Source organism: Agaribacillus sp. DX54 (genome assembly GCF_056858335.1).
Genome location: NZ_JBXEQE010000025.1, coordinates 57672 through 108357 on the forward strand (window position 1 = coordinate 57672; position 50686 = coordinate 108357).

The 50686-nt window shown below is 45.2% G+C and carries 43 protein-coding genes (1 of these 43 running past the window's edge); 26 read left to right on the forward strand and 17 right to left on the reverse strand.

Features of this window, described 5'->3' with window-relative positions:
* On the forward strand, positions 1-990 hold the 3' portion of the coding sequence (locus tag AC04NP_RS22070) for an alkaline phosphatase D family protein (protein WP_482862121.1). 645 nt of this gene lie to the left of the window's left edge; only the last 990 of its 1635 coding nucleotides appear in the window; the start codon falls outside the window, past its left edge; its stop codon occupies positions 988-990.
* A 303-nt stretch (positions 991-1293) separates the two neighbouring features.
* Here the strand turns inward: AC04NP_RS22070 and AC04NP_RS22075 are convergent, their stop codons facing one another.
* Positions 1294-1500 (reverse strand): hypothetical protein, encoded by a 207-nt coding sequence (locus AC04NP_RS22075; RefSeq protein ID WP_482862122.1) that lies wholly within the window; start codon positions 1498-1500, stop codon positions 1294-1296.
* Positions 1501-1879: 379 nt separating this feature from the next.
* On the opposite strand from AC04NP_RS22075, the gene AC04NP_RS22080 reads away from it, so the two are divergent.
* The 9 genes from AC04NP_RS22080 to AC04NP_RS22120 all read left to right on the forward strand — a co-directional run bounded on the left by AC04NP_RS22080 (position 1880) and on the right by AC04NP_RS22120 (position 15096).
* On the forward strand, positions 1880-4969 hold the full coding sequence (locus AC04NP_RS22080) for a SusC/RagA family TonB-linked outer membrane protein (protein WP_482862123.1): 3090 nt from the start codon (positions 1880-1882) through the stop codon (positions 4967-4969).
* A gap of 146 nt (positions 4970-5115) precedes the next feature.
* A complete protein-coding gene (locus AC04NP_RS22085; protein ID WP_482862124.1) occupies positions 5116-6612 on the forward strand; it encodes a RagB/SusD family nutrient uptake outer membrane protein in 1497 nt (498 codons plus the stop codon).
* A gap of 217 nt (positions 6613-6829) precedes the next feature.
* On the forward strand, positions 6830-9484 hold the full coding sequence (locus tag AC04NP_RS22090; RefSeq protein ID WP_482862125.1) for a c-type cytochrome: 2655 nt from the start codon (positions 6830-6832) through the stop codon (positions 9482-9484).
* Between the two features lie 63 nt (positions 9485-9547).
* Entirely contained in the window at positions 9548-9691 is a 144-nt protein-coding gene (locus AC04NP_RS22095; protein ID WP_482862126.1) for a hypothetical protein, read from the forward strand.
* Complete coding sequence (locus AC04NP_RS22100) at positions 9678-10754, forward strand: aldose 1-epimerase family protein (protein WP_482862127.1); 1077 nt, start codon at positions 9678-9680, stop codon at positions 10752-10754. The genes AC04NP_RS22095 and AC04NP_RS22100 overlap by 14 nt, the downstream gene beginning before the upstream one ends.
* A gap of 12 nt (positions 10755-10766) precedes the next feature.
* Positions 10767-11990, forward strand: a complete 1224-nt coding sequence (locus AC04NP_RS22105; protein WP_482862128.1) for a class I mannose-6-phosphate isomerase — start codon at positions 10767-10769, stop codon at positions 11988-11990.
* Positions 11991-12044: 54 nt separating this feature from the next.
* Positions 12045-13085 (forward strand): sugar phosphate isomerase/epimerase family protein, encoded by a 1041-nt coding sequence (locus tag AC04NP_RS22110; protein WP_482862129.1) that lies wholly within the window; start codon positions 12045-12047, stop codon positions 13083-13085.
* A gap of 50 nt (positions 13086-13135) precedes the next feature.
* Positions 13136-14299, forward strand: coding sequence for a Gfo/Idh/MocA family protein (locus AC04NP_RS22115; RefSeq protein WP_482862130.1), 1164 nt, complete (start codon positions 13136-13138; stop codon positions 14297-14299).
* A gap of 41 nt (positions 14300-14340) precedes the next feature.
* Positions 14341-15096 (forward strand): 3-keto-disaccharide hydrolase, encoded by a 756-nt coding sequence (locus tag AC04NP_RS22120; RefSeq protein WP_482862159.1) that lies wholly within the window; start codon positions 14341-14343, stop codon positions 15094-15096.
* A 224-nt stretch (positions 15097-15320) separates the two neighbouring features.
* On the opposite strand, the gene AC04NP_RS22125 is transcribed toward AC04NP_RS22120, so the two are convergent.
* Positions 15321-16295, reverse strand: coding sequence for a Kelch repeat-containing protein (locus AC04NP_RS22125; protein ID WP_482862131.1), 975 nt, complete (start codon positions 16293-16295; stop codon positions 15321-15323).
* A 178-nt stretch (positions 16296-16473) separates the two neighbouring features.
* On the opposite strand from AC04NP_RS22125, the gene AC04NP_RS22130 reads away from it, so the two are divergent.
* From AC04NP_RS22130 to AC04NP_RS22150, 5 genes are all read left to right on the forward strand, one after another.
* Entirely contained in the window at positions 16474-16782 is a 309-nt protein-coding gene (locus AC04NP_RS22130; protein WP_482862160.1) for a PIN domain-containing protein, read from the forward strand.
* A gap of 149 nt (positions 16783-16931) precedes the next feature.
* A complete protein-coding gene (locus AC04NP_RS22135; RefSeq protein ID WP_482862132.1) occupies positions 16932-18026 on the forward strand; it encodes a site-2 protease family protein in 1095 nt (364 codons plus the stop codon).
* 34 nt (positions 18027-18060) lie between these two features.
* Complete coding sequence (locus tag AC04NP_RS22140; RefSeq protein WP_482862133.1) at positions 18061-19356, forward strand: MgtC/SapB family protein; 1296 nt, start codon at positions 18061-18063, stop codon at positions 19354-19356.
* Positions 19357-19551: 195 nt separating this feature from the next.
* Positions 19552-21834, forward strand: coding sequence for a glycosyltransferase family 4 protein (locus tag AC04NP_RS22145; RefSeq protein ID WP_482862134.1), 2283 nt, complete (start codon positions 19552-19554; stop codon positions 21832-21834).
* A gap of 1 nt (position 21835) precedes the next feature.
* Positions 21836-22846: a glycosyltransferase family 4 protein gene (locus AC04NP_RS22150; RefSeq protein ID WP_482862135.1), complete on the forward strand. Its 1011-nt coding sequence runs from the start codon at positions 21836-21838 to the stop codon at positions 22844-22846.
* 4 nt (positions 22847-22850) lie between these two features.
* On the opposite strand, the gene AC04NP_RS22155 is transcribed toward AC04NP_RS22150, so the two are convergent.
* Complete coding sequence (locus AC04NP_RS22155; protein ID WP_482862136.1) at positions 22851-24194, reverse strand: glycoside hydrolase family 130 protein; 1344 nt, start codon at positions 24192-24194, stop codon at positions 22851-22853.
* 343 nt (positions 24195-24537) lie between these two features.
* On the opposite strand from AC04NP_RS22155, the gene AC04NP_RS22160 reads away from it, so the two are divergent.
* Entirely contained in the window at positions 24538-24984 is a 447-nt protein-coding gene (locus AC04NP_RS22160) for a hypothetical protein (RefSeq protein WP_482862137.1), read from the forward strand.
* 25 nt (positions 24985-25009) lie between these two features.
* Here the strand turns inward: AC04NP_RS22160 and AC04NP_RS22165 are convergent, their stop codons facing one another.
* From AC04NP_RS22165 to AC04NP_RS22180, 4 genes are all read right to left on the reverse strand, one after another.
* On the reverse strand, positions 25010-26341 hold the full coding sequence (locus AC04NP_RS22165) for a GntP family permease (protein ID WP_482862138.1): 1332 nt from the start codon (positions 26339-26341) through the stop codon (positions 25010-25012).
* A 48-nt stretch (positions 26342-26389) separates the two neighbouring features.
* Positions 26390-28114, reverse strand: a complete 1725-nt coding sequence (locus AC04NP_RS22170) for an IlvD/Edd family dehydratase (RefSeq protein ID WP_482862139.1) — start codon at positions 28112-28114, stop codon at positions 26390-26392.
* A gap of 229 nt (positions 28115-28343) precedes the next feature.
* Positions 28344-28991: a bifunctional 4-hydroxy-2-oxoglutarate aldolase/2-dehydro-3-deoxy-phosphogluconate aldolase gene (locus AC04NP_RS22175; RefSeq protein WP_482862140.1), complete on the reverse strand. Its 648-nt coding sequence runs from the start codon at positions 28989-28991 to the stop codon at positions 28344-28346.
* The gene (locus tag AC04NP_RS22180) at positions 28988-30040 is read right to left on the reverse strand and encodes a 2-dehydro-3-deoxygalactonokinase (protein WP_482862141.1); all 1053 of its coding nucleotides are present in this window, start codon (positions 30038-30040) and stop codon (positions 28988-28990) included. The genes AC04NP_RS22175 and AC04NP_RS22180 overlap by 4 nt, the downstream gene beginning before the upstream one ends.
* Before the next feature lie 971 nt (positions 30041-31011).
* Here AC04NP_RS22180 and AC04NP_RS22185 point away from each other — a divergent pair.
* Complete coding sequence (locus AC04NP_RS22185) at positions 31012-31242, forward strand: DUF4248 domain-containing protein (protein WP_482862142.1); 231 nt, start codon at positions 31012-31014, stop codon at positions 31240-31242.
* Positions 31243-31447: 205 nt separating this feature from the next.
* Here the strand turns inward: AC04NP_RS22185 and AC04NP_RS22190 are convergent, their stop codons facing one another.
* From AC04NP_RS22190 to AC04NP_RS22220, 7 genes are all read right to left on the reverse strand, one after another.
* Positions 31448-32809 carry an ATP-binding protein gene (locus tag AC04NP_RS22190; RefSeq protein ID WP_482862143.1) on the reverse strand — a complete coding sequence of 454 codons (1362 nt, stop codon included), beginning with the start codon at positions 32807-32809 and terminating at the stop codon, positions 31448-31450.
* Between the two features lie 401 nt (positions 32810-33210).
* A complete protein-coding gene (locus AC04NP_RS22195; RefSeq protein ID WP_482862144.1) occupies positions 33211-33552 on the reverse strand; it encodes a zinc-dependent metalloprotease in 342 nt (113 codons plus the stop codon).
* 149 nt (positions 33553-33701) lie between these two features.
* Positions 33702-33905: a hypothetical protein gene (locus AC04NP_RS22200; RefSeq protein ID WP_482862145.1), complete on the reverse strand. Its 204-nt coding sequence runs from the start codon at positions 33903-33905 to the stop codon at positions 33702-33704.
* A gap of 295 nt (positions 33906-34200) precedes the next feature.
* A complete protein-coding gene (locus tag AC04NP_RS22205) occupies positions 34201-34791 on the reverse strand; it encodes a DUF2326 domain-containing protein (protein WP_482862146.1) in 591 nt (196 codons plus the stop codon).
* A 256-nt stretch (positions 34792-35047) separates the two neighbouring features.
* Positions 35048-36373, reverse strand: coding sequence for a Gfo/Idh/MocA family protein (locus AC04NP_RS22210; RefSeq protein WP_482862161.1), 1326 nt, complete (start codon positions 36371-36373; stop codon positions 35048-35050).
* Positions 36374-36908: 535 nt separating this feature from the next.
* Positions 36909-38585 carry a carboxypeptidase regulatory-like domain-containing protein gene (locus tag AC04NP_RS22215; protein ID WP_482862147.1) on the reverse strand — a complete coding sequence of 559 codons (1677 nt, stop codon included), beginning with the start codon at positions 38583-38585 and terminating at the stop codon, positions 36909-36911.
* Positions 38530-41415, reverse strand: coding sequence for a carboxypeptidase-like regulatory domain-containing protein (locus AC04NP_RS22220; protein WP_482862148.1), 2886 nt, complete (start codon positions 41413-41415; stop codon positions 38530-38532). The genes AC04NP_RS22215 and AC04NP_RS22220 overlap by 56 nt, the downstream gene beginning before the upstream one ends.
* Positions 41416-41817: 402 nt before the next feature.
* Between AC04NP_RS22220 and AC04NP_RS22225 the strand changes: the two genes are divergently transcribed.
* Complete coding sequence (locus tag AC04NP_RS22225) at positions 41818-42336, forward strand: mechanosensitive ion channel domain-containing protein (RefSeq protein ID WP_482862149.1); 519 nt, start codon at positions 41818-41820, stop codon at positions 42334-42336.
* Between the two features lie 301 nt (positions 42337-42637).
* On the opposite strand, the gene AC04NP_RS22230 is transcribed toward AC04NP_RS22225, so the two are convergent.
* Positions 42638-43414 (reverse strand): transporter, encoded by a 777-nt coding sequence (locus AC04NP_RS22230; RefSeq protein WP_482862150.1) that lies wholly within the window; start codon positions 43412-43414, stop codon positions 42638-42640.
* Between the two features lie 312 nt (positions 43415-43726).
* Positions 43727-44836, reverse strand: a complete 1110-nt coding sequence (locus AC04NP_RS22235) for an alkaline phosphatase (RefSeq protein ID WP_482862151.1) — start codon at positions 44834-44836, stop codon at positions 43727-43729.
* Positions 44837-45071: 235 nt separating this feature from the next.
* On the opposite strand from AC04NP_RS22235, the gene AC04NP_RS22240 reads away from it, so the two are divergent.
* The 5 genes from AC04NP_RS22240 to AC04NP_RS22260 all read left to right on the forward strand — a co-directional run bounded on the left by AC04NP_RS22240 (position 45072) and on the right by AC04NP_RS22260 (position 48510).
* The gene (locus AC04NP_RS22240) at positions 45072-46061 is read left to right on the forward strand and encodes an NAD-dependent epimerase/dehydratase family protein (protein WP_482862152.1); all 990 of its coding nucleotides are present in this window, start codon (positions 45072-45074) and stop codon (positions 46059-46061) included.
* Positions 46062-46405: 344 nt separating this feature from the next.
* Entirely contained in the window at positions 46406-47032 is a 627-nt protein-coding gene (locus tag AC04NP_RS22245; RefSeq protein ID WP_482862153.1) for a DapH/DapD/GlmU-related protein, read from the forward strand.
* Between the two features lie 156 nt (positions 47033-47188).
* Complete coding sequence (locus AC04NP_RS22250) at positions 47189-47470, forward strand: hypothetical protein (RefSeq protein ID WP_482862163.1); 282 nt, start codon at positions 47189-47191, stop codon at positions 47468-47470.
* Positions 47406-47543 carry a hypothetical protein gene (locus AC04NP_RS22255; RefSeq protein ID WP_482862162.1) on the forward strand — a complete coding sequence of 46 codons (138 nt, stop codon included), beginning with the start codon at positions 47406-47408 and terminating at the stop codon, positions 47541-47543. The genes AC04NP_RS22250 and AC04NP_RS22255 overlap by 65 nt, the downstream gene beginning before the upstream one ends.
* A gap of 418 nt (positions 47544-47961) precedes the next feature.
* Positions 47962-48510: a DUF3738 domain-containing protein gene (locus tag AC04NP_RS22260; protein ID WP_482862154.1), complete on the forward strand. Its 549-nt coding sequence runs from the start codon at positions 47962-47964 to the stop codon at positions 48508-48510.
* A 171-nt stretch (positions 48511-48681) separates the two neighbouring features.
* Here the strand turns inward: AC04NP_RS22260 and AC04NP_RS22265 are convergent, their stop codons facing one another.
* Positions 48682-49173: a hypothetical protein gene (locus tag AC04NP_RS22265; RefSeq protein WP_482862155.1), complete on the reverse strand. Its 492-nt coding sequence runs from the start codon at positions 49171-49173 to the stop codon at positions 48682-48684.
* A 355-nt stretch (positions 49174-49528) separates the two neighbouring features.
* Between AC04NP_RS22265 and AC04NP_RS22270 the strand changes: the two genes are divergently transcribed.
* The 3 genes from AC04NP_RS22270 to AC04NP_RS22280 are packed head-to-tail and all read left to right on the forward strand — an operon-like array spanning position 49529 to position 50555.
* On the forward strand, positions 49529-49720 hold the full coding sequence (locus AC04NP_RS22270; protein WP_482862156.1) for a hypothetical protein: 192 nt from the start codon (positions 49529-49531) through the stop codon (positions 49718-49720).
* Positions 49721-49779: 59 nt separating this feature from the next.
* A complete protein-coding gene (locus tag AC04NP_RS22275) occupies positions 49780-50178 on the forward strand; it encodes a nucleotidyltransferase substrate binding protein (RefSeq protein WP_482862157.1) in 399 nt (132 codons plus the stop codon).
* Positions 50175-50555, forward strand: a complete 381-nt coding sequence (locus AC04NP_RS22280) for a nucleotidyltransferase family protein (protein WP_482862158.1) — start codon at positions 50175-50177, stop codon at positions 50553-50555. The genes AC04NP_RS22275 and AC04NP_RS22280 overlap by 4 nt, the downstream gene beginning before the upstream one ends.
* The last annotated feature ends 131 nt before the right edge of the window (positions 50556-50686 follow it).

The window sequence follows — 50686 nt, forward strand, 5'->3', positions numbered from 1 at the left end:
CGCGAAACCTTCCGCCACCGGCCTATGATTGCCATTCCCGATGATCATGACATTGGCCAGGGTAACCTGTGGGGAGAGGGAGGGAAGCAGGCCACGTCCATGGCAGGGAATGACGGGGGTTATTTTTTCCACCCCGAGTATGTCAAAATGGTAGAAAGATGCCAGACCGCCCATCTGCCGGATCCGGTGGACCCTGATCCTGTATTGCAAGGGATCGGTGTTTACTTCACCAGCTATCAACTGGGGCCCGTTGATTTTGCCATTATCGAAGACCGTAAATTCAAGTCGGGGCCAAAAGGAAAAATACCTCAGCAGGGGCCGAGACCTGACCATATTATAAACCCTGACTACGATCCGGCATCAGTTGATGTACCGGGTTTAAAGTTGCTTGGTGACCGTCAGCTTAATTTTCTGGATAGCTGGGCAGATGAAAACAAGGAAGGTGTCATTATGAAGGCTGTTTTGTCCCAGACAGGGTTCTGCGGTGGTGCCCATGTGCATGGCGATTCTACCAACCGGCTGCATGCCGACATGGACTCGAACGGCTGGCCGCAAACCGGTCGTAAAAAAGCCCTTGAAAAGATCAAAAAGGCCAATGCCGTGCACATTGCGGGTGACCAGCATCTGGCGACAGTCATAAAACACGGCATTGAAGCGTATGGCGATGGTCCCTGGGCCTTTGTTGTACCGGCCATTGTCAACAATTATTACAGCCGCTGGTGGTGGCCGAAGGATGAAAAGCCAGGATCAGGCCCTGCTATCGACAACGACCTTCCATGGACAGGTAACTACCTGGACGGGTTTGACAATAAAATCACCATGCATGCCTACGTCAATCCCGGTTCTCAGGATTTCGGGGCGGGTTTTGGCCTGATCCGTTTCAATACCGCAGCCAGGGAAGTGACTTTCGAATGCTGGCCGGGAACAGCCGATGTAACATCGCCTGATGCCGGGCAATTTACCGGCTGGCCTATTACGGTAAAACCATAAAATTGACATTTTACCGGAATCACTTGCCGGAGAGTGGCCGGCAAAAACACAGGGCTAGCCCACTATGTCTTAAAGAGAAGCACAGATTATCGGCGGTTGTTTGTTAGTGAATTTTAAAAGTTTTGGATTTTCTGAATTAGAATATTTCAAGTTTTTAGATTTTCAAGTACTAATTATGTTGTATTATTTTAATAGAAGTATTTTGATTAGCTTTCTGATCGGCCTTTTGGTCACAGCAAAGTAACCTACTTCATAATAAATTAATATCTGCCTATAAGGGGAAAATCAATCAATTCCAAGGTATTAGGAATTTAGGGATTCCTTTTCTTTGTCTTCCAGCATATGGTAGGCCGACATCATCAGGCCGGCCCAATGCCGCCGGTAGATGGTCTCAAAGGCTTGCCGGTCGTTGATTTTTATCAACTTCCAGCGTTCCTGATCGCTATGGGATGTGTAGTCTTTCAATTCGGTAGAATGGCCGGATTCATCCGGTGACCATCCCACGGACATACAATCGGAATCAAAAGAAACCAAAAAAAACGCTAAATTTCATCAAAAGATAACACATGTCATGTCATCCGATACCCGCAGGCCAGGATTTTAAAAAACACTAAAAAAAGCAGTGAGTAAACAAATCGGTTACACTTCTTCCACTTTAAAGTGAGGTGAGAAACATGTAAACAACTTTTTCAAATCGCTGTTCTCGACCCATAATTTATCCCAATATCATTATCATATTTTTATTCAATGGCACCTCAATTAAAAATTTATTAAAAATCACCTTTATTTAAAGTCATTGATTGAAAATTTAGCAGGTAGGTACAGGATGCAATCTGCTGATAATTAGGTTAATATTACTTAACTGTTAACTTTTTAAGCGCTAAAAAATATGAAAGTACGCTACTGTAAAATGCTTTTACCCTGGATATACGGTCTGGGATGCGTTATTTTTTCTTACCCTGTTTTTAGTCAGGAAAAAACAATCACGGGTACGGTATATTCGTCTGACGGCGAAAGGTTACCCGGTGCAAATGTAATTCAAAAAGGTACCTCAAATGGTACCCTTACCGATGCAGAAGGAAATTACAGGCTGCAGTTGATTGAAGGGGCCGACATCCTGGTTTTCTCCTTTATTGGTTATGTCTCGGAAGAGATTGCTGTGAACGAACAGTCGGTTATCGATGTTCGGTTGCTTTCGGATGTTATGTCACTTTCTGAGGTGGTAGTAGTAGGGTACGGTACACAGTTAAAAAGGGAGGTAACAGGAGCAGTTCAAACGGTAGATGCCCAGGAACTGCAGGATTTGCCGGTGGCCCAGGTGACCCAGAAGCTGCAGGGCCGTCTGGCTGGTGTGCAAATCAACCAAACGACTGGCAAGCCGGGGCAGGGCATGTCGGTCCGGATTCGGGGTCAATTGTCGGTATCGGGTGGCAGTGATCCGTTATATGTGGTAGATGGCTTTCCCATCACCGGTGACATCGGTTCTATCAATCCGGATGAAATTCAGGAGATTTCGGTATTGAAAGATGCGGCCTCTACGGCCTTGTATGGATCCAGAGCGGCCAATGGAGTTGTCCTGATTACCACCAAAAAGGGGAAGCCGGGACAAACCAATATCAGCTTTACCGCCTATGCAGGCGTGCAGGAAGTGCCCCGGGAAGGCAGACTTGAAATGATGGATGCTGTTGAATTTGTCCGGTTTAAAAAAGAATATTACGAAGATGCCGGGCAGCCGGTTCCGGAAATATTTCAGGACCCCTCTCAATATGAAGGCAAAAACAATGATTGGTACGATGCATTGCTGAGAAATGCCCCCATTCAAAGCTACAGCCTGGCCATTTCAACCAACCGGGAGAAGGTCAGTACAGCCATTGTCGCCGGGATTTTTAATCAGCAGGGGGTGGTTTTAAATTCTGAGTTCAGAAGGTATTCCCTGCGCATAAACACCAATTATGATGTACCGGATAAAATAAGGCTCGGGTTTAATTTGGCGCCTTCTTATATCGAAGACAATATTCCGGAAACTGACGGAACCAGGGGAACCGGAATTCTTTTCAATGCTTTACATACCTGGCCTATCATGCCTATCTATGATGAAAATGGCGAACTCACCAGGTTTAACAGGTTTCCTGCCGAGACCGGTAATATTTTTGCTTACGCCAACTGGGTGAGGTCTGTCGAGGAAATTGATAACGAAACAACAGAAGTCAACCTGCTTTCCAACGCTTTTATTGAATACGAGCCGATCGAGGGGTTAGTCTTGAAATCCACTTTTAATGCAGAGTTATATAATTCCAAGTATTTCTTTTTCAATCCTTCCACGGCAACCGGCAGGATCAATGTTCCCCTGCCAACTACCGCTTTTTCTATCAGGGAAAATATAGAAGATTTTTCCTGGCTGAATGAAAACCTGGCTACTTATACCAGGAGTTTTAACGATCACAACCTGGAATTACTTGTTGGATTTACCAATCAAAAATTCCGCAGAAACAGAACGCGCATCCAGGCCGATACTTATGCCGATGACAGGCTTCCTACCATTCAGGGGGCCATCAACATCAACCGGGCCGGTACCAATAGCGGGGTGGAGGAATGGTCGCTCACCTCGGTACTTTCCAGGTTTACCTATAACTTCAAAGGTAAATACCTGTTCACCGCTTCCATCCGGAGTGACGGATCATCCCGGTTTGGTGCCGATAACCGATGGGGTACTTTTCCCTCGGCTTCCATTGGATGGGTAGTATCCGATGAAGATTTCCTGAAAGGCATTGAAGCCATATCCTTTGCAAAGCTACGGGCAAGCTATGGTGTGACGGGCAACAATAATATAGGCAATTATACCCAGTATGCTCTGATCGACAATACCGTTAACGCGGTTTTTGGAGATAATGTGGCCCCCGGAGCGGTAGTCACTTCCCTTGCCAACAACAACCTGGGATGGGAAACCACCGAACAGTTCGATGTTGGTTTCGACCTGGGCCTTTTTAACGACCGTATACAGTTTATGTACGATTATTACAAAAAGACTACCACCAACCTGCTGTTCAATGTACAGATTCCGCAGGAGTCGGGCTTCGGCAACTTCAACGACAATATCGGCGAAATAGACTTCTGGGGTCACGAATTTGCTATCACCTCCATCAATACCAATGGAAAACTGAAATGGACCACCAATGCTAACATTTCATTTAATCGAAACAAGGTTATTTCCCTCGCAGATGGGATAGACAGGGTGTATGGCACCTGGCATATCACTCAGACAGGACAACCTTTCGGGCAGTTCTATGGTCACATGGCAGACGGACTTTACTGGAATGAAGAAGACCTGGCCAATTCCCCACAGGTACCCGGACGTTCTACCGTGGGTAGCATCAAATTGCGGGATGTCAATGGTGACGGCATCATCACCAGGGGAGGGGATAATGATGACCGGGCCATCATAGGTAACCCATTTCCGGATTTCACTTATGGAATTACCAACACGCTGAGATATGGTGATTTCGACTTGTCAGTAGTGGGTACGGGCTCTCATGGCAATGAAGTTATGGTACGTCATCTGTATAGCACGACCAATCTCGACGGTGTTTTTAATCTGATGAAAGAAGTTAAATACCGCTTCAGGTCAGTTGAAAATCCCGGCAAAGGTTTCTTTGGCACTACCGTGGGTGGTGGAAACGTAACCGGCATCGAAAGGGACTGGATGAACAGCCGTTTTGTGACCGATGCCTCATTTTTTACCATCAGGAATGTAACACTTGGGTATACGATCGATGAGCCTGCTAAATTTATCAGGTCGGCGCGTATTTATACGTCCATACAAAACCTGTACGTGTTTACTGATTACTGGGGAGGTTCTAACCCGGAAACCAGTATGCAGAACAACGGTCAGGGCGATGGCGGTAATCTCAGTCAGGGTGTGGATCTCTCCGGATATCCGGTGCCGCGTACCTACACGGTTGGTGTAAACCTGAATTTTTAGCCCCCTGTAATCAAGTGATTATTTTACACCTTTACACATGAAATGAGCATTAACTTCGGCCCCCTGAATTCCATCGGAATAGGGCGGTTTAATTTTATTGCGAATTTCATGTGACCCTTGAAAATAATTATATACTCATGAATGAAATGAAAAAATCAGTCATATTATTCGGTTTGGCAATGCTTACTTTTGCCGGCTGTCAGGATGATTTCCTCACAATCGTTCCTGAAACTTCCCTGAGCTCTGCTACTTTTTTCAACACAGAGGCCGATTTTCAACAGGCCGTTAACGGAGTGTATGTGCCTTTAAGAAATATTGTTAACGAAAGGGCCTGGTTGTTGGGCGAAATGCACTCTGACAATACCTATTATGCCCGCAACATCCTTTTTGGTGCTACCGAACAACAGGAAGATATTGCTGACTTCGCTATTCCCAGTGATAATGGCGTTACCACCAATACCCACGTACTTAACCAGTACCGCCTGGACTACCGAATCATCGCACGGGCCAACCAGGTTTTGTCCCGTATTGACGAGGTAGCGTTTGACGCCAATACAAAAAATAACCTGAAAGGGCAGGCCCTGTTCCTGCGGGGATATGCCTATTTTGAATTGGTAAAATATTTTGGCAGTGTCCCATTACATTTAACACCGGTAGAGACACGTGACGAGGCGGCCCTGCCCATGGCACCCGAGGCAGATGTATATGCCCGGATCATCGAAGATGTCGAGGAAGCGACCGGACTCTTACCGCCAAAGTCTGCCCAGGAGCCGGGAAGAGCTACTTCTGGTGCTGCCAAAACCCTGTTGGCTAATGTTTACATCGCCCGGCAAAAATGGGCGCAGGCAGAAAGCCTTTTAAAGGAAGTCGTACAAAGCAATGAATACGCCCTTATGCCAGATTACGCGGATGCCTTTTCTACCAACACAGGCAATAAAAATAATGGGGAGTCGGTATTCGAAGTCCAGTTCAAAGAGGGGCCCGACGGGCTTCATGGCAACTTTCTCTATCGCTTCATGCCAAGGCCCATGGCACCCGAAGAGCTGGTAACCATCACAGGCACCGCCAACCCTCAGCCGCTGAATGGGGAAGGAAACAACATTCCCACACCAGATATTATCGCGGCCTATGAGGATGGGGATCTCAGGAGAGATGCCTCCATTGATTACATTACGATAGAAGGAAGTTTTTGGGCGGATAAGACCTATCCCTACATTAAAAAATATGCCAAAACCCATGCTTTACACGATAATCATGGCATTAACTGGCCGGTATACCGCTATTCGGAAGTCCTTTTATTTTTGGCTGAAGCCTTAAATGAACAAGGTAAAGCCGGCGAAGCGGAGAATTATCTGAACCAGGTGCGCAGCCGCGCGGGTCTTGGGGCAGCGCAGGGTGATCTCAGGGAGGCGATTTACCGGGAAAGACGGGTGGAACTAGCTTTTGAAAACAAACGGTGGTTTGACCTGGTGCGTACCGGCAGGGCCATCGAGGTGATTACAGGATATGGTAACAGAATTAAAGCTAACCCCCTGGCTTACTATTACCCTGAAGGGGCAGCGCCACGGGACAATGCTTTTACGAATATATCGCTCTATTATGCCCTGCCCGCGGCTGAGGCAGATTTGAGCCCTCATTTTTAGGTTTTGATTAACATTTTGTCCAAAGCGTTGTGTGACAGCCACGGGACGCTTGCGCTATGGTACCGATGGGAAAAGGCTTACAAACCCAATCCCTGATGTCCTTAAAAGCCGGTGCAGCGCGATCATATAATATAAAAGTCGATTTGCGCTCAGGAGGTAAAATGATTAAATTATATTTTATATGACTTGTAACGTTGTCTAATTTTAACTTAATCCGATGCTACAACTTTCCAATGCTTTAAAACTGCTTTTGGCTTCTCTATGGTTAATGGTTTTAAATACTTCCTGTAACCAAAACAAACCCCCGGCTTCAGACCAGGACAGCCCCATGCATCCCAAAATTGAAAAGCTCAAACTGCCGGAAGGCTTTCGTGCAGAGCACCTGTACGGGCCCTCTGAAAATGAACAGGGATCATGGGTTTCCATGGCTTTTGATCATAAAGGAAGACTCATTGCCTCTGACCAGTACGGATCATTGTACCGGTTGGAATTGCCCCCGATTGGTGCAGACAACCTGAAACCCAAAGTAGAAAAACTGGAAGTAAACATGGGTTATGCGCAGGGATTGCTTTGGGCCTTTAACAGTCTTTTTGTAATGGTCAACAACAAGGGCAATGAAAATTTTGAAAAAGGAAGCGGGCTTTACAGACTCCGGGATACAAATGGAGATGACCAGTTTGATAAAGTGGCACTTCTGAAGGCATTCAATGGCGCAGGCGAACACGGCCCACACAGCATCGTTCCGGCCCCTGATGGAAATTCCCTGTATGTGATTCTCGGCAACCATACCGACGTCCCCGAAATGGACGCCTACAGGGTACCGCCGGTTTGGGATGAAGATAATCTTTTCCCTTTGATCAAAGATCCTATTGGCCATGCCAGGAACCGCACAGCCCCTGGTGGTTACGTGGTCAATGTGGATTCTACCGGCACACATTGGGAACTGTTCAGCGCAGGCTACCGCAATGCTTTCGACATGGCTTTTAACGAAACGGGTGATCTTTTTACCTTTGATTCGGATATGGAATGGGACCTGGGCACTCCCTGGTATCGCCCGACGCGAATTTGTCATGTAACCAGCGGCAGCGAATACGGCTGGAGAACCGGAACCGGTAAATGGTCGCCGGCGTTTCCTGATAACCTCCCTGCCATAGTCAACATCGGCCAGGGCTCCCCGACAGCCGTTATTCACGGCAAAACCGCCAGGTTTCCCGGTAAATATCGAAAAGCCCTGTATGCTTTTGACTGGAGCTTTGGCATTATTTATGCGATTCACCTGGAACAAAAAGGGAGTTCTTACACGGCCAAAGCCGAGGAATTCCTGTCGGGAATACCCTTGCCGTTAACAGACGGCGTAATAGGCCCCGATGGTGCTATGTATTTTGCCACAGGTGGCAGGAGGCTGGAAAGTGACCTTTACCGGGTATACCACGAAAATCACCGAAGTTTACAGGCTACCGTCGCTGACAATTCTCCAAAAATCACGAAAGAGCATAAGCTGAGAAGGCAGTTGGAAGCCTGTCATGGCAAAACAGATAAAGCGGCGGTGGATTTCGTATGGCCTCACTTGAAGCATGAGGACAGATTTGTTCGTTTTGCTGCCCGCATTGCCCTGGAGCATCAGCCGGTCGACCAGTGGCAGGAAAAACTGTTTAGCGAGACCGATCCCGTGATATTGACGCAGGGAATGATCGCCTTGGCCCGGCATGGTCAGAAAAACCAACGTAGCCGCCTGTTAAAATCACTGTCATCCATCAAGTATGAAACACTTTCTGAGTCACAGCAGGTAGATTTGCTGCGGGCGTATGAGCTCATTTTCTACAGGATGGGCATGCCGGACCGCACACAAAGATCCCAAATCCTGGCGCAGATAGATATCCAATATCCTGCCGGGACCGACATCCTGAATCGTCAGTTGAGCAAGTTGCTGATTCATCTTGATGCCCCGGGAGTGGCCAAAAGGACGCTCGCTTTGTTTGAAGAGGCAGAAGGCCAGGGCTCAGGCGATGATTTCTATGACCAATCTTCGGAACTGATTTTTCGAAATCCTCAATACGGATTGGACATTGCCGAAATGCTGTCCAAAATGCCACCGGCACAGCAAACCTATTATGCTACGATGTTGAGCGAGTTGGAAACGGGCTGGACGCCGGCGCTTCGTGATCAATATTTTCAATGGTTCAATGCGGCCTTCAGCTATGCGGGGGGCCGGAGTTATAAAGGGTTTATCGATAAAGCCCGTACAGAGGCTTTAAGCCATGTGCCTGAAGATCAATTTAACCATTATGATAAAATGTCCTCCGAAGCCCTGCAAAATGCGCTGCCGGATTTTAGCAGTATGGTACGACCGAAAGGGCCGGGAAGAAACTGGACGGTGGAAGAAGCTTTACCGGTCGTAGAGGGTAATTTGAACGGCAGGGATTTCGAACAAGGCAGCATTATGTTTATAGCCACCCGTTGTCTTTCCTGCCATGGCATGCGGGGACAAGGGAGAAACATTGGGCCTGACCTCACCCAGTTAGGCACACGATTTGGTGTTAAGGATATGCTGGAACATGTTATCGACCCTAACAAAGAGATATCCGACCAATATTCATCCACCGTGTTTTCCTTAAAAGACGGTAGGTCCATCGTTGGCAGGCTTGCCAATGAAAACGAGCAATCATATTTTATTTCCCAAAACCCCTTCGCACCAGAGGTTTTGCGTGAAATCGCCAAGTCAGCGGTAGCAGAGACTGAGATTTCACCGGTATCCATCATGATGCCCGGCCTGATCAACCGTCTCAATGAGGAAGAACTTAAAGATCTGATGGCCTATCTTATGACCGGAGGAAACCAGGAACATCCGATGTATACTGGCGAAAACCCGTAATTGAATTCAAGTATAGGAAGTAATTATTATGAATAATTATTAGTAAGGTATAACTATTTTAATATGAAGGGAATACGAAGATTAACCAGATATAAATCCACCATTTCATGGGATATTAAAGATGGTTTTTTTACATGCGAAGAGGGAAAAAGCAGCCGGGAAGCAGTTAGCAGCCAGTTAATATTGAAGGCCGATGCATTTCACTGATACAAACTGGACCGGCAAAATATCAAATCCTGCCCAGCTTGGGGGCATCGAAACTGCTGTCATAGACAACGGGCAGGGGAGGGGAACCAGAATAGCATGGGTCAACACCGGCACAGGTCTCCGGTACAAGGTGGTGATGGACCGCGCCATGGATATTGCAGATGCTTTTTATAACCAGCATAGCCTGGCCTGGCTGAGCCACCTGGGCGTCAGTCCGCCGCAACCCTTTTCAAACCGCGGAATGGATTGGCTCAGAACATTCGGTGGCGGGTTAATGGTCACCTGTGGCCTCGGTCATGTGGGGGATCCCGAGATGGATGCCAATGGTGAGCGCGGCCTTCACGGGCTTATCAGCAATCTACCTGCTGAAGTCGAGTCTGTCGTGCAGCCCGATCCCCTGGCAGGTAACAGGGAAATGAGCATTACCGGAAGAATCAGGCAAACACAGGTATTTGGCCCCAGCCTTGAACTAAAACGCACCATAGCGGGAACCCTTGGAAAGGCATCAATCCGGGGCTATGACGAAGTGATCAACCGCGGTAATACGACGGTGCCCCATATGATCCTGTATCACTTCAACTTCGGCTGGCCACTGGTGGATGAAGGAACAGATATCATCTGGCAGGGGGCATGGCAATCGCCCGCAGGCGATTTGAATCATGAAATTTTTAGCGCGGAAAACAACTTTCGCCGATGTCCCGTACCGCTGGAGGCACATAGTGGCAGGGGAGAGGCAGTTGCTTTTATTGACATTACCCCTGACGGCTCCGGCCAATGCACCTGCGGTCTTCACAATGCCCGACTCGGCCTGGCAGTGGCTTTGCGATTTTCAAAGCAGCAACTTCCATGGCTGACCAACTGGCAGCATTGGGGCAGGGGGGAGTATGTTACGGGTTTGGAACCAGGTACCAACCCACCAATAGGACAGGGAAAAGCCAGGCAACAACGTGAGCTGATAGAACTGGCTCCGGGAGAGCGCAGGGTTTATCGTCTTGAAATGGAAGTGTTGAACGATACGGCAAGGATCAATGAACTTTTAAAAAATAATATTCCGGCAGAATAAAAATCATTTTCTATGAAAACAATGCAAAGAACAAGTCTGGCAGCGCAGGCATTAGAACAAGGCAGGGGCATTTTACGCTTGGCCCCCAACTGGGTGCCCAGGTCATTTTGTGTACCGGGGCGAAGAATAAAGTTACACCCTGACGATTATTATGTGTTGGGAGGTGAACGGGGTGGCGTAGACGAACGTTGGCTTTCGTCTACTACTCCGGCTCAAAACGGCCCATTGACCGGTGAAAATGAAGGGTTGAGTGCCGTTGTTGTGGAAGGGGGAAAGGAAGAAGGCCAAATCCTGTTAAGAGACGCCATCGACGAGTTGAAGGACGCTTTGATAGGCGAGCGCATTTGGCATGAATATGGCAGTTGGCCGATGTACTCTAAATTTTTTGATAATAGAGGGCCGCTTCCCCACCACGTACATCACAATGATGAGTACGCAAAATTGGTTCACCAATTGGGAAAACCGGAGGCGTATTACTTTCCTCCGCAACTGAATAACCATGGGGGCGATTTCCCTTATACATTTTTTGGCATTGCACCAGGCACCACCAAAGAGGAAATTCGGCAGTGCCTGGTGAATTTTACCAAAGGCGACAACAAGATCACCAACTACTCACAGGCATTTCGCCTGGAGCCCGGCACCGGCTGGGATGTGCCCCCGGGATTACTCCATGCGCCGGGAAGCCTGTGCACCTATGAGCCCCAAAAAGCTTCGGATGTATTTGCCATGTACCAGTCATTGGTCAATGATGCCGTGATTCCGGAAGAATTACTATGGAATTGCACCCCGGAGGAAAGCGTAGGGGACTTCGACAGGCTGGTGGAGGTGCTGGACTGGGAGTTGAATATAGATCCGCACATGATGAGCAATCGATTCATGCGTCCTATACCGGTCAGGCCGCCGGAGGAGATGCAGGCCGAAAGGTATGTGGAAAAATGGGTTTGCTACAAATCCGATGCATTTAGCGCCAAGGAACTTACTGTCATGCCCGGGGCCACTGCGACCATCAAAGACAGTGCTGCCTATGGCATGATTATGATGCAGGGACGTGGTAAAATGGGCGTATGGGAGATTGAAACACCGGCTTTGATCCGGTACGGGCAGTTGACTCATGACGAATTTTTTGTTAGTGAAAAAGCGGCACTTGAAGGAGTGGTCATCGTCAATAACTCCAAAACCGATCCGATCGTAATGCTTAAACATTTTGGCCCCGGCAACCCGGATTTAGACTTATAAATTGTCCATCGAAACAAGCTTGATTTTTAACCCTGAATTTTAAATAAAAGACTTATGACAGCACATAATTATCCTAAACTCCACAATGCCACCTGGCCGGGCATTGTGGGAAAAGGAGCTGATTCCGAACCACCTCTTTCTTTTGAAAAAATGCTCGAAATGACAGCGGCTGCCGAAGTAGACGGAATCAGGTTCGATGGTGTGGACCTGGGCCTGTTGGAACCGCACATCGATATCTCCAAAAACACGGACGACGATATCGAAAAGCTGGCCGATAAAGTATCTTCCTATAATCTCAAAATAGGTAGTCTTGTGGCACCTGTTTGGGGCGGCCCGGCCATGGGCAGCCGGGAAGAGCGGACACTGTTTGTGGATATGGTTCGCAAATCCTGCCAATTTGGTAAAAGACTACGTGAATTGGGCGTACGGCCGTATGGGGTAGTTCGTATTGACTCTGCTTCGTCACCCGATTCGTGGCTGGCCGATCCTGTTAACAACTCTAAGCGGATCGCCGAAACATTCTGCGAGGCATGCGATATAGCTGCCGGCTATGGCGAAAAACTGGCTGCTGAAGGGGAAATATGCTGGGGTGGCATGCATAGTTGGAAAACTATGGTGGAAATGCTCGAGGCTGTCGATCGCCCTAACCTTGGCTTTCAGGCAGACATGGCCCATACCTTATTGTACCTGTTGGGTTACAATAGCCCGGAGGACCGCATCCTGCCGGCAGATTTTGACTGGAATGACCGGGAAACCCTCACCGAAGGCCTTAAAACGGTAACAAAAGCCCTTCGCCCCTGGACCATCGATTTTCATGTGGCTCAGAACGATGGCACTGTGTTTGGCTCCGGCTCGCACGATAAAACCGGCCGTCACTGCCAGGCTCATGATCCCCATGGAAAACTCGACATCCCCAACGACGCAGGCTTCTGGCTACGCGACGAAAACGGCCATCTTACCAAAGCGTTTAAGCACATTTGCTGGGACGGATGCATGTTTCCCAATGAAGTCATGATGCGACAACAAACATGGAATGATATACTGGCTGCGATGATACAAGTTCGTCAGCAACACGGATGGTATGAGGCTGACTGACCTTTTGATAATTCATTATTTTTTTCAATTACCTCAAAAAAGTAATCAAAATGACCAAAAAGAAAGCATTGAGAATAGGATTAATCGGCAGCGGCTTAATGGGCCGGACGCATTCCAACGGTTATAAACGCCTTGGAGATTTTTTCCCCGAACTGGCATACCGGCCGGTACTACAGGCCGTCTGTTCGCGAACAGCGGAAAAAGTGCGGACATTTGCCGAACAGTGGGGGTATGAGTCCGTTGAGACAGACTGGAAAGCCATCATTGCCCGCGAAGATATCGATGCCGTGGATATCTGCACCCCCAACGATACACACGCCGAAATAGCCATTGCCGCTGCCGGAGCTGGGAAGATGATCCTTTGTGAGAAGCCGCTGGCACGGACCCTGGAGGAGGCGCAATCCATGGTAGAAGCCATTGAAAAGGCAGGCGTAAACAATACGGTGTGGTATAATTACCGGCGTGTTCCCGCTGTAACGCTGGCAAAACAGATCGTGGACTCGGGCAAACTTGGAAAGATTTTTCACTACCGTGCTAATTTTCTTCAGGATTGGACCATTAATCCGGACTTGCCACAAGGTGGTGAGGCCTTGTGGCGTCTGGATGTGGACGCGGCCGGATCGGGTGTGACCGGTGACCTGCTGGCACATTGCATCGATACGGCTATGTGGATCAATGGGGGCATCAAAGATGTTTCCGCTGTTACCGAAACGTTCATTAAAGAACGCGTGCATCAGCAAGATGGTGAAGTAAGAAAAGTCGGCATCGATGATGCCTGCATATTCCACTGCCACTTTGATAATGGGTCTTTGGGACTTTTTGAATCCACCCGCTATGCCCGCGGACATAAGGCATTGTATACTTTTGAAATCAATGGTGAACATGCCTCCGTACGCTGGAACCTGCACGATATGAATTACCTGGATTATTTTGATCACGCCGATGACGCTACAGTCCGCGGCTGGCGCTCGATCCTTGTTACCGACAGCGACCAGCCTTACATGAAACGATGGTGGATACCCGGTACGAGCATCGGTTATGAACATTCTTTTGTGCACCAGGTGGCAGACTTTTTCAAAAGCCTGGAAACCGGGGAACCTTGTTCACCCACTTTCAGAGATGCATTGGAAACACAAAAGGTTTGCCAGGCCGTCCTCGATTCTGCGGCTTCCAAAAGGTGGGAGGACACCCGTGTCGAATGGCAAGGTAAATAATCTTGCGCTAATACGCCAATTATTACCAAATATTATCAATGATGTACAACAACTCAAATTTATTTCAAGGTTTGTTATCACTTTGTCGCCTGCCCCTGTTAGTGGCCATAGGTTGCGGTACAGCCGCGGTTGACCAAGATGGTTTTACACCCATATTCGATGGTAAAACACTTAACGGATGGAAGGGGGATGAAAACCTGTGGCGGGTGGAGTCCGGGACGTTAATAGGGGAAATTACACCATCGACTACTTTGGAAAAAAACTCCTTTATCATTTGGCAGGGTGGAACAACCAAAGATTTTGAACTGAAGCTGGAGTATAAGATATCCGAAACAGGCAACAGTGGGATTAATTATCGCAGCGAAGCGGTGGAAGGCGTGCCTTATGCACTAAAGGGTTATCAGGCCGACATAGACGGTGCCAACAGGTACACCGGCCAAAACTACGAAGAGCGCGGCCGCACCATTCTGGCATTCCGTGGGCAAAAAGTGACGATATCCCCGCTGCCCGGGCCAGTCAGATCCAATGTAAAAAAGAATACCTGGACAGGGGCGGAGGTAACAGCCTCCTTGGGTGACAGAGAGGCTTTAAAAGCCCATATTAAGGATGGCTGGAACGACATGCATTTGATTGTAAAGGGCAATCATATGCAGCATTATGTGAATGGGGTGCTGATGGCCGATATAACCGATAATGATTCGGCCAACAGAAAGCTATCCGGCCTGTTGGGCATGCAGGTTCATGTGGGTCCTCCGATGAAGGTGGCGTTTCGCAACATCCGGTATAAGGCCATTTAATGTTTTTTATGGTAGGCATGCAGGGAAACAGGCATAGCTAATGCGCCCACTCCCGGCTACGTCTTTGTGTCTCTTTGTGTCTTGGTGCCTCCGTTGTGAAAAGAGGTTAACCACAAAGACACTAAGACACAAAGAGGCACAAAGAATTTTGTCGAAGATGTTGTGCAACGGCTATGGGACGTTTGCGCTATTTAAGGCACGGAGGATATGGCAATGTCTGTTTATCATTTTAGTTCCAGGGATTCTATGGATGAAAGCTCCGGGCCTCCTCCGCGGTTTTCGGAGCCGGAAGCTATGTAGATACGGTTACCCAATACAGTAAGACAGGTTCCATGTCGACCGGTTTCCAGGGATCCGGCGACTTCCCAGGTTTGGCTGTCAAGGCTGAATACCTGTACTTCGTGATGCGCCTTTTCCTGTGCTGTTTCACCACCGGTGTAATAGATTTTGTTATTCAGATATACGGCTCCACCTCCGGCAGTGGGCACCGGAAGGTTGCCTGAAAGGGTGGCCCACACCTCTTTTTTAATATCAAAACGATCCACAGCCCGCTGGTTGGTTTTAAAAAAAGCAGTAAAGTTGTCTTCTTCGTGGTAGTCGGTTTGTCTGCCACCCAGTATGTAAAGATGCCCTTTGGCGATTACAGAGGTCACATGGTCTCTTTTACGCGGGGCATCGGGAAGTATGCGCCATTCTTCGGTTTCAAAGTCATACACATCCAGCCAGTTAACCGTACCGCTGCTGTGACCATCTATGATCCCTCCGGTGATGTAGGCTTTGCTGCCGCTTACTGCACAGGCTGCCCCGCCCCGGCGCCGGTTTTCAGGAATAGAGGGCCCCGTTTGCCATCGGTCTTTCCCGGGGTCAAAAATCAAAACATTCGGAATGGGCGTTTCATGCGGAAATTTACCCGTCAGGGCGCCGATTACATAGATTTTTCCCTGATAAGCCACAGGTTGGAAGTGATGTATCTCCATAGGTGTTTCACCGAGCTTTTCCCATTGATTGGTTTTGGGATCAAAGGCCTCGACAGGTTTTACGCCCCTGCCACCGATCAGATACAACTTATCGCCCGACGCCACAAATCCGTTTTCATGCCGGGGGGTGGCTTCATTGCTGGTTTTTATGATGCGAAAATCCTGGGCGGATGCCGGGATGAATACGAAAGTAAAGAGGAATAGGGGTAAGTTTCTCATCATTTTGTTTACAATCAATTTCTACTAAAATAATAAAAAATCATCTATTTCGGGATATTTGGCATGGATTACATTATATTTATAATATGTTATATTTCATTATAGCTATTTATGAACATATCAGTATATCTGCCGGACAATTTGAAAAATCGTTTGGAATCTTATATCAAAAATATCCGCTATTACAGCCTATGAGCTTCACTACGGTTTACAAAAGAATAAGCAGATCAGAAAATCCACGAAAAAGGCCGTTCGGGGATTTTTAGGAGATATTGAAATAGTGCCTTTCGACATCGACACTGCTAACTTTGCGACTGAAATCAGGACAAACCTGGAATTAGCCGGAAAACCAATAGGTGCTTACGACCTACTTATCGCGGCTACTGCCATGGCATGTAATCTTATTTTGGTAACCTCCCATGAAAAAGAATTTGTTGGGGTCTGTGAATTGAAGATAGAAAACTGGCGATCGCCGGTCAAACCTGATTAGCATGCACGCAAATGTTATTGTCACGGTACACACAATTCACGGGAATCCGCTTAACTGATTTAAATCATTGTTCATCCCCCAGGAGGTTAATATCTTTTGCGGTGTAAAGTAGATACCATGAATTCAATCATTTTCAATCCCCAAAACAGATGAAAGGAACCCTTAATATTGGCCGGGTGTCGGGAATCAAAGTGCAGGTGCACTGGACCTTTGTGTTTTTGATTGCCTGGGTGGTTTTTCTGGAGGTCTCGAGAGGCAGGGAAATGCCAGCGATTGTCTTAAGCATTTTATTTGTATTGGTGATTTTTGGCTGTGTGGTGCTCCATGAGCTAGGCCATGCGTTGACGGCCAGACGGTTTGGTATCAGCACACGAAAAATTACCTTGCTTCCAATCGGTGGCGTGGCCAGCCTGGAGAGGATGCCGGAAAAACCGAAACAAGAGCTGCTGGTAGCAGTTGCCGGCCCTGCTGTGAATGTAGTGATTGCCATCTTGTTATACATCGTTTTTCCTATTCATAGATTTTTAGATTTGGAACCTGAGGCTCTGCAGGAAATGTTAAGCGCCATATCGCCGCAGAACTTTGTTTTTTATCTGTTTGCGGCCAATGTGATGCTGGTGGTGTTTAATGCCATACCGGCATTTCCAATGGATGGAGGTCGCATATTGCGGGCATTATTGTCCATGACCATTGACCGCGTACAAGCCACCCGGATTGCGGCTGCCTTGGGACAGTTGATGGCGGTAATGTTTTTTTTCTTTGGCCTGTTTTATAATCCTTTACTTATTCTTATTGCTATTTTTGTCTATTTTGGGGCGCAGGGTGAAAATGTCATGGTGCAGCACCTCGCTTTGCTCAGAGGGCATAAAGTGAATGAGGCGATGATGACCAATATCACTGTCTTGAATCCCGGGCAAAGTATCGGTGAGGTAGCAGATATCGTATTATCCGGAACCGAAACCCATTTTGTAGTCAGTGAAAACGGCGAGGTTAGGGGAGTTTTATATCAGTCGGATTTTATCGATGCCATGAAAGGTAAAAATACACAGGCCGCAGTCAAGGATTTTATGACAACTGATTTTGAAAAAGTAGGTTTAAATGAAGACCTGGCCGAGTTTTACCGAAAAGTAAGGGCTAAAAACATAAACTTCTTTCCAGTGCTGGAAGATGATCAACTGAAAGGTGCCATTGATTTCAATAATATCAATGAATATATGTTAATCCGCTCCAGCCTGGACTACTGAAACTGATTGGTTTTAATCACTCTTCCCAAGATCAATGGCTGAATTTCTGGAGAGCTTAGGTTTTGACAATGTGTTATTAAACACGCTCAAGGAATTATTGATTGTTCTGGGCATTGGGTTGTTGCTGGGGCTTGAAAGAGAGCATACAAAAATAAGAAAGGCTCACGTCCGGCTTTTTGCAGGTGTGAGAACGTTTCCCATCGTTGGGATGGTCGGCTATTTATCGTTATTTCTCGCCTCAAAATTTGGGGTATGGATTTTTGTAGCCGCTTTTCTTGGTACGGTAAGCCTGATCGCTTTAGCCTATTACCGGACCCAGACTACTGACACCGGCACGACGACGGAGTTTACGTTAATGATAACATTCATTCTGGGCGGATTGATATTTGCAAAATTTTATCACATTTCAGTCACCGTAGCCGTATTAGTCACCGTATTGCTGACATTAAAGATTGAATTACACAAGGCAGTTTCCAGCTTGTCTGAAAGTGACATTTTGTCGATTATCAAATTTGTAATCATTGCGGCCCTGGTTTTACCCGTATTGGCAAACAGGGATTTCGGCCCTTACGAAGCCTTTAATTTTTATAAAATATGGCTGATAGTGGCCATATTCGTGTCTTTGAATTTTGTCGCTTACTTTCTGAGCAAATACCTCGATCAGAGAAAATCGGTTATTTTAACCGGTATACTCGGTGGTTTTGCTTCCAGTACGGCCACCGCCTGGTTTTTTTCGCATCAAAGCCGCCACTCACCCAAAGAAGGCAGGGTACAATCGGCTGCCATCATCCTGGCTTCCTCCATCATGTTTCCGAGGCTCCTGGTGTGGTTGCTGCTTTTGAACATGTCGTTGTTCATGGAGTTATGGCTGCCGGTTCTGAGTTTCGGAGCCCTGGGGCTCACGGCCGGTTATTTTATCAGTAAAAAACACCAACCCACGCAGACAAAGATCCGCCATGAAATCGGCAATCCCATCAACTTCCGTGAGGGGCTTCTGTTTGCCGGGGTTTACATCGTCATCCAACTCCTGATAGGTTATGCAGAGGAACATTTTGGCAGCGAAGGTATCTATATCGCCTCCGGAATCTCCGGCATTACAGACATTGACGCCATCACCATTTCCATGGCCAACTACAGCAAAACTCCTGACACCCAACCCATCGCCGCCACCGCCATCCTCATCGCTGCCTTTGCAAACACCCTGATGAAATATCTCTTTTGCCTCCTGTTTGGTAATGCTATTCTCAGAAAATATACTAGCTTAGCATTTGTTCCTCTTTTTCTGATCGGTCTAATCTATATTGTTGTAGTTGTCAATTGTCCATTGTAAATTGTCAATCCCTAACATTTTGATTATTAGCCATTTATTCACTATCTTGCCACCATCAGGCATCTAAAACCGCAGGTAAAACCCCGAACAGTCTGGCCTGAAGAAATTAAGGCAAATCAGCGCTAACTATGATTTATGTCATAGGTTGTCATTTTAACCAAAAGTTTCTTTGTACTCACCAAGATTGCGACAGTTATGAAGATAGTATTTATCAGTACCTATCCTCCCCAGCAATGCGGGATTGCTACATTTACACAAAACCTGCTTCAATCCGTTGCCAACATCCCCGAAAATATTGTGACGGAAATCGTTTTATTGGATGATGGAAGTTCCGGTCACAATTACCCTGACGAAGTAAAGTTCAGGATCAATAAAGATATGCGGGAAGATTACCTGAAAGCAGCCGAATTTATCAACCGAAGTGGTGCCGGTATTTGTATACTGCAACATGAATTCGGTATTTTTGGAGGAAAAGCCGGGGTTTTTATTTTGCCATTGGTGCATGCATTGGAAATTCCGTTGATGGTAACCCTTCACACCATTTTAAAGCGTCCGGACTTTATGGAAAGATCGGTGCTTCAGTCCCTTGCCATGAAAGCTGATAAATTGGTGGCAATGACCAGCATGGGGGTGGGTTTTCTGGAAGAGATTTACAATATACCTGCTGAAAAGGTGGTAAAGATCGAGCACGGCGTGCCGGACTTTAAAACTACTTCCTCTTCAGGCATAACAGAGAAGATTGATTTCGATAAAAGCAAAGTGTTGTTCACCTTTGGCTTATTAGGGAGAAACAAAGGGATAGAGACCGTACTTCAGGCATTGCCCCGGGTGATCAGCAAGCATCCGGATGTTTTATATATGGTTTTGGGAAAAACCCACCCCAATGTGATCAAAGCTACCGGAGAACGCTACCGGTCTTACCTCAACTTATTGGTAAAACAAAATGACCTGGAACAACACGTTTTTTTCCTGAATAAATTTGTCAGCGAAAAAGACCTGTTCGACTATCTGTCATCTATCGATATTTATATTACCCCTTACCTGAGCGAGGCACAAATTACCAGCGGTACCCTGTCGTATGCCCTCGGCGCTGGGGCTGCGGTGGTTTCAACACCGTATTGGCATGCCAGTGAATTATTGTCCGCAGGTTTGGGAAGGTTGTTTAAATTCAAAGATTCCGAAGGTCTGGCAGAACAACTGATTGATCTGCTCGACCACCCTCAAAAGCTTAAGCAATTGAAGGACAAAGCCTGCGCATACGGCCGGCAATTCAGGTGGAAGGCTATCGGAAAGCGGTATTTTGAACAGAGCAAGTCGCTGGTCGAGTACCATGAAAACAAAGACAGAAAGTCAGACGCTCATAGCGGGGTTTCGGGATTACCTTCGTTAAACTTTGACCATTTTAAGCGGTTGACAGATGATACCGGCATTATTCAGCACGCAAAATATGGTATCCCGAATTTAAAAGAAGGGTATTGCCTGGATGATAACGCACGGGCCTTGTTAGCGGCATTGATGGCATACGAAATCCTTGATTTCAAACCCGCTCTGGCGCTTATACCGGTTTACTTCAGCTACATCCACTATATGCAAAACATCAAAGGGACATTCCGGAACTTTCTGAGTTTTAACCGGCAGTTTTTGGATGAAGAGGGGTCGGAAGATGCCTTTGGCAGAACCATCTGGGCGCTTGGCTATTTGATGAAACATGCGCCAAACAATGCTTATTTCCAGCTTGCGGAAGAAACATTTTTTCTGGCAGCAGAAAACTTTGAAAAGTTAACATCCAACCGTGGTATTGCCAATACTATTATCGGTATAAGTTATTATCTGCAACGGTCACCCTCCGATGAAGAGATGTGCCAGAAGATGGAAAGAATGACCCACACTTTGGTAGACCGCTTTCAACTGCATAAATCTGATGAGTGGCAATGGTTTGAAGATATGCTGAGTTATGACAATGGAATTTTACCATTGGCGTTATATCATTCCTATGAAATTACAGGAGACAAACAGGTAAAGCAGGTGGCTGAAGAAGCTACTGCATTTTTAGACCAAATCACCATGGCCGATGGGTATTTGAACCCGGTGGGCAGTGATGGATGGTTTCCCAAAGGGAAAAACCGCGCCAGGTTCGATCAACAGGCCACCGATGTCACGGCCATGGTACTGCTCAATTTCAGGGCCTGGCTGAACACCAAACAAAACCACTATCGCCAAAAAATGCTGATTTGCCATGAGTGGTTTCTGGGAAAAAATGATTTGAAGGTTCCCTTGTACGACCCGGAGACCGGAGGATGTTGTGATGGTCTTGAGTCAGACCGGGTAAACCGTAATCAGGGCGCGGAAAGTACACTGGCTTATCTGATATCGTACATGACCGTGCTGAGTGTTGTTCAGCCGGGATCCGGTAAAGAAACCTCCCCGGAGCTTTCGGAAAAAAGGCAGAAAGGAAAAGCGAGAATTATCATCCGGTAGCATGAAAATTGCTGTTTTAGCGCCGGTAGCCTGGAGAACCCCACCACGCAAATACGGTCCATGGGAGCAGGTGGCTTCGAACATCGCGGAAGGTCTCGCGGGCAAGGGGCTGGATGTCACGCTCTTTGCTACTAAAGATTCACAGACGAATGCCAGGCTCGATTATATATGCCAGAAAGGCTACGAAGAGGACAGTGAAGCTGATCCCAAGGTCAATGAATGCCTGCATATCAGTCATATGATGGAAAAAGCCTATGAATTTGATATTATTCACAATCATTTTGACTTTCATCCCCTGACCTATTCGCGGCTTATTAAAACACCTATGGTGACCACCATTCATGGCTTTTCCTCAAAAAAGATTTTACCCGTTTATCAAAAATATAATAACCATACCAATCACTATATATCAATCAGTTATGCCGACAGAAACCCCGGGCTGAAATACCTTGCCAATGTGTATAATGGTGTTAAAACACGGGATTTTACCTTCCGGAAAGAATCCGGAGATTATTTGCTTTACTTTAGCAGGATACACCATGACAAGGGGACGTACGAAGCTATCCGGATAGCCCAAAAAGCAAAAAGGCCGCTGCTCATCTCCGGCTACATCCAGGATAAAGACTACTACAGGGAGAAGGTGGAACCTTTTCTCGATGGCGAAAATGTGAAGTACGTGGGAAATTCAGGACCACAAGAGAGAAACAGTTTACTGGGAAGGGCTTGCGCGTTGTTGCATCCCATTAACTTTGATGAACCCTTTGGACTCAGTGTCGCCGAATCCATGTTTTGCGGCACGCCGGTGATTGCTTTTAACCGTGGCGCTATGCCAGAATTGATTGAACACGGCAAAACCGGATTTTTGGTAAAAGATGTGCATGAGGCCACCAGGGCAGTAGCAGACATCGGAAATATCCGGCGCGAGCATTGTCACCGGCACGCTGTCTCAAAATTCAGCCAGGAAAAAATGGTAGATGCTTATGTGGATGTTTACAAAAGTGTTATTGAGTAGCTGATCATGCTTCCAGTATTTTGTCCAGGAGGCTTTCCAGCGGCACGGTAATGAAACTTGAGGAGTAATCCGACATGGCGTAGGGAATAATCACTTCTTCGTTATGAATGATGGCCCCACACGAATAAACTACGTTGGGTACGTACCCTTCCCGTTCTTCCTTATTAGGAATTAACAGCGGTTCCTTCAGGCGTCCCAGTTCTTTTCCGGGATCGTCGAGATCCAGGAGACTGGCACCGAGGCAGTACCTTCTCATGGGGCCCACGCCATGGGTAATTAACAACCAACCTCTGCTTGTTTCCAGGGGGGAGCCACAATTGCCTATCTGTACATACTCCCAGGGGTATTTGGGTTCCTGCAGCTTAATGGGGTTTTCCCAGACGGAAATGCTATCAGAAAACATGATATAGCTGTTAACGCCATCTATTCGTGACATCATCACATATTTTCCGTTGATTTTTTTGGGAAACAAAGCGAGATTTTTGTTTTGTGCCCCTTCACCCCGCAGGGGTCTGGTCGTGAAGCGGTAAAAATCCTTGGTCCGGATCATCTTCGGCATAATGGTGTAGCCATCATAAGCCGTATAAGTAGCGTAATAGGCCACGGAGCCGTCATCATCTTCAAATCTCACAAAACGGGCATCCTCTATCCCTTTTTGCTCGGCAGTGGAAACCGGGAAAATCACCCGTTCCGAAATGTCTGTATCCCATGAAAAATTCATCTCATGGTGAGAATCTGCCAGCCATACAATCTCTTTCAGTTCATTCCGGGTCTCTCCGGAGAGTTGATTAATTCTGACCACCTCATCGACAGCCTCTATTAAATCATCATAAACGAAGTTCGCTTTCAACTCCTGCATCACCAATTCGGAGGTTTTCTTCGAAACTTGCATTTCGCCCAGTAACCTGATAAACTCCTCCTTGTCATAAATCCGGTGTTTGATGATTCCGGCCTGCCCTATGCGTGTGCCTGCACTGCGGAAATGAAGGCTGTTATCGCTGTGAATAAGTCCGGTACGAAACACTATAGAAGAAATGTGCCCTTCACCGACGGCCCTGAAGCTCACGATTACCCTTTTCTGCCCTTCTTCCAGGTCTGTCTGGTCCGGGGCTTCCATGATTGAAGGGTTAAAGAAGGCGGCAGACTCTATGGAATATTCCATAGTAAAATAGGAGCCAATCAATAGTTTTCGTTTCTCGCTGATTTCTTTTTCATCGATCTTAAATTCCTTTAAAAGATGTCTGATCTCCCTGTAATGTTTGCCAAATATTCCTGAGATATTACGGTGTCTTTTCGCAAATTCCCTCAGGGTCTGATTCAGCGCCGCACTGGCATCTTCCTCAGACATGTCATATACCTTTTTAATGATGGATTTGGATCGGTCCGGCCCATAGCCATGGAACCTTAAAATAACCCGCTTGAAATCCGGACAAAAACGGATCGGGCTTCTATAAACTGAAATTCTCATTATACATACTGAACTGAGCTATATACGAAATTTAAAGGTAACGAGATCTTTTGATTCGTTTTTGGGTAAAAATCCCAAAATCATCATACGGGTACCACAAATTAATGTTTTAATCTGCGGCGATTGATTCAAGTCATTGTACTGTTACTTTGTCATAAATAACTTTAATAGCATTAATAACTCTAAAAAGTGCAAATAGTTCTGGCTACAAATTTAAAAAACCATGCAACTGGGAATAAGACCTAAAAGTGACTTTATATATACTGCCTCATGGCAGCAACTGCATGTGATTACCGAACACTGGCAATCGGATCTGGAGTTTTATGGCGATGAGATCAGGTTCATGCAGAATTTGATCAGTAAATATTTCCTGCTGCTGGTAAAAGAAGAAAGCGCTGAAGATTTGCAGAAACTTGTCAGCCGCCTGATGGATATAGACAAAAACCAGGAATCCCTCAAAGACCAAACCTTGAAGCACCTGGGCCACATAGCCTACGCAGTAAAAAACTCCCTGTCTGACGGTGAGCATCGGTTCAGGGATGAGCATGCGCATCTGGAAGATGGGTTTGTGAAATTTGTCAATGATTTCAGGGCATTAAAAAAAGATGTTTTTAAGGTCACAGAACACATGCTGCAGGGCGAAAAGCTCAGGCATTTGCTGGGAAAATAAGAGTTTTCAGGACAATTCCGGCACTTTATTGCACAAAAAGATAAGCCACATACAATATGAGGGCCGCGGAAGTGCCGACGATAAAGGTGCCCAAACTATATAACCTGTAGCCCATAGAAACACTCATACCGGTCATTTGGGTCACGATCCAAAAGAAGCTGTCATTGGCATGTGAAAAAACAGCGGAGCCAGCGCCGATAGAAAGCACGACCATGGCCTTGGCGGTTTCGGTTTCAAATCCCAGCTTTTGCATCAAGGGGGCCATGATGGAGGCAGTGGTGATCAGGGCGACTGTAGACGAGCCCTGGGCGGTTTTAATCGCTGCCGCCAGTAAAAAAGGCAGCCAAAGGCCCAGGCTGGCATTGGCAAGACGATCACTCAGCAGGTAGGCTATGCCGGAGTTTTGCAGAATCTTTCCGAAAATACCCCCTGCACCGGTAATGAGAATGATGGCGGCGGCATCTCTCAGGGCTTTTCCTACCCAACCTGAGCCTGAAAGCATTTCTTTATCCAGCTTTTTGGGTAACATAAAACTTAAAAACATACCTATTATTAAAGCAATCACCGGCTCCCCGAGAAAAACCAGTAAATTTTGCCAGGCCGCCTGCGCTGTTTCTCCGGCTTTGAATTCTATCAATGATTTTACCACAATCAAAACAATGGGCACCAGGATAGGCAGGAAGGCCTTTACTGCCCCCGGGGCATCTTTCAGCCTGGTTTCTACCTCTTCTTCGGTAAGCTCCGGATTGGGGTCAATATAGGTTTTACCGGCATATTTTTTTGCATAGATCAACCCGATGACAAAGGCAAGCATGCTCACGGCGAAGCCCCAAACCATCACTAAACCAAGATCAGCACCTAATATCCCCACAGCGGCTATTGGTCCTGGCGTGGGCGGTACCAGGTTATGTGTCACCATCAGACCCATGGCAAGGGCAATCACTGATGCTGCCAGCGAAATTCCCGCTTTTTTGGAAAGGCTTTTATTCAGTGGTGAAAGAATAATGAATCCACTGTCGGCAAATACCGGGATAGCAACAAAATAACCTATGATACCCATGGCTGTTGGCACCCGTTTTTTGCCGATTATTTTCAGGATTTTTTCAGCCATGGTAAACGCGCCGCCCGAATTCTCCAAAAAAGTACCGATAATCACCCCCAACACGATGACCAGCCCGATTTTTCCCAAAGTACCCCCAAAGCCTTCATTGATCGATTGAACGATGGTTTGCAGGGACATACCGGTGGCTAGTCCATAGCCGATTCCTACCAGTAATAAAGCCAGAAAAGGATGTAGCTTAAAGCGCGTGGTTAATATAATTATCAGAAAGACGCTTAAAAGAAGTAAAAATATCATCGAAGTTTAGCGCGTTAAAGTTCTGAAAAGGTTAGCATGGTCCATCTCTTAATGGGCATCACGCGTGACTTTTGACCCGGAGTTGCCTACTAAAAAATCAAGGTCGGCCCCCTTGTCAGCCTGCTGCACGTGGTTGATGTATAATTGTACGTAACCCCTTTGAGCGGCTGGGGCAGGCTTGATCCAGGCAGCTTTTCTTCGCTGCAGTTCCTCGTCGCTTATTTCAAGTTGCAGGCGTCTGTTTTTCACATCCAGCCTGATCATATCACCGTTTTGCACCAAAGCCAGCACACCGCCGGCGGTCGATTCGGGAGAAACATGTAATACCACCGTTCCATAGGCCGTCCCGCTCATACGGCCATCGGATATGCGTACCAAATCTTTTACCCCTTTTTTAATGAGCTTTTCCGGCAAATCCATATTGCCCACCTCGGCCATGCCCGGGTATCCCTGCGGGCCCACGCCTTTGAGCACCATCACGGAGTTTTCATCTATGTCCAGTTCGGGATCGTCCACGCGTCGATGGTAGTCTTCAATATTCTCAAATACCACCGCCTTTCCCCGGTGCTGCATAAGCTCAGGCGTGGCGGCAGAGGGCTTGATTACTGCACCGTTTTCGCATAGGTTGCCCTTTAACACAGCAATGCCCGCTTCTTTTTGAAAAGGATGGTCCATACTGGCAATTACCTTGCGGTTGTAGCACTCGGCCCCACTGTTATTTTCACCCAGCGTCTTCCCATTGGCCGTTATGGTGTGCAGGTGCAGGTGGTTTTCGAGCGCTTTGAGCACAACCGGCAGCCCTCCGGCGTAAAAAAAGTCTTCCATCAGATATTTTCCCGAAGGTTGTAAATTAACCAGAAGCGGAATTTTACTGCCCAGATGATCGAAGTCTTCCAGCTTTAAATCCACACCGATCCGGCCCGCAATAGCCTGCAGGTGAATGATGAAGTTGGTGGATCCACCTATTGCTGCATTGCTGATGATGGCATTTTCAAAGGCCTGCCGGGTGAGGATGTCAGAAAGTTTCAGATCTTCTTTGACCATGTCGACAATCCGTTTTCCGGACATGCGCGCCAATGCTTTTTTTCTTGAATCCACCGCGGGAATGGCCGCTATCCCCGGAAGGGTCAACCCCAGCGTTTCTACCATACACGCCATGGTGGACGCAGTACCCATAGTCATGCAGTGGCCACTGCTTCTGGCAGAACAGATTTCAGCTTCCAATAAATCTTCATCACTTAACTCACCCCTTTCCCTTTTTTCTTTTATTTGCCACACAAAGGTGCCCGACCCGATCTCACCCCCCTTGAATTTGCCGTTAAGCATCGGTCCGCCCGGTACGACAATGGTAGGCAGGTTAACACTGCACGCTCCCATTAATGTGGATGGTGTTGTTTTATCACAGCCTGTCAGCAACACTACCCCATCCAGCGGATTGGCCCTGATCGATTCTTCCACGTCCATACTGGCCAGATTGCGGAATAACATTGCAGTCGGCCGCATGACGGTCTCTCCCAGAGAGGTAACCGGAAACTCCAACGGAAAGCCCCCCGCCTCCAGCACCCCTTTTTTTACAATTTCGGCAAACTCTCTCAAATGCCCGTTACAAGGCGTCAGTTCCGACCAGGTGTTACATATGCCGATCACCGGCCGGTTTTGAAAAAGGTAGGTCGGATACCCCTGGTTCCGAAGCCATGAGCGGTGAAGAAATCCCCGTTTGTTCATCCCCCCAAACCAATCCTGGCTGCGTAGTTTTTTATTTTTATTCGACATCGTAGGCTTTTACTTTCTTATCAAAAAATTTTTACCCTTCAAAAACAGTATTCTGACAATTTAAAGATTTTTATTTTCATACCGAAACGAAGGGCGGGGTAATTCAATTGACAATGGATAATTGACAATGAATGGTTTGAGAGTTGGCAATTGATAAGGGGAGGGTGATAGTGGTGGTGGGGAAGTTTTTGTTATAGTACTAGTAACCCCCATTGTCAATTATTCATTGTCAATTGTCAACTCTAAAAAATTCAGTAACAAAAGCCTTCATTTTTTCTTCTAACTGCGCCCATTGATTGTTCATGATGAGTTTTTTGTCAAAAATTTCACCGCCAATGCCAAAGCCATCGGCGCCTGCTTTTAAAAACTCTGCAAGGTTGTCGCGTGTCACACCACCGGTGGGCAAAAGTTTTATGTGATCGAGGGGGCCTTTGATTTGTTTGATGTATTCGACACCACCTGGTGTTGCAGGAAAAACTTTGACCATCGATGCGCCGGCCTCCCAGGCGTAGTAAATTTCGGTAGGGGAGAACGCTCCGGGAAAGACGGGAATGTTGGATACCACACAAGCCTTTATCAGATCCTCATTCATGATCGGTGAAACAATAAACCGTGCCCCTGCTTTGACAGCTTTGTCCAAATCCTCGAGTGTGCAGACTGTACCGGCACCCACATTCATTTTTTCCCCAAAAGTTTCACTTAGCCATTGTATGATCGACAGCGCATCAGGAGTATTCAGCGTGATTTCCACGTTTGTGAAACCGGCAGCATGGTAAATAGGAAGAACGTGTTCCAGCTTATCACGGGAAATGCCGCGGATGATACCAATGACGGGGAGTGTATGGAATAATTCCCAACTGAATGAGCGATTTTTCATAGATGATCTTTAATATTCAGATTTTCATAAATTTTTTGATGACCCCTGCAAACAAGCAGAGCTACCTCCGAAGCCGGAACAAATTGACATTTTTCTGACAGTCCCAATACCGCTGTTCCCAGCCTGTAAGGTTCCACAAACTTCGCCCCGGCACAAACGACCATATTTTTGTAGCTTTTTGCGTTGCTAAGCTCCATGCCTGTGATAAGACCACTTAAATAGTAATAGTTTTCATAAAAATCCAACTTCTCGAGAAGTTGATTGGTTCTGGTTTTAAAGAGTCCGGTCAAAAAGTTGTATTTCCGGGAGGCCTGAACTCCCATGACAAACGCATCCTGGCATGCTTTATCAAATTTTTCAGGCCTGTCTACCGATGCCTTCAAAGTGCTGTGTGAAGTTAACAGATCGAATAATTCACCAGTCACAAAGGTATGAAAACCTATAATCTGATGGTTTTGAACCTCGATATGCTTGGAATGCGTTCCCGGGAAAATATAAACCCCTTCTTCAAAAGTATAATCAGTCTCCCGGGCCAAACCGATCAACTCAGTTTCTTCGCCGCGCATGACATCGTCCCGGGTACGCAGGCCCGATATCAGTAAAGTGTGGTAGGGGAATGCTGCCTGCGCTGGCAAAAATTGTTTTGGGAGTGCCTTTTCACTGAGGGCAATAGGCAATGTAGCATAAGGTACCTCCAACATACCAATCGAAGAGGAAGCCATACCGGATATGATCAGGATGAGCCCTTCACATGATACAGCACACCGGGCTTCCAGTTTGGCTATTGAGCTGGCCAGGCATTTTTGGAAATAACCGAAACGGTCAGGCTTTTCCTGAAGTCTGCCCCATTGGCTGTAAACCTTCGCTATGCCATCCCCTGCAATCACTTCTCCCTCGATGCTGCCTGAACTTGCCTCGATCAACCTCAGCCTTAAGCTTGAAGTACCCCAGTCGCAGCTTAAAAAAAAGTCATTCATATGGTAGGAAAAGCCCTCAATTACCTGATTAAAAGTGATATTGTCAATACTTCTTCTAAATATTTGTGTCATGCCGGATATTTTAAGGTGTTTTTGTTGTAACCACGGAGGAAAAAATTGACAATGAACAGTTGACAATTGACAATGGGTTACGTGCCATTAGCCTACATCCAGCTCCTGATTGTCAATTATGAATTATCAATTGCCAAAACTTTTTCCTCTTTCATTTGCCAAATAATCATTTGCTATTTAGATTTGCAGCCCGTAACGATTAGGCGGGAATTTTTACAGGCCGCTGAGTCACTGGTTCCGTAGCTCGACTGGATAGAGCAACTGCCTTCTAACCAGTATGAATCATTTAATAACTGTTTGATATACAAATAGTTAGTTCTTTGAAAAAATTGATTTGCAGAAAATTTGCAGATTTTCTTTGAAAGGTCCGCTAGCTCAACTGGATAGAGCAACTGCCTTCAAATAATAGATAGGAGTGCTCCAGGGGAAACTCTGGAAGTAGAACCACTCAAATTCGGGGAAACCTCAAGCTCGACTCATGTCGGGAATGGCAATCCCGAGCCAAGCCCTGATGAATTTTAAGGGAAGGTGTAGAGACTAAACGGGTGGGGCCTAACTTCCATAACGGATGGAATACGGTCAAGAGATAGTCCAGCTCACAAATTCTCCCACAATAGGGGTGAAGCAGCGAAAGCTGTAGAAGAGATGCTAAGCAGTAGGTTCCAGGTTCGAGTCCTGGGCGGATCACTTTAAAGAGGCTGTCTCAAAAGTCTCCAAAAGAAAGGCTGGCAAAAATTATATTGTCAGCCTTTTTAGTTGTTTCTCAAACTATTAATTTGAGGTTGTGAACACAACTTCAGAAAAGGAACTTACATTAAACGTTGATAAAAGGCTGGAAAATCGGAGAAAGAAATGCAGAACCAGTTTAGAACTGAGCAGCTAATATAAAAGTAACGAAACAGCGTAAAGTTAGCCATTTGAAGGAAATGTAAACATGGAAAAGTTATCAAAACCGGCTCGATCAATATTATATGGAAACCAAACTGATGCCAGTAGAATTGCAGGAAGGAGAACAATTTATCAAAATCAAAGCCTATTACAAGTATGAGCTGGCCGAGATGTACAACGTTTGCACTAAAACTTTTTCCGCCTGGATAGATATGTGCCTTGAAGAACTAAGGACACTCGGCTATACCAAGCATACCAAACTACTCCGTCCGGAGATCGTACGGTTTTTGTTTGCGAGGTTGGGGGAACCTTGAGGCTTCTATCAGTAGTATTGTTAAAATTTGTTTTAAAGCAGACCTAAGATTCAGCAATAAATTGATTTATTGCTGAATCTTAGGTTTTACTTTTTGCTTAAACAACTAAAAATATTGCAGACGCTTCATTGCATATCGATCAATTCATAAATCACTATTAAACGAGGAAAAGCTCAGGGATAACTTATAGCCTTTAATACCATTATCATTCAATCCGGTTTGGATATGCTGTGAAAAACCAATCTAAATAGATGTCTATTTGAGCAACCAGATAATACGGCAAATTCAGTAAGAAAAAGGCCTTTCCACTAACCGTGGTTAATTTATCAATTTGAAACTTTCCGGAATATAATCGTATCGCTATGGTATGCGGTGCTCGATCCATAAAAATATGTAAAGACTTTAATTTGCCAGTAGCACCGGATTTAACTTCCAGTGGTATCAGGAGATTATTATACAGGTACAAAAAATCTATTTCTGCCGATGATGTCCTCTTTTCTCTTACCCAAAAATGAAGCCCTCCCAGCACATTGAAGCTGGATGCCAGCAATTCCTGGCCCACAATATGCTCTGTAATACCACCCTGATAAATACTATTCAAGTCTTTGGTACCCAGTACTTCTTTTTGTAATCCTGCGAAGTGGTTTAATAACCCTGTATCCAGAACTTGCAAGCGCGGGAATTTTTTACGGTCTTCCAGTATCGGCAAAGTTACTTGTGTGGCTGGATAAACTAAATTGACCAACATGGCTCTTTCCAAGGTCCTTATCGCCTCACCCATTTCCCGGGACCCATAATTAGATCTGCCAAATCCCTGAAATTTAATTCTTTGACCTGCTTCGGCAAAGGATGAGCGAATGGCATGGCGCATCACTTCAGCCAGGCTTTGGTTGCGGGCATATTTTTCTACATCCTCCAGATAAGACACTAACAATGACTCATAGACGGGCTGTAAGCCGACTATATCTTTAGTAGCTGCATAGGTATCAACGATCTCCGGCATTCCACCTATCAAAGCATAACGGTGAAACAACTCCAGTAATTTATCATGGGCAAAGTCGGCAATAGGCACATTTTTCCATTGCTCTAATGCATTTGTTTCCCCTAAAGCTTCTAAAAACTCAACAAAACTTACCGGACGTACTACCATGTAGGTTACCCTACCTACTGGAAAATTAATGTCCTTATCAAATAATGTCTCCAGTAATGAGCCTGCTGCCATCATCCATAATTCAGGTACCTGCTCATAAAAATAGCGAAGTTGTGCAATGGCCTGAGGGGCCTCCTGAATTTCATCTATAAACAATAAGGTACTTCCTTCGCTTTTGGATTTGTCCTTCAGAAAAAATATGGCATCGAGCAAAGTTTCCACATTCTGGAAATCTTCAAATACTTTTCTGTCCTCCGCCAATTCCAGGTTCAGGTAAATATATTGATCGAAGTGCTTTGAAAACAGGTTGGCTACCGTGGTCTTCCCTACTTGTCTGGCACCTCGTAAAACAAGCGGTTTACGTCTTGGGTTTTCAGCCCATTTTACCAGCTCAGAGATGATTGCTCTATTAAACATGACACAAAGTTAGGGTAATCTCTCTGGTTTTTTGTCATAAAGTATGGGTAAATTATTGGATTTCTTGTAACAGAGTTAGGGTAAATGGCATAAGATACACTTAAAAAGTATGCTGTCTTTTATCGGATTTAAACCGAACCATCTTTTCCATCAAAAATCTTAGCGTCAATGCCTTGCATGATTTTTCTTTGTAAACCGAACCATCCCGAACCAACCGGAAACCACATTCCAGCATTTTCCTATCCTTACCCGAAAAAAGTAAGTAAGGATGAAACGCAAAAGAAAAACAAAATCCACAGCAGGTAAGCGGGCCGATACACGAAGAGTAACCCTAATAAGTCATCAGGCTAAGAAGATCAGGAAAAGGAATGAACCCTGGACAAAAGCTATCCAAAGGGCTACTAAGGAATTGAAGCGGGAAGGCAGGATATAGTTATCTGGAGTTTTTTCAAAAAAACACCGATGAAGTATTTTTTTTCCTCATGTGGATCCAAGTTTTCAGCAATTGATCTATAGCCATATTCTATAGCCCAGTAGTCGTATTCACCAATTTTGGTGTAAAAATTAGTCACACCGTCACCTGGTTGTGCTATATAATTGCCCCAGGCATAATCCATGATGGAAGGTGACAAACCATGTGTAGAAGTAAAAGTAGGCGAACGCAGTGAGTCCAAGGGATAGGCTGAGCTGGCTATCATATTATGCTGCAAACCAAGAGTATGCCCTACTTCATGAGCTATCACTGAATTGAGTGGTCTCCGTCTTGAAAGCAAAAACAAGCTCAAATTAGACCATAATACAAGGTGTATAAGCGTCTTGGCATTCTAATTTTGTCAGGGAATCAGAACTTGAATCCATAGATAAAATACTAATCATATCATTAGTAGCTTCATTAAGACGCCCAGACCTGCTCGACAAATTTCTCTGACAGACTCCTGGATTTTACATAGTCGACCGCATAACGGACCAACTCATCGTGGTACTTGTAGACAAGCTGGCGCAAAGCATTTTCATCTCCTTTTACTGATTTTTTCAGTAAGTTATTCCGGGATATTTTATACGACCGGCAAAAGAAGTATATAAGCTTTTTAAACAATGTTTGAAATTATAGGCTTTGCAACTTTGGAAAGACTACTTATTTTTCCAAAAGCCAAAATGCGACAAATTTTTTTTGTGGTCATTTAAAGAAACATAATATTGAATTAATGTTAAAAGTATCCCTGCGGCCATCCACCTTTTTTACCTGATTTATAGATGAACTTTGCTTGATTATAACAATATAATAAGTGTGTTCAGTGATTGAGAAAACAAATATTACCGGATTGAAGTATGTGCTGGCAATTTGCGTGCTGAAATCCAACATTTTGGGCTTCATCACTGCCAGGCAGAATTTATTGACAATTTATCCCACCTATTATTTCCGTTAAAAGGTTGGATATTTGATTATCATGAACGTTTTCAATTTGATCGTGCATGATAAAATGAAGATGGTCAATTCCAACTTCTTGAGCGAATTGAATATAGGCCAAATCAAATGCAGCTATCTGTCCTTTCTTTTTACCAGTACCAAGATTTCCTGTTAAGGAAGAAATATTCAATTCGTAGCCTCGTTCGTTTTTGTCATAGCTTAGAATAAATTGTTCATCATATAACCGAAAAGAGATTGCTGCAAAATACTTGTTAAAAAGTATAATCCTGTCCTTAATTAATTCTTCCTTTGAATCTATACCTTTATTAATATTTTCCAGTTCATTGGATAACGTATCTTGTGTTGATATTGAGTTATCCCACAATCTTTTTTGTTCTTCTAGAGTTCCTCGTTTTTCATATGCAGCGTTTAATTTCCTTATAACATTTTGGAGTTCATCCAGGGCACCGGACTTTTGAAGAGTATCAGTGTAAGAACGTTCTTTTTCTCTAAATGAATCTATTAAACGCTTGATCTCCTTTATTTGATTTTCCAAATCAGGTAATTCTTTCAAAATAAAGTTTAACACATATTTACCCTTTGTTCGAATATATAGTTGTCTAATATTTCGAAGAAGTTTTTGCTTTTTGAAGGATCCCTGCTTTTCAAGTTCATTATATAACGAGTTGATTTTTGGATAGTACCTACTGTATTCAAAAATTAATGGTTTATTTCTTTTAATAAAATTGTGAGAAATTTTATCCTCAATGCTAAAAGGAGTCAAATCTACATCTTCATTGTCTGAATCATCAAATGATATTTTCTTGCTTTCAAAAAGCCCTGTACTTCGAGTCTAAAAATTTATTAGCCGCTTCCTCCGAGAATTTGGCGGCTTCGTTGTTCCATTGAAGGGTTTTGTTAGGGAAACGGCCGGCAATCACTCCCAGAAGGATGGTTTCGGTGAGCCTTGCCGCATAGGAGAAGGGGGCGCTGCATTTGTCTTTTCCCAGGCAGGCATCTACAAATTGGTGGTAGTGCTTATCTGGGTCATTGACGGGCGCGCCGAGTTGATTGGCTGTGTCAAATTTGGCTACATCGATCTGCTCGTATTTGCCGTCGACAATCAACCTGGGCAGTTCCATGAAATGAGGTAAAAGCAACCTGCCCTTTTCTCCGACAAACATAGCGCCTTGCTCAGGGAGTGTTTCATTATCGGGCAGTGCCAAATCCTTGTGCTTTTTTGGGGCGCCAGGGCCATCATACCATACCCACTTCAAAGTATTGGCCGTGTATTGGGTGCCCGGAAATTTGTAGGATACAATGTTGTTTTCCGGAAATCCGAATCCGGTGGGTTTTCTGCATTTGTTTTTAATGGTGAGGGGCACGTCTAGGGCCAGGGCATTATAGGGTGTGTCAAAAATGTGCACGCCCATATCTCCCAGGGTGCCACAACCAAAATCCAAAAGTTTTCGCCAGTTTCCGGGATGATAAACATTTTCTTTGTAAGGCCTTTTGGCAGAAGTGCCCAGCCAAAGGTTCCAGTCTAAAGATTCAGGCACGGGATCACTTCCCACCGGGGCAGGACCGTCATAACCCCAGTTTTTGGGAGACCAGGCCCTGACCGTACTGACTTTGCCGATAATTCCGGATTGTATGAGTAAAGTGGCTAGCCTGTAATCATAAAAAGAGTGCACCTGAATGCCCATTTGGGTCACAAGATTCTTTTCGTCAGCCAGCTTTAACATGGCCCTGGCTTCTGATACGTGGTGGGTGAGGGGCTTTTGACAATACACAGGTTTGCCCATTTCCATCGCCATCATTGAGGCCGGCGCATGGGTGTGGTCAGGCGTCGATACAATCACTGCATCGATGGCGCTTCCCCTATCATCGAGAAGTTTTCTGTAGTCGGAAAAGGTTTTGGCATTGGGGTGTAATTTTTTTGCCGCGGCTAAATTGTTTGCGTCTACATCACACAAGGCAGTGACATCGACCAGCTTATGAGATGAAATGGATTTGAGATCCTCGGCCCCCATGCCGCCGACACCAATATGCGCTGTTCTTAAGCGTCCGTTTTTTAGAAATGCCCAGGAAGAGGAGGGAAGCAGCGCTAAGGAAGATAATGCCGCCGCGCTTTTTAAAAATTGCCGTTTGTTCATTTTCATGATGTATAATTATAATGCTCTGATTTTGATATTCTTGAAACAAATGGGACCTAAGCGCTACATATTCGGCAGGCCTGTCATACCAGCGCTTCAGGTCGCTTTCAGTCGCTTTCTCGCGAAAGTCGCAGGCACAAAACAGGTTAATCAAAATACATGTCAGCGCAAATTTTATTTTCAGGAGTGGGGGCTTTACAACAATCTTTCTGCTTTGCATTGATATCGTTGTTTTATAAAGCAATAAAAAACCGGGGTATTTTTGTGTTGATTCAAAAAAAATCTGCGTTCAAAAAATTACCCCTCACTATCACAGCATGCTGTGCGTGCTAAAGTTAATGAAAAGGTATTACATAATGAAAAGTTATCTGGAATGAAAAACCATCTATAGTCAAAAACTATCTAAAGTCAAAACCACCTACAGTGAAAAATTGTTTATAGCGAAAACCTATCTGTATTGCTTTAACCGGAAATAGAGCGATTTCCATAAAACAGCAAATTAGCGGGCGCCCGACCCGGTAAAGACGGACCCCAACTATCTTTTGATCATCCTTTTTCTATACAGATTGCCGTTTACATCTGAGACGACCATAAAATAGGTGCCGGCATTGATATCGGCGAGAGACAAAGCGCCCTTACCCGGATGGCTGAAATGCCGCAGACTTCTGCCGGCCGCGTCATGCAGTTCGACAGCGCTGATGGCATGGCCATTTTTCAGCGCCACAAAAACAAAATCTGAAAAGGGCACCGGGTATATATGCAACTCAAGCGCGTTTCGGGCTGAAATGCCGGTAATTAACTCCTCTAAAACAAGGGCAATGTCCTGATCGGCGCCGGTGATTTCGACTGTGCCCGAAATGGTCTCATACCCCGGTAGTGAAGCAGTGTAAGGGTAGGTGCCATTGGCCAGGGCGGTGATTTCAAGTTTTCCTGAAGTGTCGGTCGAATAACGTGATCCGTCAAAGTCGATGACTGCCTCCGCCAGCGGGGCCGTTCCATCGCTGACTGAGAAAGTGAGGGTGTGTGTAAGGGGGGCGGTTTTTTTCAGGGTGATCGTCGATGTCACATCGGCGCCTGCGATGGTTATTGTACCGGCTTCCGGCTGGTAGCCTGTGTAGGAAACGGTGTACTGATAGTTGCCATCGGCCAGCCCGGTAACCTGCACCTTGCCATCGGGGCCGGTCGTGTAGGTGGTCCCCTCGACACTGACTGCTGCCCCGGCGAGATCATTGGTGCCGTCGCCAACAGAAAAAGTCAGCGTATAGGTGGAAATAGTGGCTTTATTCAGTGTAATGGTTTCAGTCAGGTCTGCCCCTGCGATGTTAATAGTACCCGTTTGGGTTTCATAGCCGGGATGGGAAACGGCGTAGCGATAGCTGCCATTGATGAGGCCGGTAATCTGCACTTCTCCCGCTGCGTCGGTGGTATAGGTTGTGCCCTTAAAGTCAATCTTTGCTCCGGCCAGTGCCTGCGAGCCGTCATCGACGATCAGGGTTAACCCGAACTCAGGGTGCAGTAAAAAATGCTGCCTTATTTCATTTTCGTTGACATACATTCGGTGCCGCTGACCTTTGAATCCAGGGGCAGAGATGCTGACCTCAAAAAACCTTTCGGCTGCAATATTCTCTATCCGTACTATCCCATTGTCATCCGTCACGCCCATAAACCCACCGTAATCAACAGTAGCGCCCGGAATAGGAACCAGGTTTCTGTCAGTCACCGACACATCAAAAGAACTGACTATCCGGGGGGATAGCTCAACGGTAAGGGTAACATCTGTGCCGTTTACCGCGGCAACAGCCGTGTAAGTGTCATATCCTGTGGTGATGATAAAAAAATCATAATTACCGGAGGGCATGTTGATCAGCAGCTCCCCATTGGCGTCGCTGGTGTAGGCTTCTCCATCAAACAATATACCTGCATCGGGCACCCTCCAGGGGCCGTGTTGCAAAACCAATTTTACTTCGTATATGGGTTCACCAGGTGTTGGCAATATGATCTGTTCTGTGTAATCCGCCCCGTCGAAACTGAAAGCGCCATTGAAGGTGCTAAACCCTTCGGCATTGATCCAATAGTTGTAATCGCCCGACGCAAAGCCGGTAATTGCGATTTCTCCAAGGCTGTTACTTCGGTAAGTTTTACCATCCAGGATCATCTCAGCACCCTCCACCGGTTGACCCGTATCGGATATGATCATTGAAGGTGACATCATGAAGTGAAATCAATTGCACCGTGAACGCCCTGTCATCAGAAGTTGCGTGGGTAAATTCACCGGTAAATGCCTGAAAACCATTGGCTGTGACCTTGTACCTGGCCGTCACGAGCAGTAAATTATTGAACCTGGCCTGGCCATTTTCATCAGTGACGGCGAAAAGTGTGTCTGACGGTGAAGCCAGTGTGGCGAGGGCGATCCGGGCATTGGGTATAGGCACAAGGCCGTTTTTTACAATAAATGTAACCGTGTTGATGGGTTCGGAGATCCTGTTGAGCCTGATGGTATCGGCGGTTGAAGTATTGAGAATACGCAATGTATCATGATAGGTAACATATTTGCTGGCGCTGACTGTGAAGGGATAGACGCCTGGGTCTAAATTTTGTATGGTTAAATTACCGTCCTTGTCACTGCTGTAGAAGCTGTTTTCCATTTCAAGCGTAGCGCCGGCCAAAGGAGCAAGGTTATCGGTCAGGTGAAGGTTCCAGTCGTAAGCCCCGCTTCTTGCCACAAACAGCGGGGATATGACCGTGTCGCTGGTAACAACCTCCAGCGTAACGGGATTACCGGTATTGATTTTAACCCCGTTTTTATCCTGCCATTCTACAAACCGGTACCCGGGGTCGGGTTTTGCAAATATTTTTCCGGAACTCCTTCCTGCAATCGTCAACCTGTCGGGATCATTCGCCGAACCTCCGGTGGGCATCGCGGTTTTCAGCCTGTACGACTTCTCCCATTTTAAATAAGGCCTTTTAAAGCCGTCATGCCCATAGGCATATTGCCAGGTGTTCGTTAAATCGAGGCCCATTTGGAATTCTGTGAAAAACGGGTCTGTAAAACTGTCGGTCCCACCCGAAATGTAGTTGCCTGGCGCGTTGTTACCGAAGGCTTCCTCAATCACGCTTTTGCTGTAATCAAATGCAGAATAACCTATATTTGAATCTTCATACCTTCCTGCTAAAGCCCCGGCTTCGGCACCGGCTAAGACCGGTCCGGCGCTATAAACCTGAATGATAGAAGACCGCTTGCAAAAGCCCATTAATCCGCCAACCCGGCGTCTTCCGACAACTCTGGCCGTATTGTAAGTGTTGTCCAGGTAAATACTTTCCGCATAACCTGCCATGGCACCGACATTATCCTGCCCCTGTACTTCTCCCGACACATAGACGCGCGAAAGTTCGGTGCCCTCAAAGCCGGTCACCGGCAGTACCTGGCCAAACCAGGCGCCTACCGAGTCTCTGCCCCTGATGAAGCAATCGAACAGGCCTAAATCGGAGATCTTTGCGTCTAACGCACGACGAATAAGTCCGACTACATCCTCATCGGGCCGGTTGATATGTAAGTATTCAATACGGTGGTCCCCGCCATCGATACTACCGGTAAAGGGCACTTTTTGATGGGTATCCTCATAACCTAGCGGTTGAAAACCCTTACCTCCGTTCCAGTTGGCTGTGGCCGACGCGTCGATGTCATTCATCAGCAGGTAGTGGCGTGACATGAGTGAAGGCAGGCTGTTGATGCGTTGCAACTGATCGATGTTCTCGATTTGAAAAGGGTCTGTCGACGTACCGGAGCCTCCGGCAAATGCAATATTTTCCTTTAACAATGCGGTAAGCCGAGCGGGGCCCGAGCAGGTAAATGTGTATGGGTTGGCAGTGCTTATCACTGTTTCTCCATCAGCCCAGCCCACGAAAGAAAAGTCGGCGCCGGCATCTGCAAATAGTGTCGCCGTTTCGCCGGTGTTATAAAAGGTATTACCTGCAATGACAGCAGCCGTTGCCGGGACCACAATCACCCTTATTTCATGCTGAAAAACCTGGTGCCGCAGGTAAGGCCGCGGGTTGCTATCGAATCCGGCGATCGTCGTTAATATCCAATCGTCCTGAAAGTTCCACCCTGCTGCTTCAAAAACCGACTGGTCGTTAAACCCGGCCGTGTTCAGGGCAGTGCCTGACTGGCCGGCATTGTCTGTGCCAATGGCTACATTAACAGTAGAGACATCGCTGTCGAAAAAGCCGTTGTTAAGTTCGCTGTCATTTAAAACACCTATTAACGCCCCTGTTGTCGGAAGGTCGTTGGAGGTAAGCCTGCTGACAGCATACACATCGTCAATTTTGGCTTGAATACATAAACCGGCGATCCCACCGATTGCCCTGTTGCCTGTAATTTCGCCTATCGAGCAAGAGGCCGAAAGCGCTGTCTCGAACAATGCCCCTGCCAATCCACCTAAAACTTCATTGCCCGATACTGCTACCGATGCAATACATCCCACGATGGTGTCATGATCACTCGCCCCGATCAGGCCTCCGCCATACTCGCCTGTGATTTCTACACTGCCGGATAATACGATACAGTACGATATGTGGGAATTATTACTGAGACCTACCAATGTGCCAACAGCCAGCTTCCCGCGAATTTCCGGTGATTGCAGACTGAGTCTTTCAATTTTGGCGTCTCTTAAATTGCCGAACAATCCAATATCACCTTGAGTCCTGTTGATGTAAAGGTTGGAAATCGTATGGCCGTTACCCAAAAAAGAGCCTGTAAAAGCATTGTCCCCGGACGATAAAATAGTATTGCCAATGGGTGAAAATCCCAATGCCTTGTTATTGACGACATTCCAGTTCCTGGTATCCGATGCATCAATATCACTGGTAAGGACAAAATGGTTGTTCCAGTAACTGTCATTTTCCGAAAGGTACCTTAAATCGGTGAGGTTGCTTATCTTGTAAGGATCTCCCAGGGTGCCCGAACCCCCTGAAAACTGTGCATAAGCCGGAAAAATAAATGCCTTGACAAAAGCTAAAAAAAGTGTAAAACGCCTAAACATATAAAAAATATCTGATCGAACTAAACATTAAATCATCCCCCTCGTCCGCCGTAGCCTTGGCGAAGTAGAACTCCGCCTTAAAACCTGATGGCGCAAGCGTCTCGCGGCTGTTGCGCAACACCCACGAGACGCTTGCGCCATATTCCGTAAAATACTCGCACCATCCACTAATACCACTCCCTGCAACCGACCGGGATGCTGACCGTTTTGCATTAATACCTTCACACGCTGATAAGTGACCGGGTATACCTGGCTTTCCGAAAATGCTTTTGAGCAAATATATTTAAAAACTTCACTACCGATATATCTGAAAACTTCACTACCTTTTGGAAGTTTTACCAAAAAAAACAGAAAGATAGGTTGAAAAATAATGAACAAAGCATATAATACTGAAAATATAAAATGAATACCCTGGAAAACTCCATCCCGTTTTTTGACAGAAACCTTGTTCAGCTATCTGTTAGCATTGTTTTGGTCACGCTATTTTTGATTGTGCGATTAGTCCTGCTCAAACTTATTAAAAGACGTGCAAAGAAGCACGAGATGCATTATTCAAGAGAAGCTTATGTGAGAAAACTGATTGACATTGCCTTACTTTTACTTTTTGTCTCCATCATTGGCATGATATGGGAGATTTCACTGAAAGGTTTATCCATTTATTTTGCTTCTGTTTTTACAGTGATCGGTGTCGGGCTTTTTGCCACCTGGTCAGTTTTAAGCAATCTTACAGCCTCGGTTATCCTCTTTTTTTTCTTTCCTTACCGGATAGGGGAAAAAATGAAAATTGTGGATAAAGATATGGCGGTCGAGGGCCTGGTGATCGATATTACTTTATTTTACATCAAAATAAAGACAGAAGAGGGGCAAATTATCTCCTATCCCAACAACCTGGCCATTCAAAAGCCTATTCAGCAGTCGTAAAACAGCACCAATGAACCCATATAGATGCAAAAGTGAACTATTGCTAAGAAAATGACCGGCGTTTTTATAGGAATATTGATTTTCATTATCGGCGTCACCCTCTATGCTATCTGGAGTAGGTGGGAATATGTCAGAGGTTCGAAAAAGCCTCCGAAAAAGGACAGGGACGATAACGGCCGACAACGGGACCAGTGATGGTGCAATTATCGATACAGACTCCCTGTAGAATTCCGGGGGCGCCGGGAGATGCATGCTTTCACGAGCATGCCGGGGGCAACATACATATGCCGGATTATGGTAATCATAGTCTGACTCTCCAGGAAATACCAAAATCGATGAACCAGTCCGTCAAACGGTCATTTCTGCCAAAACCAGTTGAAAAATCAGCCATGAGATCTTTGTTCAGGAGGTAAGCCAAACCGGTATCCCACCGTGTATCGAAGTCACCGCTGTATACCTCTCCATAGTTTTCGATATAACCACTGAGTTTTCCTGCCACCGGAAAAGATATATTGATAACGTAAGTGCCTGTTGGATGGATGTCATTGCCGTTCCAGGAGACGGACCAGTTGGTGGTAAGACCAAAAGTTTCGCTGAGCTTTTGCGCGTGTATCAGCATCAGCCGGGGAGCGATTTCCTGTGACCGGTAATCTTCGTCTACCCAGGTTAGGTCGACATCGGTTTTAATAGCAAAAGATGGTTTGGCGCCATCGCCGTCCAATAGGTTATATCTAATGCCTACATTCCATAAACTTACTCCATCCAACAAGGTGGAACTTTGGTCGCCAAAGGTGATTTTGTCCCTCCTCACACCGAATGCAGATTGAATTTCAAAATTTTCAAGGATTCCGTATCGAAGGGCAACAGTATATTTCAGATAATCCCCCTTTTGATCCGGACTGGTTTGCTCAAAGTCCAAATAGGTGAACCCGGTTTGGATTTGGAAAACATTTTGACCAGTTGTAAGAGGGGCAAAAGCTTGTCCCGGGCGGTCGGTACTGATCGTTTCATGGTATTGGGCTGTGGCCAGTTGGCTGGTCAGGCTGACGGCAGTAACCAGTAACAATTTTTTCATCATCTGTAATAAAAAATATTTTGTATCTGCACATTTTTTATATCTACACACAGTTATTCATCCACTGCCTGTAAAAGTATCACTTTTTATTAAATGAAGATCCCATTGCAAGAATGGGATGGTGCGTTACACAACGTTTTGGACAAATTTCTTTGTGCCTCTTTGTGTCTTGGTGCCTCCGTGGTGAAAAATGGTTAACCACAAAGGCACCAAGACACAAAGAGGCACAGAGATTTTAGCAGAAGCAATGAGAATGCAGGCAACCCGAATCCTCCATCGACAATCGATCACCCTCTGATGAGCTCCCAAAAAAGATCACCGGATAGTTTTATCCGGCTGCATCAATGACATGAGTTTATGATAAATGCCGGTGTTTTGATAGACGCCGGCAAACTTTTCGGCGCCGGGGCCGAAGGCAAAAACGGGGATCAGGGTAGCCGAATGCCCGCCGGTGGAAAAGGTAGGGGAGAGGACATTGTAATCCCCCCCGGAGGCGCTAAGGGTGAAACCGCCGGTCTCGTGGTCGGCGGTGACCAGTACCAGGGTTTCACCGTCTTTCCTGGCAAAATCCAGCGCCAGGCCGATGGTTTTATCGAAATCCAGCATTTCCGATACCAGGTATTCCGCATGGTTGCTATGACCGGCCCAGTCTATTTGTGACCCTTCTACCATTAAAAAGAAGCCATCCTTGTCCTGGTTTAAAAATTCCAGGGCCGAGGTAGTTGCATCTGCAAGAAAATTTCCCCTGTCGACAGCGGGAGGCATCGCATTGGCGGCCAAGGGAAATGCATACCTGGTTTTGTCATTAAAAGTGAGCTTGTTTTTTATCGCTATGGTATCTATTGAGAAATTATTGGCGGCCAGACTATCCAGAAAGTTTTTACCGTCTTTTCTGGCGTTAAAGAACTGTAGTCCACCACCAGCGAAGAAATCAATGGCCGAAGTATGCATTTGCGAGGCGATGAGCTCCTCCTTTTTGCGCTGGTCGGCCTTGGCAAAGAAAGAAGCCGGGGTGGCGTGGGTAATGGATGAGGTGGCGATAAGGCCGTTACTGAGGCCCTGCGCTTTTAATTGTTCTGTAATGAGCGTCAGCGGCGCGGCATTTTCGTCAACCCCAATGGCGCCATTGTATGTTTTTTTACCTGCTGAAAAGGCTGTTGCCCCTGCGGCTGAATCGGTTATCTTTTGCTTCGCAGAAGAAGTATTGATCAGGCCTACAAACGGGAACCGCTCAAAACTGGAAGTTCGATCCTGGTAATAAATGGCTGAAGACACCTGGGATAAACCCATGCCGTCGCCAATCAGAAAAATGATTTTTTTAGGTTTTGACGCGGCGTCCACATGGGCTGTGGTAGTGGTCCTTACCGACGAACAGGCGGCGCAGATGCACAATACAAGTAAGGCAGACAGGATTTTAGTTTTCATATTTATCAAATCATGGATTCATTTTCCAAACGAAGCAGGCATCTTCTGAATGTAATACGCATTTTCAGGATAATGTACTCATTTATCAGCACTCATATTTGATTAAATGAAATGCCATTTACCCGTCAAACAAAGAAAAGAAAAAATTATGGTAGAAAAAATGGCGGTTCAGCATTGGCTTTGAAAAGCTATTGAGAAAATATGTATTTTAGTGATGGTTTTTTTAATGTAATCCATGCGAATATTAATCACAGGAAGCACAGGACATTTAGGAGAGGCTATCATCCGGATTTTGAAAAATGGCCATCATCACCTCGTTGGCATTGACATAGAACCATCTGAATATACTACTCATTCAGGTTCAATCATTCACCGCGATTTTGCGAAAGCTTGTATCAGAGATATCGATGTGGTGATTCATACGGCAACACTGCATAAGCCGCATGTGGCTACCCATAGCAACCAGGATTTTGTCGACACCAATTTGACCGGTACGTTAAACCTGCTGGAAGAATCTGTATTGCAAGGTGTTAAAGCATTTATTTTCACAAGCACCACAAGCACATTCGGTGATGTGCTAACACCCAAAATGACTGAACCTGCCATCCGGATAACCGAAGCAATACAACCCATTCCCAAAAATATTTACGGCGTAACCAAAACGGCGGCAGAAGACCTTTGCCAGTTGTTTTATCGCAACCATCGATTGCCCTGCCTGATCCTCAGGACATCCAGGTTTTTTCCTGAAGAAGATGACAAACCGGCAATCAGGCAACAATATGAAGATGCCAACAGCAAAGCCAATGAATTTCTGTACAGGCGTGTCGATATAGAAGATGCGGCAACAGCACATATTCTTGCCATTGAAAAGGCCCCCCTGATCGGGTTTGGAAAGTATATCATCAGCGCCACTACGCCATTCGCGCCAACGGACTTGGTGGATTTGCGTTTGAATGCACCAGCTGTCGTCGAAAGGATATATCCTGATTATAAAGAACTTTACCAACAGAAAAACTGGAAAATGTTCCCTGAAATTGACAGGGTATATGTAAATGACAAGGCCAGGGCCGAATTGGGGTGGGAGCCGGTGTATGATTTCAGGCACGTTCTTGATTGTCTGAGACAAGGGAAAGATTTTCGCAGTCAATTATCAATTGATGTTGGGATAAAAGGATATCACGCACAAAAGTTCGATAAAGGGCCTTACCCGGTTACCAAATATTGAAAAGTGCTCATGTCATCAAATTTAACGGGTTGGCACAAGCGTCTTGTGGCTGTTATGCAAAGGTTCCTGACAAGATTCTCTGTGAATCTTTGTGCCTTGGTGCCTCCGTGGTGTCCCTTTTTGAACCACCAAGGCACCAAGGCACGAAGAGACACCGAGGTTTTGACTCTTAAAAGAAAATATATGGACATTCCAGAACTGCGCAACAGCCACGTCTTGCTTCTACCTCTTAGCGAAACACTGATTTTATTCCATTTTCAGCAATTAATAACTATTTTAGTGCAGTATGCAGACAATGAACCTCCATATTTAGCAACAAATAATACAAATAATTACTATCAAAATTGGATTTATCACTTTATATAAAAAACTGCTATTCCAGCCTCTCGGTTCTGCGGAATTATAATTTCCCCTGGGAAATCACCTCCAACCTGACTCAGGTGATAGCATTGTTATTATCTGAACTTTCCGGTTCGGAATTTGACATAAAAAACAATATTGCCATCCACAAATCCGCCACTATCGAAGAAAATGTAACCATCAAGGAATATTCAATTATCGGGGAAAAAAGTATTGTAAAATCGGGATGCTACCTTAGAGGCGGGGTATACATAGGTGAAAAGGTAGTGATCGGGGCAAATTGTGAAATTAAGCAAAGCATTATCTTCAATCAATCCAGGATTGCTCATCTTAACTATGTGGGAAATTCAATCGTGGGAGAAGCCGTAAATATGGAGGCGGGGTCAATACTGGCCAATCATTTTAATGAAAGGGAGAATAAAGAGATCAAGGTTGTTATGGAAGGATCAATGGTTGACACAAATACCGTAAAGTTTGGATCGCTGCTTGGTGACAATTCCAGGATCGGGGCCAATGCCGTGCTGAACCCCGGCACTATTTTGCATAGGGGCGCTATTGTTGGAAGGTTGGTGCATATAGATCAAATCGCGGAAAAAACATCTGAGGTATAAACCACTACTTCGACCTGCTTCCTTATGACCAACAAGATAAATTTGGCCATAATCAATACCACGCTGAATTGGTTTAAAGCGATTATTGGTGGCCATGGTTGGTAACATTTTGAATGTATTTTCTGTTTTTGACTCAAACACTTTCTTTATTTCTAAATGAAGAAAATCAAAACGTTACAAATAGAACATATTTTTGATTCTTTGTTGGACAGGCTTGCGAAAGCTAAGTGGCAGCAACATGGGCCTGTTCAGATTTATTCCCTGCAAAAGCTCGCTTCCTTCAAGACCAAACAAGCGGCGACCGGCGCCATCAAACGGGCTGCCAGCCTATATATGGTTTATCCTTCCTGCCGTCTTCTTTTCTGCTTTTTTTATCAAAGATGTATTTTGCAGGTATTACTGTCCGGTAGGCAACTTTCTGAAATTTCTCATCATTAGGGTAAGAAAACCCCTATTTAAACAACTAAAGGCATGGCAAAACGTAAGCAAAGTAAAACAGGTTATTTCATAGCAGGCCTGATGTATTTCACTATCTTGGCATCGCTAGTAATGCTTTTTATGACTTTTTAATCTTAATGAATATTGCGAATGCCAAAGTTTTACCATCAAGCCCAGGGAACTGACATAGTGTTGTATCATGATATTCGTAAGCACCTTGAAAAACATCCTGAATCAACCTGTCGGGCCCTGGCACAAATTTTCTGATAATCATTTAAATGCCACTATTTTTTAGCAATTTCTTAATACCACCTGGCCGGGAACAGGTCTTCCGTTAAAACGATTGTATTACATGGCGTATGCTGACACACTAAAGAGTTTACTTCCTACACGGGCCAAACGTAATAATTACCAATATCAGGATACCGTCTCGAACCCTTATTTCAAATATTCATACGGTAAGTTTTGGCCGGAACCTGTATTGGAGGTTAGTGAGGAAACCCCATTCCGGTATAATCCCAGATCCAATTAAAAACCGGTGGAATTACAGCCTGAAAGTGCCGAAAGAACGGAATACAGCCTGGTTCCTGCAAAAGGCCATGAGAAAGGATCTTGATTTGTACTTCGGGTATGAGGTAAGCGTGGAAACAAGGATGATGCCTTGTTGGTTTCTGAAAGCTTACCCTGGCGCGGCTAAAAAACTTGCCACCAAAACGCCCGAAAAAGGAAGTTATTGGAGTTTTGAAAAACCGAATGAAGACCATTGGAAATATTATAACGCTTCTACACTGGACATCATTAGAAGACTATACGTATTTGGACCCCTCTTCAATGGGTATCAAAAAGCCATAAAAGCTCCATTCGTTGATGCTACAGGAATCAATACTTACATTGACTATGATATAACACGTGAGGAAGTAGATTACTTTAGTGACCGGGACTTTGAGGCAGTCGAACGTTATTTAGCAAGACTGGGGCTGTATTTAGAAAAAGGTGAGAAACCCATAAAAGTAGTGGTCATCAGGGATCCCAAAAGCTAAAATGAATTAGTACAAAAAATCTTTTGAAATCTCCAAGGCGGCTCCCTGGATGAAGCCGTCTCATATTACTTTTGAGACGGCTTCTTTAAAATGTTAACCGGCCAGGCCACTGAATACTGTTAAATATGAGATCGTCCGGGACTTGCCTTGCGTCCGGATGTTTCAGGCAACCTACTCCCTTTGATATTCCCCCTTCAAAATAGCTAACCGCAAAAATTCTTTGATAGTCATAAAATCATGACAACAACACCATAATGCCTCCGGTGCAGTGCTCCCGAGAAACTTTTGGTGGGTCAATGCCTGGCCAATAAACCTGCTGAAGTCGTCGATAAATGATTCGCTGAGGGGTAAAATCGAATCCTTTACGATGGTATCCATTTGAGATTGTGTTCTTTTAATTTTTTCAGTGATTGAGGCTGGAGGCAATTCACCGATTTTTGGCCTTTTGGTTGTTGTGCTGGATATGTCGGAATTGCTGGTTTTTTTGTAAACAATGCTGGAAAGGCTTGCTTTTAAGGCTTCCAGTTGAGCAATTTCCTGTTTGTGTGCGGACTTTTCAATGGCTGGTGCATTGATCAACCTGTTACTCCATGTTTTCAAATCCCTATCGATTTGTTCTATTTGTCTGGTAAGTTGTGATTTGTGTTGATGAGTTTTTTTCATTTTATAAATTTTTAAGAAATATTATTTACATAGATTATCCATGGCAGCTCTCATTCGTTGAAACAAGAGAGCGATCACCTTTTATTGCTATGCACTGTTTCTTGTTTTGAAAATTACAGTATTCTATTATTCATTTTTTTATTAGGGGTTTTTTTAAACCATTGTCAGTTACTAAGTATCAACTATACAAATATAATAATTATATTGTTAGTTAGCAAGCATCAATAAGATTTTTGCCTTTAAAATACAACTGAATTGAAATACCATAGTGTAATTATCATTGAATATTTACACTTACCAATTACTGATTGATAATGACCAATAAAATGGGTATTTTCGCACAAGTTAATTAGTTATGAAAGTAGATATTGAAAACCTAAGAACTGTTAAAGAAATTGCTGACAATTACCAAGGTAAAAAAGGAAAAGGTGTAAGTAAACAATACATTTCGATTTTGCTAAAGGAACATTTTATTGATATCAGAGGATTTATGTTTGTGGATATCACCAAGCTACCAAAAAAGATAAGGGATAAAATTGATTTGTAAATACGAATGAATGAGCCAAAAGAAGTTAAAATATAAACTATCAAAACTCTCATAATGTTATGGCCAACCTGGATATAAGATGGAAACAGCGATTCCAAAACTATGAAAAGGCAGTTGCCCATCTACAGGAAGCAGTATCAAAAAAGGATCTTTCTGATTTGGAAAAAGCAGGTGTTGTTCAAACTTATGAATTCACTTTTGAACTGGGCTGGAAAACAGTCAAAGACTATCTTCAGGAAAAAGATATCGACGTGAAGTTTCCGCGTGAAGTTATTAAAGAGGGTTATAAATATGATATAATTAAAGATGGGGACGCATGGATAGATATGTTGCAAAAACGAAATCTTATGAGCCATACATACAATGAAAAAAATGCAGAACTGGCTTATAAACTAATCGTAGAACAATATTTTGATGAATTATACGATACATACCAAAAGCTGAAGAAGGAATTATGAACCCATTTGGCATCTCAGAAAAAAGCTACAACTTCCTGGTAAATGCTTTTGGAAACTATCCGGAGGTAGAGGAAGTATTGATATTTGGCAGCAGGGCCAAAGGCAACTACAAGAAAGGCAGCGATATTGATCTGGCTATCAAAGGAAAGCAGTGTAGCGACCTCACCGCCATTAATATACAGGGGTATTTTAATGAAGAATTGCCCATACCTTATTATGTCGATGTGGTTTATTATGATGGACTGGAACACCAGGAATTGAAAGCGCATATCGACAGGGTCGGCAAAAACTTTTTTGTGGGAAAGCTTCCACGGGAAATGAATGAACCGCGGGTGAGCGGTCAGGCTGAAAGGGGAGAGGCAGACCGGGAACCGTAGTCATAGTATGACTATAAGCGATACGGTACTTTTTGGTATAATGTTTTTAGCATTTGCAATGATCTCACTAGCAATCGCGAATAGAGTTATACTATGACTAGTTTACGTACAAGCAGGTCCAAATTGAGTCA

What these genes read in the sequence shown, in the direction of transcription:
- AC04NP_RS22075 (WP_482862122.1), bottom strand. Translation starts at nt 1,500, where the DNA reads ATGTCCGTGGGATGGTCACCGGATGAATCCGGCCATTCTACCGAATTG.
- AC04NP_RS22080 (WP_482862123.1), top strand. Translation starts at nt 1,880, where the DNA reads ATGAAAGTACGCTACTGTAAAATGCTTTTACCCTGGATATACGGTCTG.
- AC04NP_RS22085 (WP_482862124.1), top strand. Translation starts at nt 5,116, where the DNA reads ATGAAAAAATCAGTCATATTATTCGGTTTGGCAATGCTTACTTTTGCC.
- AC04NP_RS22090 (WP_482862125.1), top strand. Translation starts at nt 6,830, where the DNA reads ATGCTACAACTTTCCAATGCTTTAAAACTGCTTTTGGCTTCTCTATGG.
- AC04NP_RS22095 (WP_482862126.1), top strand. Translation starts at nt 9,548, where the DNA reads ATGAAGGGAATACGAAGATTAACCAGATATAAATCCACCATTTCATGG.
- AC04NP_RS22100 (WP_482862127.1), top strand. Translation starts at nt 9,678, where the DNA reads ATGCATTTCACTGATACAAACTGGACCGGCAAAATATCAAATCCTGCC.
- AC04NP_RS22105 (WP_482862128.1), top strand. Translation starts at nt 10,767, where the DNA reads ATGAAAACAATGCAAAGAACAAGTCTGGCAGCGCAGGCATTAGAACAA.
- AC04NP_RS22110 (WP_482862129.1), top strand. Translation starts at nt 12,045, where the DNA reads ATGACAGCACATAATTATCCTAAACTCCACAATGCCACCTGGCCGGGC.
- AC04NP_RS22115 (WP_482862130.1), top strand. Translation starts at nt 13,136, where the DNA reads ATGACCAAAAAGAAAGCATTGAGAATAGGATTAATCGGCAGCGGCTTA.
- AC04NP_RS22120 (WP_482862159.1), top strand. Translation starts at nt 14,341, where the DNA reads ATGTACAACAACTCAAATTTATTTCAAGGTTTGTTATCACTTTGTCGC.
- AC04NP_RS22125 (WP_482862131.1), bottom strand. Translation starts at nt 16,295, where the DNA reads ATGATGAGAAACTTACCCCTATTCCTCTTTACTTTCGTATTCATCCCG.
- AC04NP_RS22135 (WP_482862132.1), top strand. Translation starts at nt 16,932, where the DNA reads ATGAAAGGAACCCTTAATATTGGCCGGGTGTCGGGAATCAAAGTGCAG.
- AC04NP_RS22140 (WP_482862133.1), top strand. Translation starts at nt 18,061, where the DNA reads ATGGCTGAATTTCTGGAGAGCTTAGGTTTTGACAATGTGTTATTAAAC.
- AC04NP_RS22145 (WP_482862134.1), top strand. Translation starts at nt 19,552, where the DNA reads ATGAAGATAGTATTTATCAGTACCTATCCTCCCCAGCAATGCGGGATT.
- AC04NP_RS22150 (WP_482862135.1), top strand. Translation starts at nt 21,836, where the DNA reads ATGAAAATTGCTGTTTTAGCGCCGGTAGCCTGGAGAACCCCACCACGC.
- AC04NP_RS22155 (WP_482862136.1), bottom strand. Translation starts at nt 24,194, where the DNA reads ATGTCTGAGGAAGATGCCAGTGCGGCGCTGAATCAGACCCTGAGGGAA.
- AC04NP_RS22160 (WP_482862137.1), top strand. Translation starts at nt 24,538, where the DNA reads ATGCAACTGGGAATAAGACCTAAAAGTGACTTTATATATACTGCCTCA.
- AC04NP_RS22165 (WP_482862138.1), bottom strand. Translation starts at nt 26,341, where the DNA reads ATGATATTTTTACTTCTTTTAAGCGTCTTTCTGATAATTATATTAACC.
- AC04NP_RS22170 (WP_482862139.1), bottom strand. Translation starts at nt 28,114, where the DNA reads ATGTCGAATAAAAATAAAAAACTACGCAGCCAGGATTGGTTTGGGGGG.
- AC04NP_RS22175 (WP_482862140.1), bottom strand. Translation starts at nt 28,991, where the DNA reads ATGAAAAATCGCTCATTCAGTTGGGAATTATTCCATACACTCCCCGTC.
- AC04NP_RS22180 (WP_482862141.1), bottom strand. Translation starts at nt 30,040, where the DNA reads ATGACACAAATATTTAGAAGAAGTATTGACAATATCACTTTTAATCAG.
- AC04NP_RS22185 (WP_482862142.1), top strand. Translation starts at nt 31,012, where the DNA reads ATGGAAACCAAACTGATGCCAGTAGAATTGCAGGAAGGAGAACAATTT.
- AC04NP_RS22190 (WP_482862143.1), bottom strand. Translation starts at nt 32,809, where the DNA reads ATGTTTAATAGAGCAATCATCTCTGAGCTGGTAAAATGGGCTGAAAAC.
- AC04NP_RS22210 (WP_482862161.1), bottom strand. Translation starts at nt 36,373, where the DNA reads ATGAACAAACGGCAATTTTTAAAAAGCGCGGCGGCATTATCTTCCTTA.
- AC04NP_RS22215 (WP_482862147.1), bottom strand. Translation starts at nt 38,585, where the DNA reads ATGATGTCACCTTCAATGATCATATCCGATACGGGTCAACCGGTGGAG.
- AC04NP_RS22220 (WP_482862148.1), bottom strand. Translation starts at nt 41,415, where the DNA reads ATGTTTAGGCGTTTTACACTTTTTTTAGCTTTTGTCAAGGCATTTATT.
- AC04NP_RS22225 (WP_482862149.1), top strand. Translation starts at nt 41,818, where the DNA reads ATGAATACCCTGGAAAACTCCATCCCGTTTTTTGACAGAAACCTTGTT.
- AC04NP_RS22230 (WP_482862150.1), bottom strand. Translation starts at nt 43,414, where the DNA reads ATGATGAAAAAATTGTTACTGGTTACTGCCGTCAGCCTGACCAGCCAA.
- AC04NP_RS22235 (WP_482862151.1), bottom strand. Translation starts at nt 44,836, where the DNA reads ATGAAAACTAAAATCCTGTCTGCCTTACTTGTATTGTGCATCTGCGCC.
- AC04NP_RS22240 (WP_482862152.1), top strand. Translation starts at nt 45,072, where the DNA reads ATGCGAATATTAATCACAGGAAGCACAGGACATTTAGGAGAGGCTATC.
- AC04NP_RS22250 (WP_482862163.1), top strand. Translation starts at nt 47,189, where the DNA reads ATGAAGAAAATCAAAACGTTACAAATAGAACATATTTTTGATTCTTTG.
- AC04NP_RS22265 (WP_482862155.1), bottom strand. Translation starts at nt 49,173, where the DNA reads ATGAAAAAAACTCATCAACACAAATCACAACTTACCAGACAAATAGAA.
- AC04NP_RS22270 (WP_482862156.1), top strand. Translation starts at nt 49,529, where the DNA reads ATGAAAGTAGATATTGAAAACCTAAGAACTGTTAAAGAAATTGCTGAC.
- AC04NP_RS22275 (WP_482862157.1), top strand. Translation starts at nt 49,780, where the DNA reads ATGGCCAACCTGGATATAAGATGGAAACAGCGATTCCAAAACTATGAA.
- AC04NP_RS22280 (WP_482862158.1), top strand. Translation starts at nt 50,175, where the DNA reads ATGAACCCATTTGGCATCTCAGAAAAAAGCTACAACTTCCTGGTAAAT.